57 protein-coding genes (2 of these 57 cut by a window edge) are annotated in these 55,331 nt (G+C 72.2%); 34 read left to right on the forward strand and 23 right to left on the reverse strand.

Annotation, left to right across the window (positions count from 1 at the left end; translation table 11 throughout):
• From IEY96_RS18075 to IEY96_RS18090, 4 genes are all read left to right on the forward strand, one after another.
• Nucleotides 1-1,454 carry the 3' portion of a M1 family metallopeptidase gene (locus IEY96_RS18075; protein WP_189195962.1) on the forward strand. Its footprint begins 25 nt before the window's first position, so the window shows 1,454 of its 1,479 coding nt (coding positions 26-1,479); its start codon lies off the left edge, out of view; the stop codon is at nt 1,452-1,454.
• The gene (locus IEY96_RS18080) at nt 1,451-2,515 is read left to right on the forward strand and encodes a P1 family peptidase (protein ID WP_189195963.1); all 1,065 of its coding nucleotides are present in this window, start codon (nt 1,451-1,453) and stop codon (nt 2,513-2,515) included. The genes IEY96_RS18075 and IEY96_RS18080 overlap by 4 nt, the downstream gene beginning before the upstream one ends.
• Nucleotides 2,516-2,717: 202 nt before the next feature.
• The gene (locus IEY96_RS18085) at nt 2,718-3,500 is read left to right on the forward strand and encodes an alpha/beta fold hydrolase (protein ID WP_229791681.1); all 783 of its coding nucleotides are present in this window, start codon (nt 2,718-2,720) and stop codon (nt 3,498-3,500) included.
• 167 nt (nt 3,501-3,667) lie between these two features.
• Nucleotides 3,668-4,084, forward strand: coding sequence for an ester cyclase (locus IEY96_RS18090; protein ID WP_189195965.1), 417 nt, complete (start codon nt 3,668-3,670; stop codon nt 4,082-4,084).
• Between the two features lie 134 nt (nt 4,085-4,218).
• On the opposite strand, the gene IEY96_RS18095 is transcribed toward IEY96_RS18090, so the two are convergent.
• Nucleotides 4,219-4,803 (reverse strand): CGNR zinc finger domain-containing protein, encoded by a 585-nt coding sequence (locus IEY96_RS18095; RefSeq protein WP_229791682.1) that lies wholly within the window; start codon nt 4,801-4,803, stop codon nt 4,219-4,221.
• A gap of 65 nt (nt 4,804-4,868) precedes the next feature.
• Here IEY96_RS18095 and IEY96_RS18100 point away from each other — a divergent pair, with 65 nt between their 5' ends.
• The 4 genes from IEY96_RS18100 to IEY96_RS18115 all read left to right on the forward strand — a co-directional run bounded on the left by IEY96_RS18100 (nt 4,869) and on the right by IEY96_RS18115 (nt 8,522).
• Nucleotides 4,869-5,831: a ketopantoate reductase family protein gene (locus tag IEY96_RS18100; RefSeq protein WP_189195966.1), complete on the forward strand. Its 963-nt coding sequence runs from the start codon at nt 4,869-4,871 to the stop codon at nt 5,829-5,831.
• 35 nt (nt 5,832-5,866) lie between these two features.
• Nucleotides 5,867-6,649 (forward strand): class I SAM-dependent methyltransferase, encoded by a 783-nt coding sequence (locus tag IEY96_RS18105; protein WP_189195967.1) that lies wholly within the window; start codon nt 5,867-5,869, stop codon nt 6,647-6,649.
• 47 nt (nt 6,650-6,696) lie between these two features.
• The gene (locus IEY96_RS18110; protein WP_189195968.1) at nt 6,697-7,593 is read left to right on the forward strand and encodes a helix-turn-helix domain-containing GNAT family N-acetyltransferase; all 897 of its coding nucleotides are present in this window, start codon (nt 6,697-6,699) and stop codon (nt 7,591-7,593) included.
• A gap of 134 nt (nt 7,594-7,727) precedes the next feature.
• Nucleotides 7,728-8,522: a S1 family peptidase gene (locus IEY96_RS18115; protein ID WP_189195969.1), complete on the forward strand. Its 795-nt coding sequence runs from the start codon at nt 7,728-7,730 to the stop codon at nt 8,520-8,522.
• Nucleotides 8,523-8,595: 73 nt separating this feature from the next.
• Here IEY96_RS18115 and IEY96_RS18120 read toward each other — a convergent pair whose 3' ends face one another.
• The 5 genes from IEY96_RS18120 to IEY96_RS18140 form a co-directional block, all read right to left on the reverse strand.
• Nucleotides 8,596-9,078 (reverse strand): SRPBCC domain-containing protein, encoded by a 483-nt coding sequence (locus IEY96_RS18120; RefSeq protein ID WP_189195970.1) that lies wholly within the window; start codon nt 9,076-9,078, stop codon nt 8,596-8,598.
• Complete coding sequence (locus IEY96_RS18125; RefSeq protein ID WP_229791683.1) at nt 9,075-9,413, reverse strand: ArsR/SmtB family transcription factor; 339 nt, start codon at nt 9,411-9,413, stop codon at nt 9,075-9,077. Before IEY96_RS18125 ends, IEY96_RS18120 begins: the two co-directional genes overlap by 4 nt.
• Before the next feature lie 136 nt (nt 9,414-9,549).
• The gene (locus IEY96_RS18130; RefSeq protein ID WP_189195971.1) at nt 9,550-10,035 is read right to left on the reverse strand and encodes a class I SAM-dependent methyltransferase; all 486 of its coding nucleotides are present in this window, start codon (nt 10,033-10,035) and stop codon (nt 9,550-9,552) included.
• Between the two features lie 6 nt (nt 10,036-10,041).
• Nucleotides 10,042-11,445, reverse strand: coding sequence for a Si-specific NAD(P)(+) transhydrogenase (gene sthA / locus IEY96_RS18135; protein ID WP_189195972.1), 1,404 nt, complete (start codon nt 11,443-11,445; stop codon nt 10,042-10,044).
• 68 nt (nt 11,446-11,513) lie between these two features.
• Nucleotides 11,514-11,936, reverse strand: a complete 423-nt coding sequence (locus IEY96_RS18140) for an MmcQ/YjbR family DNA-binding protein (RefSeq protein ID WP_189195973.1) — start codon at nt 11,934-11,936, stop codon at nt 11,514-11,516.
• 101 nt (nt 11,937-12,037) lie between these two features.
• Here IEY96_RS18140 and IEY96_RS18145 point away from each other — a divergent pair, with 101 nt between their 5' ends.
• Nucleotides 12,038-13,123, forward strand: coding sequence for a CapA family protein (locus IEY96_RS18145; RefSeq protein WP_189195974.1), 1,086 nt, complete (start codon nt 12,038-12,040; stop codon nt 13,121-13,123).
• A gap of 69 nt (nt 13,124-13,192) precedes the next feature.
• On the opposite strand, the gene IEY96_RS18150 is transcribed toward IEY96_RS18145, so the two are convergent.
• Nucleotides 13,193-13,906 carry a hypothetical protein gene (locus IEY96_RS18150; protein WP_189195975.1) on the reverse strand — a complete coding sequence of 238 codons (714 nt, stop codon included), beginning with the start codon at nt 13,904-13,906 and terminating at the stop codon, nt 13,193-13,195.
• 73 nt (nt 13,907-13,979) lie between these two features.
• Here IEY96_RS18150 and IEY96_RS18155 point away from each other — a divergent pair, with 73 nt between their 5' ends.
• The 6 genes from IEY96_RS18155 to IEY96_RS18180 all read left to right on the forward strand — a co-directional run bounded on the left by IEY96_RS18155 (nt 13,980) and on the right by IEY96_RS18180 (nt 17,741).
• The gene (locus IEY96_RS18155) at nt 13,980-14,810 is read left to right on the forward strand and encodes a PIG-L family deacetylase (protein WP_189195976.1); all 831 of its coding nucleotides are present in this window, start codon (nt 13,980-13,982) and stop codon (nt 14,808-14,810) included.
• A gap of 118 nt (nt 14,811-14,928) precedes the next feature.
• Nucleotides 14,929-15,372, forward strand: coding sequence for a phage holin family protein (locus IEY96_RS18160; protein ID WP_189195977.1), 444 nt, complete (start codon nt 14,929-14,931; stop codon nt 15,370-15,372).
• A gap of 24 nt (nt 15,373-15,396) precedes the next feature.
• Nucleotides 15,397-15,831, forward strand: a complete 435-nt coding sequence (locus IEY96_RS18165; RefSeq protein ID WP_229791684.1) for a ChaB family protein — start codon at nt 15,397-15,399, stop codon at nt 15,829-15,831.
• A 52-nt stretch (nt 15,832-15,883) separates the two neighbouring features.
• Nucleotides 15,884-16,186, forward strand: coding sequence for a GNAT family N-acetyltransferase (locus IEY96_RS18170; RefSeq protein WP_189195978.1), 303 nt, complete (start codon nt 15,884-15,886; stop codon nt 16,184-16,186).
• A gap of 192 nt (nt 16,187-16,378) precedes the next feature.
• Nucleotides 16,379-16,891 carry a SigE family RNA polymerase sigma factor gene (locus IEY96_RS18175; RefSeq protein WP_189195979.1) on the forward strand — a complete coding sequence of 171 codons (513 nt, stop codon included), beginning with the start codon at nt 16,379-16,381 and terminating at the stop codon, nt 16,889-16,891.
• Between the two features lie 58 nt (nt 16,892-16,949).
• Nucleotides 16,950-17,741 (forward strand): hypothetical protein, encoded by a 792-nt coding sequence (locus tag IEY96_RS18180; protein WP_189195980.1) that lies wholly within the window; start codon nt 16,950-16,952, stop codon nt 17,739-17,741.
• Between the two features lie 50 nt (nt 17,742-17,791).
• Here IEY96_RS18180 and IEY96_RS18185 read toward each other — a convergent pair whose 3' ends face one another.
• On the reverse strand, nt 17,792-18,310 hold the full coding sequence (locus IEY96_RS18185) for a VOC family protein (RefSeq protein WP_189195981.1): 519 nt from the start codon (nt 18,308-18,310) through the stop codon (nt 17,792-17,794).
• A 91-nt stretch (nt 18,311-18,401) separates the two neighbouring features.
• Here IEY96_RS18185 and IEY96_RS18190 point away from each other — a divergent pair, with 91 nt between their 5' ends.
• Entirely contained in the window at nt 18,402-19,403 is a 1,002-nt protein-coding gene (locus tag IEY96_RS18190) for a helix-turn-helix transcriptional regulator (RefSeq protein WP_189195982.1), read from the forward strand.
• 59 nt (nt 19,404-19,462) lie between these two features.
• Nucleotides 19,463-19,927, forward strand: coding sequence for a hypothetical protein (locus IEY96_RS18195; RefSeq protein ID WP_189195983.1), 465 nt, complete (start codon nt 19,463-19,465; stop codon nt 19,925-19,927).
• Nucleotides 19,928-20,019: 92 nt separating this feature from the next.
• On the opposite strand, the gene IEY96_RS18200 is transcribed toward IEY96_RS18195, so the two are convergent.
• On the reverse strand, nt 20,020-21,039 hold the full coding sequence (locus IEY96_RS18200; RefSeq protein WP_189195984.1) for an aldo/keto reductase: 1,020 nt from the start codon (nt 21,037-21,039) through the stop codon (nt 20,020-20,022).
• 146 nt (nt 21,040-21,185) lie between these two features.
• On the opposite strand from IEY96_RS18200, the gene IEY96_RS18205 reads away from it, so the two are divergent.
• Both IEY96_RS18205 and IEY96_RS18210 read left to right on the forward strand, forming a co-directional pair.
• On the forward strand, nt 21,186-21,773 hold the full coding sequence (locus tag IEY96_RS18205; protein WP_189195985.1) for a TetR/AcrR family transcriptional regulator: 588 nt from the start codon (nt 21,186-21,188) through the stop codon (nt 21,771-21,773).
• A gap of 38 nt (nt 21,774-21,811) precedes the next feature.
• On the forward strand, nt 21,812-22,255 hold the full coding sequence (locus IEY96_RS18210; RefSeq protein ID WP_189195986.1) for an OsmC family protein: 444 nt from the start codon (nt 21,812-21,814) through the stop codon (nt 22,253-22,255).
• Between the two features lie 65 nt (nt 22,256-22,320).
• On the opposite strand, the gene rph is transcribed toward IEY96_RS18210, so the two are convergent.
• On the reverse strand, nt 22,321-24,918 hold the full coding sequence (gene rph / locus IEY96_RS18215) for a rifamycin-inactivating phosphotransferase (protein WP_189196193.1): 2,598 nt from the start codon (nt 24,916-24,918) through the stop codon (nt 22,321-22,323).
• 522 nt (nt 24,919-25,440) lie between these two features.
• On the reverse strand, nt 25,441-25,929 hold the full coding sequence (locus IEY96_RS18220; RefSeq protein ID WP_189195987.1) for a nitroreductase/quinone reductase family protein: 489 nt from the start codon (nt 25,927-25,929) through the stop codon (nt 25,441-25,443).
• A gap of 186 nt (nt 25,930-26,115) precedes the next feature.
• Here IEY96_RS18220 and IEY96_RS18225 point away from each other — a divergent pair, with 186 nt between their 5' ends.
• Complete coding sequence (locus IEY96_RS18225) at nt 26,116-26,475, forward strand: hypothetical protein (RefSeq protein WP_189195988.1); 360 nt, start codon at nt 26,116-26,118, stop codon at nt 26,473-26,475.
• Between the two features lie 163 nt (nt 26,476-26,638).
• A complete protein-coding gene (locus IEY96_RS18230) occupies nt 26,639-27,235 on the forward strand; it encodes a GNAT family N-acetyltransferase (RefSeq protein ID WP_189195989.1) in 597 nt (198 codons plus the stop codon).
• A 71-nt stretch (nt 27,236-27,306) separates the two neighbouring features.
• Here IEY96_RS18230 and IEY96_RS18235 read toward each other — a convergent pair whose 3' ends face one another.
• Entirely contained in the window at nt 27,307-28,257 is a 951-nt protein-coding gene (locus IEY96_RS18235) for an alpha/beta hydrolase (protein WP_189195990.1), read from the reverse strand.
• 419 nt (nt 28,258-28,676) lie between these two features.
• On the reverse strand, nt 28,677-29,348 hold the full coding sequence (locus tag IEY96_RS18240) for a DNA alkylation repair protein (protein WP_189195991.1): 672 nt from the start codon (nt 29,346-29,348) through the stop codon (nt 28,677-28,679).
• 177 nt (nt 29,349-29,525) lie between these two features.
• Here IEY96_RS18240 and IEY96_RS18245 point away from each other — a divergent pair, with 177 nt between their 5' ends.
• Nucleotides 29,526-30,053, forward strand: a complete 528-nt coding sequence (locus tag IEY96_RS18245; protein ID WP_189195992.1) for a hypothetical protein — start codon at nt 29,526-29,528, stop codon at nt 30,051-30,053.
• A gap of 190 nt (nt 30,054-30,243) precedes the next feature.
• Entirely contained in the window at nt 30,244-31,137 is an 894-nt protein-coding gene (locus IEY96_RS18250) for a universal stress protein (protein ID WP_189195993.1), read from the forward strand.
• A 193-nt stretch (nt 31,138-31,330) separates the two neighbouring features.
• On the opposite strand, the gene IEY96_RS18255 is transcribed toward IEY96_RS18250, so the two are convergent.
• The gene (locus tag IEY96_RS18255) at nt 31,331-32,611 is read right to left on the reverse strand and encodes a D-alanyl-D-alanine carboxypeptidase family protein (protein WP_189195994.1); all 1,281 of its coding nucleotides are present in this window, start codon (nt 32,609-32,611) and stop codon (nt 31,331-31,333) included.
• Between the two features lie 135 nt (nt 32,612-32,746).
• A complete protein-coding gene (locus tag IEY96_RS18260) occupies nt 32,747-33,049 on the reverse strand; it encodes a helix-turn-helix transcriptional regulator (protein ID WP_189195995.1) in 303 nt (100 codons plus the stop codon).
• Nucleotides 33,050-33,115: 66 nt separating this feature from the next.
• Between IEY96_RS18260 and map the strand changes: the two genes are divergently transcribed.
• Nucleotides 33,116-33,880, forward strand: coding sequence for a type I methionyl aminopeptidase (map, locus tag IEY96_RS18265; protein WP_189195996.1), 765 nt, complete (start codon nt 33,116-33,118; stop codon nt 33,878-33,880).
• Here the strand turns inward: map and IEY96_RS18270 are convergent.
• The 3 genes from IEY96_RS18270 to IEY96_RS18280 form a co-directional block, all read right to left on the reverse strand.
• A complete protein-coding gene (locus IEY96_RS18270; protein WP_189195997.1) occupies nt 33,877-34,587 on the reverse strand; it encodes a DNA alkylation repair protein in 711 nt (236 codons plus the stop codon). The two genes, map and IEY96_RS18270, sit on opposite strands and share 4 nt — an antisense overlap.
• A 77-nt stretch (nt 34,588-34,664) precedes the next feature.
• Nucleotides 34,665-35,327: a response regulator gene (locus IEY96_RS18275; protein ID WP_189195998.1), complete on the reverse strand. Its 663-nt coding sequence runs from the start codon at nt 35,325-35,327 to the stop codon at nt 34,665-34,667.
• A 1-nt stretch (nt 35,328) separates the two neighbouring features.
• On the reverse strand, nt 35,329-36,504 hold the full coding sequence (locus tag IEY96_RS18280) for a sensor histidine kinase (RefSeq protein WP_229791685.1): 1,176 nt from the start codon (nt 36,502-36,504) through the stop codon (nt 35,329-35,331).
• A gap of 143 nt (nt 36,505-36,647) precedes the next feature.
• On the opposite strand from IEY96_RS18280, the gene IEY96_RS18285 reads away from it, so the two are divergent.
• From IEY96_RS18285 to IEY96_RS18295, 3 genes are read left to right on the forward strand one after another with little or no spacing between them, the layout of a single operon-like run.
• Nucleotides 36,648-37,637, forward strand: coding sequence for a carboxymuconolactone decarboxylase family protein (locus IEY96_RS18285; protein ID WP_189196000.1), 990 nt, complete (start codon nt 36,648-36,650; stop codon nt 37,635-37,637).
• Between the two features lie 9 nt (nt 37,638-37,646).
• Nucleotides 37,647-38,099 (forward strand): DUF6220 domain-containing protein, encoded by a 453-nt coding sequence (locus IEY96_RS18290; protein WP_189196001.1) that lies wholly within the window; start codon nt 37,647-37,649, stop codon nt 38,097-38,099.
• On the forward strand, nt 38,096-39,850 hold the full coding sequence (locus IEY96_RS18295; RefSeq protein ID WP_189196002.1) for a multicopper oxidase family protein: 1,755 nt from the start codon (nt 38,096-38,098) through the stop codon (nt 39,848-39,850). Before IEY96_RS18290 ends, IEY96_RS18295 begins: the two co-directional genes overlap by 4 nt.
• 6 nt (nt 39,851-39,856) lie before the next feature.
• Here IEY96_RS18295 and IEY96_RS18300 read toward each other — a convergent pair whose 3' ends face one another.
• The gene (locus IEY96_RS18300) at nt 39,857-40,324 is read right to left on the reverse strand and encodes a hypothetical protein (RefSeq protein WP_189196003.1); all 468 of its coding nucleotides are present in this window, start codon (nt 40,322-40,324) and stop codon (nt 39,857-39,859) included.
• Between the two features lie 179 nt (nt 40,325-40,503).
• Here IEY96_RS18300 and IEY96_RS18305 point away from each other — a divergent pair, with 179 nt between their 5' ends.
• Together IEY96_RS18305 and katG are read left to right on the forward strand one after the other, a co-directional pair.
• Nucleotides 40,504-40,932 carry a Fur family transcriptional regulator gene (locus IEY96_RS18305; protein ID WP_189196004.1) on the forward strand — a complete coding sequence of 143 codons (429 nt, stop codon included), beginning with the start codon at nt 40,504-40,506 and terminating at the stop codon, nt 40,930-40,932.
• Between the two features lie 23 nt (nt 40,933-40,955).
• Entirely contained in the window at nt 40,956-43,232 is a 2,277-nt protein-coding gene (gene katG, locus IEY96_RS18310; protein WP_189196005.1) for a catalase/peroxidase HPI, read from the forward strand.
• A gap of 66 nt (nt 43,233-43,298) precedes the next feature.
• Here katG and IEY96_RS18315 read toward each other — a convergent pair whose 3' ends face one another.
• Nucleotides 43,299-44,555 (reverse strand): MFS transporter, encoded by a 1,257-nt coding sequence (locus tag IEY96_RS18315; protein ID WP_229791686.1) that lies wholly within the window; start codon nt 44,553-44,555, stop codon nt 43,299-43,301.
• Nucleotides 44,556-44,773: 218 nt separating this feature from the next.
• On the opposite strand from IEY96_RS18315, the gene IEY96_RS18320 reads away from it, so the two are divergent.
• Nucleotides 44,774-46,102 carry a serine/threonine-protein kinase gene (locus IEY96_RS18320; protein ID WP_373293595.1) on the forward strand — a complete coding sequence of 443 codons (1,329 nt, stop codon included), beginning with the start codon at nt 44,774-44,776 and terminating at the stop codon, nt 46,100-46,102.
• Nucleotides 46,103-46,135: 33 nt separating this feature from the next.
• On the opposite strand, the gene IEY96_RS18325 is transcribed toward IEY96_RS18320, so the two are convergent.
• Together IEY96_RS18325 and IEY96_RS18330 are read right to left on the reverse strand one after the other, a co-directional pair.
• Nucleotides 46,136-46,858: a VOC family protein gene (locus IEY96_RS18325; protein ID WP_189196008.1), complete on the reverse strand. Its 723-nt coding sequence runs from the start codon at nt 46,856-46,858 to the stop codon at nt 46,136-46,138.
• Nucleotides 46,859-46,947: 89 nt separating this feature from the next.
• Nucleotides 46,948-47,340 carry a hypothetical protein gene (locus IEY96_RS18330; RefSeq protein ID WP_189196009.1) on the reverse strand — a complete coding sequence of 131 codons (393 nt, stop codon included), beginning with the start codon at nt 47,338-47,340 and terminating at the stop codon, nt 46,948-46,950.
• 160 nt (nt 47,341-47,500) lie between these two features.
• On the opposite strand from IEY96_RS18330, the gene IEY96_RS18335 reads away from it, so the two are divergent.
• From IEY96_RS18335 to IEY96_RS18350, 4 genes are all read left to right on the forward strand, one after another.
• Nucleotides 47,501-48,268 carry a class I SAM-dependent methyltransferase gene (locus IEY96_RS18335; protein WP_189196010.1) on the forward strand — a complete coding sequence of 256 codons (768 nt, stop codon included), beginning with the start codon at nt 47,501-47,503 and terminating at the stop codon, nt 48,266-48,268.
• 64 nt (nt 48,269-48,332) lie between these two features.
• A complete protein-coding gene (locus IEY96_RS18340; protein WP_189196011.1) occupies nt 48,333-51,146 on the forward strand; it encodes an AfsR/SARP family transcriptional regulator in 2,814 nt (937 codons plus the stop codon).
• A 114-nt stretch (nt 51,147-51,260) separates the two neighbouring features.
• Nucleotides 51,261-51,785, forward strand: a complete 525-nt coding sequence (locus tag IEY96_RS18345) for a sigma-70 family RNA polymerase sigma factor (RefSeq protein WP_229791687.1) — start codon at nt 51,261-51,263, stop codon at nt 51,783-51,785.
• A gap of 134 nt (nt 51,786-51,919) precedes the next feature.
• Complete coding sequence (locus IEY96_RS18350) at nt 51,920-53,851, forward strand: AfsR/SARP family transcriptional regulator (RefSeq protein ID WP_189196012.1); 1,932 nt, start codon at nt 51,920-51,922, stop codon at nt 53,849-53,851.
• A gap of 82 nt (nt 53,852-53,933) precedes the next feature.
• Here the strand turns inward: IEY96_RS18350 and IEY96_RS18355 are convergent, their stop codons facing one another.
• A protein-coding gene (locus IEY96_RS18355; RefSeq protein ID WP_189196013.1) for a S8 family peptidase crosses the window boundary here: on the reverse strand, nt 53,934-55,331 show its 3' portion. Its footprint extends 1,938 nt past the window's final position; 1,398 of the gene's 3,336 nt are visible here — the last part of the coding sequence; its start codon lies off the right edge, out of view; the stop codon is at nt 53,934-53,936.

Below are 55,331 nucleotides of genomic sequence, written 5' to 3' on the forward strand. Positions count from 1 at the left end.
TGCTTCTCGCACCGCTGCTCGTCACCGCGTGCACCAGCGATCCCGCCGCCCCGGCCGCCGGCTCGTCCGCCCCCACGACCACGCCGAGCCCTACCGCCCCCGCCGTCGACTACACGGCCTGGCAGGCCGGACGCTCGACCCCGGTGGCCGACAAGGTCTACCCGGCCCGGGGCACCGACGCCCTGGACGTCCTGCACTACGACCTGGCGTTGGACTGGGCGCCGTCGACCAAGGTCCTCACGGGCACCGCCACCCTGCGGATCCGGCCCACCAGGGACGCTCCCGCCCTCGTACTCGACTTCATGCCCTACCAGGTCGACGGGGTGACGCTGGACGACGCGACGGTCACCGGCACCGTCGCCAAGGAGAAGCTGACCGTGACCGCGCCGGTCGTCGCCGACAAGCCGGTGACGCTGGTGGTCAAGTACCACGGCAAGCCCAAGACCACGCCCATGCCGTCGCACCGCAAGGACGTGGAGGACCTGGGCCTCACCGTCACCAAGGAGGGCGGCCTCTGGACGATGCAGGAGCCGTTCGGGGCCTTCACCTGGTACCCGGCGAACGACCAGCCGTCCGACGAAGCCCTCTACGACATCCGGGTGACCGTGCCGGCCGGCTGGTCCGCGATCGCCAGCGGCACCCCGGCCGGGCAGTCCGGGACCACGTTCACCTACCGCAGCACCGACCCCGTCGCGTCGTACCTGACCACCCTTGCAGTCGGGAAGTACCAGAAGCTGACCGCCAAGGGGCCACGGGGCATTCCGCTGACCTTCTGGTACCGCAAGGGCGCCGACGACAAGCTGCTGCCGTACCTCAAGAAGTCCCCGCAGTACCTGGCCTGGCTGGAGAAGAAGTTCGGACCCTACCCGTTCCCGTCCGGTGGCGTCGTGGTGGTGGACTCGGCCTCCGGCATGGAGACCCAGCAGATGATCACGATGGGCCGGAAGATCGAGAACACCAAGGCCCGCCGGGACCGCTGGGGAGGCGACCTGCTGCACGAGTACGCCCACCAGTGGTTCGGCGACTCCGTCACGCCGACCACCTGGACCGACCTGTGGCTGAACGAGGGCTGGGCCCAGTACGCCCAGGACCTGTACACCAAGGAGACCCTGCACCTCAGCGACGCCAGCCTGGACCGGTACCTGCGCGACGCCGACGCCGCCATGCGCAAGAAGCTCGGCCCGCCCGGCAAGCCCAACCCGAAGAACTTCGCCGAGGGCAACGTCTACCTGTGCCCGGAGGCCATGCTCCACGAGATCCACCGGCAGTTGGGTGACAAGGCCTTCTTCGCGATGGCCCGCGCCTGGGTGCAGGAGCAGCGCAACACCCAGCAGGACCGGGCGTCGTTCATCGCCTTCGTCAACAAGCAGACCGGGCGCGACTTCACCAAGCTCATCAACACCTGGCTGGACTCGAAGACCACGCCGAAGTCGATCACCGTCGCCCGAGCATGAAGCAGCTCAGCCGCCGTGCCCGCGACCTCGGGATCGTCGTCGGGTCGCTGCCGACCGGGCGGCACAACGCGATCACCGATGTCGCCGGGGTCCTGGTCGGGCACACCACCATCGACGACGGCGCCGACCTGCACACCGGAGTCACCGCCGTCGTGCCGAGCCAACTCGGCCCTGGGCGGTGGACTCTGCCGGCCGCCGTGTACTCCGGCAACGGCCACGGGAAACTCGTCGGCTCGACCCAGGTGGACGAACTCGGCGTACTGGAGTCGCCGGTCGTCCTGACCGCCACGCTGTCCGTGTTCCGGGTCGCGGACGCGCTGCTGGGTTACCTGATGGACCGGCGGCCGGACGGCCTGTCGTTCAACCCGCTGGTGGGCGAGACCAACGACGGCCACCTGTCAGCCATCCGCCGGCGTCCGATCACCAGGGAACACGTGCTCGCCGCCATCACCCAGGCGTCCGGCGAACCGCCGGCGGAGGGCTGCGTGGGGGCCGGCACCGGCACCACGGCGCTGGGCTTCAAGGCGGGCATCGGCACCTCGTCCAGGACGGTGCGGCTGGCCGACCGTGCGGTGACGGTCGGCGCCCTCGTCCAGTCGAACTTCGGCGGGGTGCTGACCGCGCTCGGCGTCCCGCTGCCGGCCGACGAGCTGATCCCGGGCGCCGACCACGTTGAACCACCCGGCAACTCGTGCATGATCGTGGTGGCCACCGACGCGCCCCTGGATTCGCGGCAGCTCGGGCGGCTCGCCCGGCGGGCGGTCTTCTCGATGGGGCGGGTCGGCGCGTCGTTCAGCAACGCCAGCGGCGACTACGGGATCGCCTTCAGCACGGCACCGCCGGACCAGCTACCCATCCCCGACGGGGAGATCAACCCCGTCTTCGCCGCCGTGATGGACGCGGTGGAGGAAGGGCTGCTCAATTCGCTGTTCACCGCCGCCACCACCACCGGTGTCGGTGGTCGCACCAGTCACGCCGTTCCACATGCGGAGGTGATCCGGCGGTTGTCAGCCGCCGGGCGGCTGGCGGCGCCTCCGCCGGTGGCGGAGCCGGGTATGTGAGGGCAGCGGCCTCGCCGGCAGTCACAAGCAGGCGGCGCCGCGGCGAATGGTTGCCGCCAGACCGGGTAGCCGATCCCTTCACGTCCCGATCGAGGGGAGCGGGTCCATGAGCGGCAGGCGCGTGCCACAAGGGTTTGTTGAGCGACAGTCCCGCGCCGGTGCGGTCACCATGAACTACGTCCGCGGTGGCCAGGGACCTCCGTTGCTGCTGCTGCACGGCTACCCGCAGTCGTGGTACATGTGGCGCCACGTCCTGCCCGAGCTGGCCCGCTCCTTCGAGGTGATCGCCCCGGACCTGCGCGGATTCGGTGCCACCGACGCCCCCGAGGACGGCTACGACAAGAAGACCGTCGCCGCCGATGTGCACGGTCTGCTGACGTCACTCGGCCTCGACCGCGACCTGCGGATCATCGGCCATGACCTCGGCACGATGGTCGCCTACGCCTACTGCGCGGCCCACCCCGACACGGTGACCCGAGCGGTGCTGACCGAGGCGCCCATCCCCGACGAGAGCGTCTACAGCTTCCCCGCCCTCGGTGCGGCAGGTCCGGCCCTCTGGAACTTCGGCTTCTTCAACGTCACCAACGGGCTGCCCGAGAGGCTGACAGCCGGCCGCGAAGATCTGTGGGTGGAGCTGTTCACCGATGCGCTCATGATTCAGAAGGGCAGCCTCACACCCGACGATGTCGAGGAGTACAGCCGCCACCTGCGCGACGAAGCCCATCGGAAAGCGAGCTTCGAATACTTCCGGGCGATCCCTCAGGACATCACCGACAACATCGCGCACCGCAAGACGAAGCTGGGCATGCCCGTGCTCGTCATCGCGGCGCGAGCCAGCCTCGGCGACACGATGGCCGAGCAGGTGAAACAGTACGCGACCTCCGTCACCGCCCACGTCCTCGAAGACAGCGGCCACTGGCTGTTCGAAGAGCAGCCCCGCCAACTCCTCGATCTTGTTCTGCCCTTCCTGCGGGACCAGACCTGACACGGCCCCTCGGCTGACCGGGACTGAACACCCGCAGGAGTAACGCCGTCGACCGTCGCCATCGCGGCGCACGTCGACGCGTCGCTGAGCCCGCGTCGGCTCGTGACGGCACACACAGAGCGCACGGCCCGCCATGCCGGAACGACCCCGTGGACCAGAATCGACGCATGAGCCATGATCCGGTTTCGGTGGTCCGGGACTTTCTGCAGGTCGTCCGCTCGGGAGCCGATCCGAGCCACGCCGGCCGCCTGATGGCGACCACGGTGATCGCCCACCAGGTGCAGGCCGAGGACCCGGCGACGATCACGCGCACGCCGCAGGAGTACGCCGAGCATGTCGAGGAGATGCTCGCGGCCTACGGGCCGTTCCGCCTGGAGATCGACGAGCTGTTCGGTTCCGGCGACAAGGTGTACGCGCGCTGGACCCAGAAGGGTGTCCACATCGGGGACGTCGATGGCATCGCCCCCACCGGCCGGCCGATCACGCAGGTGACCAGCTGTGTGTACCGGGTCGCCGACGGGAGGATCGCGGAGTACTGGATCCAGATCGACCGGTGGGGACTGCGAGCGCAGATCGCTGCCTGACGGGTGGCGGCCGCACACCGCGGCGATGCGATCGTTGCCGCCACGCCCCGGGCAGTGGGCCGTCGAACGCCGATCAAGAAGATCAACGCGCCGAATGGACAGCCGGTCGGCCGGAGTTGTGTGCGCAGGTGGGGTCACTCGGCGTCGCGTCGGCGGTAGCGGACCATCTTGTCGCGGCTGCCGCAGACCTCCATGGAGCACCAACGGCGGCTACCCGCCCGCGACGCGTCCAGATACAGCAGGGTGCACGTGTCACGGGAGCATTCGCGCAGGCGGTTGGCGTGGGGGCCGCCGAGCAGGTCGACGCCGTCGTGAGCCACGAGCGCCAGCAACTCGCCGGCGGTCGGTTTCACGAGACGCTTCTCCGAACCGTCCGCCGTGAGCCGGACCGCGGGTGGCGCCTTGGCCGCCCAGCCGTTCACCACGTCGATGGCCCGCCGGTCCAGCGGTTCCCCGAGAACCCGGCCACGCATCAGCCGGTAGAGGGCTTCGCGCAGCTCAAGGGCGCTGCGGTGGGTCGCGGCGGAAACCGGCACGGGGCTGGCGGTCAGCCCCGCCTCGACGAACCAGCGCGCGAGATCGGCCGGGGCGGGAACGCGTTCGACGCCGCGGTCGCGCCACCGCAGGCCGCGGGTCGCGGTGAGGTCGACCGAGACCCGCCCGCCGACGAACCGGAAGGCCGCCTCATCCTGAAACACCACCCGATGATACTGGTTCAACCGGTAACAGAGATCACTTCGCACATGCTGTTGCGTTACCGGCTGGACCAGTAACGTCTCGGCGTATGAGGATTCTTGTCGTCGGGGCGGGCGCGACCGGAGGCTACTTCGGAGCCCAGCTCCAGCAGGCCGGCCGGGACGTCACCTTCCTCGTCCGGCCCAGGCGCGCCGACGTGCTCCGCGAGCGCGGGCTGCGCATCACCGGCCTGGGGACCGAGACCGTGCTCACGCCACGGCTGCTCACCGCCGCCGACATCGACGGGCACTACGACATCGTCCTCGTCTCGGTGAAGGCGACCGCGCTGCCGGCGGCGATCGACGACGTCGCCGCCGCGGTCGGTCCGCGTACCACGGTGATCCCGTTCCTGAACGGCATGGCGCACATGGACGCGCTGAACGAGCGGTTCGGCGCGGAGGCCGTACTCGGCGGGGTGGTCCGGGTCCTCACCACGCTCGACGCCGAGGGTGACATCGTCCGGCTGGGCGCCCTGGCCGAGATCGTCATCGGCGAACAGCGGGGCGGCACGTCGCAGCGCGTCGCGCGGCTCGCCGAGGTGCTGTCCGGCGCGGGCTTCGACCTGCTCGTCTCGCCGGACATCCGCGGAGCCATGTGGCACAAGTGGGTGTTCATCAGCACGCTCGGCGCCCTCAACACCCTGGTACGCGGCTCGGTGGGCGACGCCATGGCCGTTCCCGGAGGCGAACGCCTCGGCCCGCAGATCGCGGCTGAGGCCGCGGCCGTCGCCGCCGCGGCCGGGTATCCGGTGCCGACGCAGACCCTCGACACCGTCCGGGCCTTCATGACCCGGCCCGGCTCGGCCGACACCGCCTCGCTCTACCGGGACCTGGTCGCCGGGCAGCCGACCGAGGCCGAGCAGATCTTCGGCGACCTCACGGCACGGGCCCGTGCGCTCGGCGTACCCACGCCACTGCTGGACGCCACCACGGTGGCTCTGCGCGTGCACGAACAGCACGTCGGACGCCCGGACATGGTCGAGACCGTGGCCTCCCCGTCGACGGCACGCTGAACCCCGCAGCCGGGGCCGGGTGCCACAATCCTCGTATGCCGTCGGACGCCTGGGCCGCGTTGGCGAACCCGTTCGTGGAAGGTGCCTACGCCTCGGTGAAGGGGCAGGTGCGGACGTACGTCCTCCACGCTCAGCTGCTGCGGCATCTTCCTGAGCCGCCGGCGAGCGTCCTCGACGTCGGCGGGGGAGCGGCCCACCAGTCGTTGCCGCTGGCCCGACTCGGCTACGACGTGACCGTCCTGGACCCGTCGCCGGCCATGCTCGCCAAGGCCGAGCGGCGGCTGGACGACGAGCCGGACGACGTCCGGCGGCGGGTCCGGCTGGTCGAGGCGCCCGGTGAGCAGGCGGAGGCGGCGACCGGTGGGCAGCGGTTCGCGGCGGTGCTCTGCCACGGCGTGCTCATGTACCTCGAACGACCCGAGCCGCTGGTCTCCGCGCTGTGCCGCTGCGCCGAGCCCGGAGGGGTCGTCTCTGTCATGGCGCTCAACGCCCGTACGCTGGCCGTCCGCCCGGCCCTCGACCACCGCTGGGCCGACGCCCTGGCCGCCTTCGACGCGACCGGCGAGGTCGGGGTGCTCGGTGTCGACACCCGTGGCGACACCGTCGAGGGCCTGTCCCTCCTGCTGCGGCAGAACGGGGTGGCTCCCGAGGACTGGTACGGGGTCTGGTTGTTCTCGGACTGGCTGGACCTGCCGCCCGACGGCACGGATGTGGCGGCCGTGGCCGCCGTCGAGCTCGAAGCGAGCGTGCGGGACCCCTACCGGCAGCTCAGCCGGGTGTTTCACCTGGTCGGGCGAGCCCGGGCGGCACGTCCCTGAGCCTGGGCCCTGGCGGTCGACCGGGATGCCTGACTAAAGTCAGGTATATGGACCCGGATCTCATCGCCACCGTGCGGCGGTTCAACCGGACGGTCACCCAACGGGTGGGCGCTCTCGACGACCAGTACATGTCCCGCGACCGGCCCCTGGCCCAGGCGCGGCTGCTGTGGGAGATCGGTCCCGACGGCGCCGAGGTGGCGGCGCTGCGGGCCCGGCTCGGCCTGGACTCCGGGTACCTCAGCCGGCTCCTGCGCACCCTGGAGGGCGACGGGCTGGTGAGCGTCGGCCCGGCCGACCGTGCCGGCGGCGACGGACGGGTACGCGTCGCCACGCTCACCCGAGCCGGCCGGGCGGAGTGGGCCGAGCTGGACGAGCGGTCCGACGAACTGGCTCTGTCGATCCTCGAACCGCTCAGCGACCGGCGTCGCGAGCGCCTGGTCACGGCGATGGCGGAGGTGGAGCGGCTGCTCGTCGGCTCGATGGTGGTCGTCGAGCCCTGCCCGCCCGGAGACCCCCGCGCCCGTGCCTCCGTGCGGGCGTACGCGCGCGAGATCGCGCAGCGCTTCGACGACGGATTCGACCCGGCGCTCAGCAAGCCGGTCCGCGACGAGGAACTCGTCCCACCCGCCGGCGTGTTCCTGCTCGCCACCCTCAACGGGGAGCCGGTCGGCTGCGGCGCGATCAAGCTGCACACCGGCGCGCCCGCGGAGATCAAGCGGGTGTGGGTGGCCGACAGCGTCCGGGGGCTCGGTGTCGGTCGACGCCTGCTGGACCAGCTGGAACGGTACGCCGCCGAGCGCGGTTGGAGCGCCGTCCGGCTGGACACCAACCGCAACCTGACCGAGGCGATCGCCCTGTACCGCGCCGCCGGCTACCAGGAGATCGAGCCGTACAACGACGAGCCCTACGCACACCACTGGTTCGAGAAGCGCCTGGCGCCCTGAGTTGACCGGCCCTCATATCGGGGCGATACGACCCGAAGAGTATGGCCAGCAAATCCATTGATCTCAATATGCTGTCCGCAATCTCGAATCAGGTGCGCTCCCCGAGGCGCACCGGTCCAGATGCGGAGGAACTCATGGTTCGCTGGCGCACCCTCACCGGCCTGTTGGCCGCCGCGTTGGCCGCGGTGACCGCGGGCAGCCTCACTCTCGCCGCACCCGCCGTCGCCGACGCCGGTCCGGCGACGCCGTACGTCGTCGGCGGCGCCCGTGCCGCACAGGGCGAGTTCCCGTTCATGGTGCGGCTCTCGATGGGCTGCGGCGGCGCGCTGTACAGCCCCCGCCTGGTGCTCACCGCCGCGCACTGCGTCGGCGCCACGGGCACCAACACCAGCATCACGGCAACCCTGGGCGTGGTGGATCTCCAGTCGTCCAGCCGGATCACGGTCCGGTCGAACTACGTCTACCGAGCCCCGGGCTACAACGGCAACGGCAAGGACTGGGCGCTGATCCGCCTGGCCACCCCGGTCACCAGCCTGAGCACCCTGAAGATCGCCAACACCACCGCCTACGACAACGGCACCTTCACGATCGCCGGCTGGGGCGCGGCGCGCGAAGGGGGCGCGCAGCAGCGGTACCTGCTCAAGGCGACCGTGCCGTTCGTCAGTGACGCCACCTGCAACGCCAACTACGGCGGCGACATCATCCCGGCCGAGGAGATCTGCGCCGGCTACGCCAGCGGTGGCGTGGACACCTGCCAGGGCGACTCGGGCGGTCCGATGTTCCGCCGCGACGCCAGCAACGCCTGGATCCAGGTCGGCATCGTCAGCTGGGGCAACGGCTGCGCACGGCCCAACTACCCGGGCGTCTACACCCAGGTCAGCTATTTCGCCTCGGCCATCGCCTCGGCCGCGGCGGGCCTCGGCGGCTGACCGCACGGCCTGACGGGCGGCCCGGCGTACGACCAGCCGGGCCGCCCTCTCGTGCGCCTCGTCCCAGGGCTGGTCAGGCGTAGAGCGGGCTGCCGGTCTCCAGCAACGACTTCAGATCGCTGAGGACCTCGGCCCAGCCGCCACCCGCGCCCTCGATCTCGCCGGCGACCTGCGCGAGGGTCTGCGGCGCGCCGGCCAGTTCGTGGGTCACGGTCAACGAGGAGACGCCTTCGCCCCGCTCCGCGATCTCGTACGTCAAGCGGGTGGCCGGCTCGTCCAGCCAGGTCGCCCGCCAGGTCTGGACCAGCCGCACCGGCGGGTCCACCTCGATCACTTCGCCCTCCACCGGCACCTCCGGCATGCCGGCCTCCTGGTGCTCGGGGATGGCCAGCGCCCGGTAGGTGCCGCCCGGCCGCAGGTCGTACTCGGCGATGCCCTGGTAGCCGTACCTCCGCGTCCACTCCGGCTTCGTGATCGCGTCCCAGATCGCCTGCGGGGTGGCCTTGATGTAGACGCGGTAGACCTTGGTGGTCCCGGTCGTCGTCGTGGTGGTCATGGCTTCTCCTTCGGGTCGTCGCGTTCGAGTTCCGCCTTGAGGTCCAGCAGTGTCGCGGTGTGATGCTCGGTGTACTTGTCGATCCACCGGTCGTGGATCGACCGGATCGGCACGGGATTGAGGAAGTGCAGCTTCTCCCGGCCCTGCCGTCTGGTGACCACGAGACCGGCGTCCTCGAGCAGGCGCAGGTGCTTCATGACGCCGAAGCGGGTCATCGCCAGCTCGGACTCCAGCTCCGTCAACGTCTGGCCGTCGCGGACGAAGAGCCGGTCGAGCAGGGCGCGTCGGGTCGGGTCGGCGAGCGCCTTGAACACCAGATCGTCGTCGTCGCTCACGGGACCAGAATAGGTGACCAGATGGTCACATGTCAACGACGGCGAGGGCAGTGAGCTGGCTCGGTTCGGCTCTCCGGCCCGACGCGGGGGAGGAGGCGATCGACAGGTGGCGGCTGTGGCGGACCGTCGCCGGCGCTCAGGGGCGGTCGGCGACCATCACCCGGCTGTGGCGCAGCGACGTGGCGCGGCGGACCGGGAGGGCCAGCGCCCGCGCCGCGTCGAGCAGGGCGCGGTCGCGCTTGTCCTGCTGGGTGGCCGGCTGGTCGACCTCGAACACCGCCACCCCGGCGAGCTCCGGCATCCGCCAGGCGCGGCCGTCCAGCCCGGCGCCGAGGATCACCAGCTGTGGGGACGGGTGGGCGCGGACCGCCTCGTCGATGGCGATCGTCCGGGGCGCCATCAGTTCGGCGGCCGCGCGTACCGTCTCGTAGTCGACCCGCTGCTGCCACGTCCGGGGCGGCACACCGTCGCGTACCCACTGGACGGCCTCCCGCTCGTCGGGGCGCAGCAGCGGCAGGGCGGTGGGATCCGCGAAGCGGCCCGGCGCGATGAGCGCGTCCGCGGCGGCGCGACCCTGGCACACCAGCACCGCGGTGCGGCTCGCCCGCGGAGTTCTCGACATTTGCCGTCAGCCGTCGATCCGGGTGATGTTGCGGATCTTGTTGGCGGCGTCCAGGGCGGCCACCTTGTACGCCTCGGCCAGCGTCGGATAGTTGAAGACCGCGTCCACGAGGTAGTCGACCGTGCCGCCGCAGCCCATCACCGCCTGCCCGACGTGGACGATCTCGGTGGCACCGGTCCCGAACACGTGCACGCCGAGCAGCCGCCCGTCGTCCGGCGAGACGAGCAGCTTCAACATGCCGTACGAGTCACCGACGATCTGGCCCCGGGCCAGCTCGCGGTAGCGGGCGATGCCCACCTCGAACGGGGTCGAGCTGTCGGTCAGCTGCTCCTCGGTCCTCCCGACGAAGCTGATCTCCGGGATCGTGTAGATGCCGATCGGCTGCAACTCGGGCATGGCGCGGACCGGCTCGCCGCAGGCGTGCTGCGCGGCCAGCCGGCCCTGCTCCATCGACGTCGACGCCAACGCCGGGAAGCCGATCACGTCGCCGACGGCGTAGATGTTGTCCACCGCGGTGCGGTAGGTCGCGTCGACCTGGATCCGGCCCCGACGATCCGCCGCCAGACCGGCCGCCTCCAGCGCCAGGTCGTCGGTCTGGCCCTGGCGACCGGCGGAGTACATGACCGTGTCGGCGACGATCTTCTTCCCACTCTTCAGAATGCACAGCGCGGCGGTCTGGTGCTTCTCCACGGCGGCGACCTCCTCGCCGAAGCGGAAGGTCACGGACAGGTCCCGCAGGTGGTACTTGAGCGACTCGACGATCTCCTCGTCGCAGAAGTCGAGCATCCGGTCGCGGCGCTCCACCACGGTCACCTTGGTGCCGAGGGCGGCGAACAGGGAGGCGTACTCCATGCCGATCACACCGGCGCCCACCACGACCATGCTGCGGGGTACGGCCTGGAGGTTGATGACCCCGTCGGAGTCCACGATGGTGCGGTCGTCGAAGTCGACGCTGTCCGGGCGGGCCGGCCGGGTGCCGGCGGCGATGACGATCTTGTCGAAGGTGACCCGGGACTCGCGGCCGGAGCCGCCGTCGACCCAGACCGCGTGCGCGTCGGCGAACCGGCCGGTGCCGGTGATCATCGCGACCCGGTTGCGGGCCAGTTGGTTGCGGATGACGTCGGTCTGCCGGCTGATCACGTGCTGGGTGCGGGCGGCCAGGTCGCTGACCGTGATCTCCTCCTTGACCCGGTAGCTGCTGCCGTAGAGGTCCCGCTGGCTCAGGCCGGTCAGGTAGAGGACGGCCTCGCGCAGCGTCTTGGACGGGACGGTGCCGGTGTTGATGCACACCCCACCGATCATGTCGCGGCGGTCGACGATGCCGACCCGCCGGCCGAGCTTGGCCGCGGCGATCGCGGCCTTCTGACCGCTCGGTCCGGAGCCCAGCACCAGCAGGTCGTAGTCGTACACAACCGTCAGCGTGGCAGCATGTCCCGGCGCGCGCCAGAGGTGCCCGGCGATCTATACCCGGCAGCCGGTCATGCCGGTGGCCCGGCCGGCCGGGCCACCAGTGCGGCCAGTTTCTTCGGGGCCAGGACGCAGTAGCTCTCGGTGAGCAGCTCGCCGACCTCGTCCCAGTCGACCCCGTCGCCGAGCACCATGCCGACGACGTCGGCGCCCCAGTCGGGCTTGTAGAACGGGTGGCCGCCGGCGAGCAGTCCGGCGATCTCGTCGCCGGGGGAGCGGAAGGTCATGACGCAGATCGGTTCGTCGCTGGCGGCGGCCCGGGCATAGGCGGCCTGGTGGTCGGGGCCGACGGTGAGGACGTGGGCGAAGGTCCGCTTGCGGATCCGCCAGCGGGTGCCCACCCACGCCGGCTCCTCGTAGGCTTCCGGCAGCCCGAGGCAGACGGGCCGGAGCCGATCGAGGATGTCGGGTGGGACGTCGCCAGGATCGGTCACGCGCGGGACGTTACGCGGCCCCTCCGACAGTTCCGCGCGATCGCCGCTCCGTGCCAGCACCTGGGTCACGCGCTTCGTCCGGAGCGCGTACCCTCTGCCGGGTGATCCGCAGGACGGGGCGTGCCTCGCTGGCGGCGCTGACGGCGGTCGCGCTCGGCGTCGCCGGATGCGCCGCCGAATCGACCGGCTCGGCGCCGGTCTGGCGCGGGGCGACGTCGGGTCCGACGGCGTCGGCCACCGGCACCGCGACGCCGAGCGCGCCGGTCGAGGTGCGGCTGGCCTTCGCCGGTGACGTCCATTTCACCGGTCGCACCCTGCGCCTGCTCGACGATCCGGAGACGGCGTTCGGGGCGATCGCGTCGACGCTGCGCGACGCCGACGTCACGCTGGTCAACCTGGAGACGGCGGTGACCGACCGGGGCACCCCGGAGCCGAAGACCTACCACTTCCGGGCTCCGAAGACCGCCTTCACGGCGTTGCGCGCGGCCGGGGTCGACGCGGTGTCGATCGCCAACAACCACATCCTCGACTACGGCCGGCAGGGGCTCTCCGACACCGTCGACGCCGCGAGGGAGGCCCGGTTCCCGGTGTTCGGCGCGGGCCGGGACGCCGACGCGGCGTACGCGCCGTGGTTCACCACGGTACGGGGGCTGCGGATCGCGGTGCTCGGCATGTCGCAGGTGCACGACCTGGCCGGGTCGTGGCGGGCGACGGACACCCGGTCGGGGGTGGCGATGGCGTTCGATCCGGCCCGGGCCACCGCCGCGGTGCGTTCGGCGCGGGAGCGGGCCGACCTGGTCATCGTCTTCATGCACTGGGGCATCGAGGGCAACTCGTGCCCGAGCGGGGAGATGAAGACGTTCGCCGGACGGCTGTCCGAGGCCGGCGCCGACATCGTGGTCGGTGCGCACGCGCACACGCTGCTGGCCGACGGATGGCTGGGCCGGACCTACGTGCACTACGGACTGGGTAACTTCCTCTGGTACAGCACGTCGCACAGCACGGACTCCGGCGTGCTGAAGCTGGTCGTACGCGGCCGGACGGTGGTGGACAGCCGGTTCGTCCCGGCGACGGTCTCCGGCGGCGGCCAGCCGGTACCGGCCACCGGGGCCGGCAGGCAGCGCATCCTCGACAACCTCGCCACCGCGCAGCGGTGCACCGGCCTGGCGGCGAAGCGCCCCGGATAGCGTGACCGAAGGCGCCTGACACCGAGGTGGCCGGTCAGGTCGCCCGACCATCTCGGCCCGTCGACGGCGTCAGACCAGGAGGATCTCCCGCATCCTCGCGCCCGGATTGATGCGGCCGACCACCCGGGGACCCGCCGGGTCGTACACGTCGAGGGTGTTGTTGCGGCGCATCAGCTCGCGGACCGCGGGTGGCAGCCGGGGCGGGTCGTCCATGGCCGCGAGGACCTGCCCGGCGGTCGAGATCAGGCGATCGGCCAGCGCGGCGGCGTCGGTGTCCACTCGCACCCGGCCGTACTCCCAGCCTGCCGTGGTGAGATCGAGGAGTTCGAAAACGTGGGTCACGACCGGGTTCGGATCGGTCACCCGGCCGAGCCGGGACGCGCGGCCGCCGACCACCGCGACGGCGGCGGCCACCTGCGCGTACGGGTGGAAGCCGCTCGGCAGCGCGAACAGTGGCCAGCGCAGCGCCAGGCCGGCCTCCTTCCACAGCGGCCGGTAGTTCCGGCGGTGCACCAGGAGCCGCCGGCCCGTCCGCCGGTGCACGTCGTGGGCCTGGGCCCGGAGGTCGGCGTGAGCCTCCTCAGCGGCCTCGCCCACGATCCGGGCCGCCACCACCAGGCCGTCGTCGCCGGTCAGCAGCCCGCTGACCGCCTCGACCTGGTCGGGAAACCGGATCCGGGCGTGGGCACCGTAGCGCTGCTGGACGTCGCGCAGCAGTGCCTGCTGCCGCGCCGGATCGAGCTGGACCCGCCTGCCACCCAGCAACCGCCGGAGCCAACGCATCTCGCCTCGTTTCAGCAGCCGTCCCGGACCGCGGCAATGCTAGTGCGTCGGGTGTCTCTCGTAAGGTGATGGGGTGGCTGAACGATCTCTGACCTTGATGGCGGTGCACGCGCACCCCGACGACGAGGCGACGAGCACCGGTGGCATCCTCGCCCGGTACGCGGCGGAGGGCATCACGACAGTGCTCGTGACCTGCACGGACGGGCGGTGCGGCGACGGGCCCGGCGGAGTCAAGCCGGGCGACCCCGGGCACGACCCGGAGGCCGTGGTGGCGATGCGCACGGCCGAGTTGACGGTCAGTTGCGAGGCGTTGAAGGTCACCCACCTGGAGACGCTCGGCTACGCCGACTCCGGGATGATGGGTTGGGCGACCAACGACCTGCCCGGCGCGTTCTGGAACACGCCGGTGGAAGAGGCCGCCGACCGGCTGGCCGAGTTGATCCGGCACTACCGGCCCGATGTCGTGGTCACCTACGACGAGAACGGCTTCTACGGCCACCCGGACCACATCCAGGCGCACCGCATCACCATGGCTGCCGTCGAGCGGACCGACATCCCCGCGAAGGTGTACTGGACCACCGTGCCGCGCAGCGCGTTCCAGGAGTTCGGCCGCGTCATGAAGGAGATCGGCGTCGAGTTCCCCGAGCCGGACGGGCCGTCGGAGGAGATGCCGCAGCTCGGCCTGCCCGACGACGAGATCACCACCTGGGTGGACACCAGCGCCTACGGCGGGCAGAAGTTCGAATCGTTGGCCGCGCACGCCAGCCAGGCCGAGAATATCTTCTTCCTGCAACTGGGTCAGGACCGGTTCACCGAGCTGATGGGCGTCGAGACCTTCGTCCGGGTCCGCGACACCACCAACGCGCCCACGCCCGAGGACGACCTGTTCGCCGGACTGCGCTGACCTCGCCGGCTCACGCTCGAACGCCTGCCTGACGACCGAGGAAAGGCGCCTCCTCCGGTGTGTGGCCCGGCCACCCGGGTACCCGCAGGGCCCGTGAACCAGCTCAGGGGGAGGCGGCATGAGCGACGCGACCGGGCATCCGGGCCGGTATGGGCACAGCGGCAGCCCGACCGACCGTCTGGCGCAGGACGTCGCGGACGTCGTCCGCGAGGAGGTCCGCGCCGTCCGCGGGCAACTGACCGAGGCGGCTCGCCCGGCCGGGCTCGGGATCGTGCTGCTGGCCGCCGCCGGAGGCTGCCTGGTCCTCGGCGCCGGTGCGGCCTCCACCACGGTCCTGCGCCTGCTGGAGGCGTTCCTGCCTCGCCGGCTGGCCGCCGCGGGCCTCACCGCCGGCTACCTGGCCACCGCCGTGGTTCTCGGCGGGATGGGGCTGGAGCAGCTGCGCGCGGCAGGTGGCAGTTCCGCCCGACTCGCCGACGAGGTGCGGGACATGGTGTCGGCGACCGCCTCCCGGGTGGTCCCGGCCGGCACCGACGCCGCCCGTGACGAGCTGGGCCGCTGACGCGGACCGGACGGGAGGGTTGTCATGCCGGACAAGCACGAGCAGGCCGAGCAGATGCGCGACGACGTGCCGTCGACCGTCGCGCGCTCCGACGACAAGGCGGTCCGCACGTACAAGAAGACGCTGGAGTCGGCGGAGGAGACCTACGGCGACGGGGAACGCGCGCACCGCACCGCGTACGCGTCGTTGAAGCACACCCACGAGAAGGTCGGCGACCACTGGGAGCCCAAGGAGCGCAAAGGGCCGTCCGATCCGCAGGCCGCTCAGGGCACCCCGGCCTCCCGCGACCGGAGCCGCCCCACCGCCCAAGGGGTCGACGCCAACGCCAGTACGGGGCACCTCCAGGACGTGGCCCGCCGGGTGGGCATCGACGATCCGCAGAGCCTGAACAGGGACGAGCTGGTCCGAGCCATCGAGAAGGCCAACGCCCGGGCCACCGCCCGCGCCCGGCGGAGGTGAACGCCGAAGCCCTCCAGCGGTTGACCTCCACGCACCATGATTGGATGGCCGGGTGGGTTTCACGGTGATGGACGTGCCCGAGCGGGAGCGGTTCGAGGCGCGGGACGAGACGGGCGCCACGGCCGGCGTGGTGACATATCAGCTGACCGGCAACATCATCGCCTACACCCACACCGAGGTCGCCCCGGAATTCGAGGGACGCGGCGTCGGTTCGACGCTGGCCCGCGCGGTGATGGACCACGCGCGGGCGAACCGGCGAACCGTGGTGCCGATCTGCCCCTTCCTCAGCGGCTGGTTGGACAAGCATCCCGAGTACGACGGCATCGTGGCCCGATCGACCCGCAAGCTCAAGTAGCGAGCTGCTCCGCCCGACGCCCGCACCGACCCGTCCGGTCGGCAGCGGGTTGCTCTCCCCGGTGCTGCCTCGACTGCGCGCCCGGCAGATGTCGCCGCGTCCGCTGACCGCGACCCGCGAGATTCGCATCTGATGCAACCCCCGGAGCCGGACCCCGCGTGACTATCCCGACTCGGGAATCGGAGGCACCGGATGAGTGATCGTGACGCCGCGTTCGCGGCGTACTTCGCGGCACGATCAGACGCGATGCGCGGGACCGCCTACCTGTTGTGCGGCGACTGGCACCGGGCGGAGGACCTGGTCCAGTCCACGTTCACCAAGCTGTACCTGGCCTGGAACCGGGCATCCCGGCACGAGGTGCTCGACGCGTACGTACGGCAGATCCTGTTGCGAACCTTTCTCGATGAGCGGCGCCGCGGCTGGTGGCGACGGGAACAGGTGAACGGCGAGGCGGCGGAGAAGGCCGTGACGGCGGAGTCGCCGGAAGAGCGGCTCGTGCTGTTGCGGGCACTGACGGACGTACCGCCGCGTCAGCGGGCCGTGCTGGTGCTGCGGTACTGGGAGGACCTGTCCGTCGAGGAGACCGCGTCGCTGCTGCAGTGCTCGCCCGGGACTGTGAAGAGCCAGGCAGCGCGCGGCCTCGAAACGCTGCGCCGGCTGCTGGCACCTACTTTGGCCGCAACAGGGAGGCAGAACGATGAATGAGGACGAAATTCGAGGAGCGCTACGCCGCGCCATGGCGGCCGCCAGTCCTCCCCAACCGATGAGCACGACCGACGCGCTGGCCGCCGGTCGCCGCGCCCGGTTCCGTCGCAGTGTCGTCTCGTTCTGCGCGGCGTCAGCGACAACGGTCGTGCTGGCCGCCGCCGTCGGGTTCACCGGCGTGCTGGGCAGCGGAGGCAGCTACCGTCCGACGGGTACGGAGCCGCCGTCCGGCAGCACGGCGGATCCGACGGCGACCACGCCGCCCGGTGCCGTGCGGTGCACACCGGCATCCTGCCCGCACCTGGGAGCGCCGGACCTGACGCAGGAGGAGTGGGACGCGCGCAGGAACCGGGCACGGGAGATGCTCGACGATCTCCTTGCCGCCCTGCCCGCCGGGTACACCGTGGTGAGAGACGACCCACTGAATCCGCTCGATCCGATGGTGTCGTCGTCGGGGATCTACCAGGCGTACTTCACCGTACGCCAAGGGAAGCAGACCGGGCTGGTGATGGTCGAGGTGCACACCCCGCAGTCCCCAATAGGAAACCGGTGGCAGGGTGACGGCTGCGATCTGGCGCTGGAGATCTGGCCCTACCCCCGCGGCACATGCCAGCTGGTGACCGTCGGCCAGGCGAAGGTAGGCGTGGCCCAAGCCCGCTGGAGCAACGAGGACCCGAAGCGGTTCGCCCAGTGGGCCGGGTACCGGCACCCGGACGGGGTACTGGTCAAGGTCGCCCAGATCTCGAGGCCCGACAGATACTGGAAGGCCCCGCCGGAGCTGAAGAAGCTGCCGTTCACCGCCCAGCAACTCGCGGACCTCGCCGTCAGCGACCGGTTCCACGTCGAGTGAAACTCGGCACGACGGGTGGAGGCGCCGGCTCCCGGCGCCTCCACCCGGGGTCAGCCGATGAGCGGTCGGCTGACGACGCTGTCGGTGCGGCCGCTCAGCTCCCGGTCCAGGGTCTCCTGCGCGTCGCGCATCGCCTCGGCGTACCGCGGTTCGGCGAGCCGCCGCATTCCCACCTCGGGTGCGACGTCCTCGACCACCGCGCTGATCCACCAGATGTTGCCGAACGGGTCGCGCACCCGGCCGCCCCGCTGACCGAAGGCGTGGGTGGCCGGTGCGGTGACCACGCGCGCTCCCGCGGCGACCGCGCGCTCGGTCGCCGCATCGGCGTCCGGGACGAAGACCCGCAGCAGCGCCGGCATGGCCGGCCAGTCCGGTTGCTGATCGAAGGCGAGCAGGATGGTGTCGCCGACGCGGATCTCGGCGTGGCCGATGGTCCCGTCCTCCAGCCGTACCCGTGCGAGCTCGACCCCGTCGAACACCGCGGTGATGAAGTCCAGCAACTGCCCGGTGTCGGGCGTGACGATCCACGGCGCGGCGGTCGTGTAGCCGGCGGGCGCGGTGCTGCTCATGACGAATCTCCCTCGTGTCGTAGCGAACTGCGCCGACGGTAGATCCCGTATAGGTCAGTTCCCGTCCTAACCAAGCGGCACAATGGCGGCCATGTCCGACGCGCGTGCCCGACTGCTGTCCCTGCTGTCGCTTTTGCAGACCCCTCGGCTGTGGCCGGGAAGCGAGTTGGCGCAGCGGCTCGGCGTGTCCGGCCGGACCGTGCGGCGCGACATCGACCGGCTGCGGGAGCTGGGCTATCCGGTGCGCGCGGAGCAGGGCGGCCTGGGCGGGTACCAGTTGACGGCCGGCGCGGCAATGCCGCCACTGCTGCTGGAGGACGACGAGGCGGTCGCCGTGGCCGTCGGGCTGCGTACCGCGGCGACGCAGCCGGTGGCAGGGGTGGACGAGGCGGCGGTGCGGGCGCTGAGCAAGCTGCTCCAGGTTCTGCCGGCCCGGCTGCGGCGCAGGGTCGACACACTGGCCTCCTCCACCGTGGCCCACCCGTTCTCCCTGGCCGCCGAGCCGGTGGACCCCGACGCTCTGGTCGTCGCCGCCGCGACGATCGCCAACCATGAGCGGCTGCGGTTCCGGTACCGCGACGAGGACCGGCACGTCGAGCCGCGTGCCATGGTGACGGCGGGGCGGCGCTGGTACCTGCTCGCCTTCGACCTCGACCGCGACGACTGGCGGACGTTCCGGCTGGACCGGGTGACGAACCTCGCGGCGACGGGGGCCCGGGCGACCACGAGGGACGTGCCCGGCGGGGACGTCGCCGCCTTCGTCGCCAGCCGGACCATGCAGATGGCCCCGACGTACGCGGCCGACGTCGTGATCCACGCGCCGGCCGTCCAGGTGGTGGACCGCCTCGGCGGGCCGCCGCCGGGCACGCTGACCGACCAGCCGGGCGGAACCTGCCGCTGGCTCGCGCCACCGGACACCCTCGAATGGCATGCGCTCCGGCTGGCGTCGATCGCGCTCCCGTTCGAGGTCAGCGCCCCGACGGAGCTGGCCGCCCACCTCAGGTCGACGGCCGCGCTGTTCCAGGCCGCCACGGCAGGGCCGGGCCGCCAGAGCGCCAGTCAGGACGACATGGCGGCTTCGGCTGGGGCGTGACCCCGCACGCTCCCGCGGCACTGGATGTTCTGTCGTACGCCGGTGGTGGAGTGCCTTCCATGGGCGTGCTGTACGACTACTTCCGGGCAGCGGATGACGCTGCCGCGGTCCGGCTGATGGAGGAACTCGACGGCGGGCCGGTCGCGGTCAGCGGCGACGGCGCGGCCGTCCATGCCATCGACCTCAAGGGCATCGAACCTGCCGTGACCCTCGGCAAGCTCGTGGGTTTCGTGCGAGGTGTCGACTGGGACGTGGACCTGGTCGTTGTCGAGCTGCTGTGGAGCGGGGACGAGCAGGACGGGCCGTGGCTGATGTCCCTCGACCGCGCCACGCGGGACACCCTCGCCTCCGTCGACGACGCGCACGCGCGTGAGTTGTCGGCGCGGTGGGGACGGATCGAGGAGCTGGCGTGGGGGAGTCCGCTGGCTGACGACGAGATGCTGCCCGTCATCGAGGAGATCGCCGCCCTCGCGCGGCGCGCCCGAGACGCCGGCGAGAACCTCTACTGCTGGTGCTGTCTGTGACTCGAGCGGCGGTGGCCTGTCGGGGCGGGCCAGGCGGCAGGGGCGGCGGAGCCGACGCCCGTCTGCCGCCTGGCCACTGAGGTGCCGAACGGTCAGCGGCGGCGCAGCGCCGGGTCGAGCAGAGCGGGCGGGGTGTCGTTCTTCTCGTGGGCGGCCAGGTCGACGCCGGGCGCCACGATCGCGTCGATCGCGTCCAGCACGTCGGCGGAGAGCACGGTGTCCGCGGCGGCGAGCTGCGAGCGGAGGTGGTCCGTCGTACGCGGGCCGATGATCGCGCTGGTGACGCCCGGGTGCGCGGTGACGAATCCGAGCGCGAGCTGGATCAGGCTGAGCCCGGCCTCGTCGGCAACCACGGCGAGCTGCTCGACGGCCTCGAGTTTGGCCCGGTTGGCGGGAATGCTGATGTCGTAGCGCTGCCGCATGAAGGCCGAGCGGTTCGTGCTGATCTCCTGTCCGGCACGGATGGCGCCGGACAGCCAGCCCGAGGCCAGCGGGCTCCAGGCGAGCACGCCCATGCCGTACTCCTGCGTCACGGGCAGCACGTGGGTCTCGATGCCCCGCTGCAGGATCGAGTAGCTCGGTTGCTCGGTCACGTACCGGCTCAGGCGCCCCTCCCGGGCGGCCCACTGGGCCTGGACGATGCGGTGGGCCGGAAAGGTCGAGGACCCGAAATAGCGGATCTTCCCCGCGCGCTGCAGGTCCGTCAGCGCCGACAGCGTCTCCTCGTCGCTGGTCGTCGGGTCCCACCGGTGCATCTGGTAGAGGTCGACGTGGTCGACGCCGAGGCGGCGCAGGCTGTTGTCCAGCGCGGTGACCAGCCAGCGTCGCGAGCCGCCCCGATGGTTGCGCTCGTCGCCCATCGGCAGGGTCGCCTTGGTGGCCAGCACGACATCGTCCCGGCGGCCGGTGATGGCCTTGCCGACCAGTTCCTCGGACTGGCCGCCGCTGTAGACGTCGGCGGTGTCGATGAGGTTGATCCCCGCGTCGAGCGCCGCGTCGACGATGGCGGTGGCGTCCTCCTGGGTGGTGTTGCCGATCCTGCCGAAGTTCATCGCGCCGAGTACGAGGGTGCTGACCTGCACACCCGTGCGGCCCAAGGTGCGGTACTGCATGACTGGTCCTCCTGGGGACGTGCGGCGGTGCATCGTTTGGTGGTGGCTCGCCCGGCCGCTACGCTGGGCAAGCGGAACGCCGTTCCGGTAAACAACATACGGAACGTCGTTCCGGATACCAAGTGATGTGATGGGGGTAACCGGCCTTGGCCGAGATCGACAGCGGCGCGGAGCAACCGGTGCCGCGCAAGCGGGCCGACGCCCGGCGCAACGAGAAGACCCTGCTGGACGCCGCCTCCGCGGCGTTCGTCGCCTCCGGCGTCGACGTGCCCGTGCGCGACATCGCCGCGAGGGCGGGCGTCGGCGTGGGCACCATCTACCGCCACTTCCCGACCCGAGCCGACCTCATCGTCGCCGTCTACCGGCACCAGATCGAGGCGTGTGCCGAGGCGGGGCCGGCCCTGCTGGCCGACAGCCGCACCCCGCACGCCGCCCTGGAGCGGTGGATCAACCTGTTCGTCGACTTCCTGATCACCAAACACGGCCTCGCCGCGGCGCTGCAGTCCGACGCCGCGGCCTTCCAGACCCTGCACGCCTACTTCCTCGACCGCCTGGTCCCGGTTTGCGACCAACTGCTCGACGCCGCCGTCGCGGCGGGCGAGATCCGCCCCGACCTGGACGCCTACGGACTGCTGCGCGGCGTCGGCAATCTCTGCGTCGGCGCGGGCAGCGACCCCCGTTACGACGCGCGCCGCCTGGTCCAGGTCCTCATCGCCGGACTGCGCCTCCACTGAGGGCAGGTCCCAGTTCCGAGACAGGTAGCGTCGCTGTCATGAGTGAGGACACCTTCCGCTCGGTGGAGATCGAGCGCACCAGTGTGGGCAACTACGTCGTACGGAACGTTCGCGGCGGATCGATGTCGATGGGCACGGGTGAGGACGGCAGCTTCACGCCGGTGGAGCTGCTCCTGGCTGCCATCGGCGGCTGCACCGCGATTGACGTGGACCACATCACCAGCCGCCGCGCCGAGCCGACCCGGTTCGCCGTCGAGGTCACCGGCGACAAGATCCGCGACGAGGCCGGCGGGAACCGGATGCAGAACCTCAAGGTTCAGTTCACCGTGACGTTCCCGGTGGGCGCCGACGGCGACAAGGCGCGCGAGGCGCTGCCCCGGTCGCTGCAGCAGTCGCACGACAGGCTCTGCACCGTCTCCCGTACCGTCGAGCTCGGCACTCCCGTCTCGATCGTCGAGGCCGCCGGTCCCACCGAGAGCTGAGGCGCCCGGGGGGTCCGCCCGGCGACAACCGGGCACACCCTTCCCGGGCGCGCTGCGCGGGTCGGTCAGGACAGGATCTCGACGTACCCGTCGGCTCCGTGCACGCGAATCCGCTGACCGTCCCGGATCAGCGTGGTCGCATGCTCCACACCGACGACGGCGGGCAGGCCATACTCCCGGGCGATCACCGCCCCGTGGGTCATGAGGCCGCCCACCTCCGTCACCAACCCCTCGACGGCGACGAACAGCGGTGACCAGCTCGGGTCGGTGTAGGGGGTGACCAGGATGTCGCCTGGTTCGAGGTCGGCGTCGGTCATGTCCAGGATGACGCGGGCTCGCCCCTCGACGATCCCGCCGGAGACCGGGAGGCCGACCAGCGCGCCGGCCGGCACATCGTCGCGTCGGTACGCCCCGGCGATGCCCTCACCCTCCGACGTGAGCACCCGGGGCGGTGTGAGCGTTTGATACCACCTGAACGCGTCCTTCCGCCGGTGGATGAGCTGATCATCCACCTGGTTCGTGCGTACGACGTCGTGAAGCTCCTGGAACGTGAGATAGAAGATGTCTTCCTTCTCGCGGAGCACGTCGGCCCGCACGAGGCGCTCGGCCTCTTCCAACAGGGCCTGCTTGTAGACAAAGGAGCGGCTGATGATGGCGTACTTCGGGTACTCCCGGTAGCCGATGAAGGTCCGGACCCGGTCGATCATCCGCTTGGCCTCGTCGGCTTTCTGCTCCCCGTCCGGCAGGGCCCACAAGCGTGACAGCACGTCCTGTTCCTTCTTGGCCGCCTCCTGCCGCCCGTGCTCGAAGCGCCGCTTCGCGGCGCCCGGCTCGAAGAGCTTGATGTTGTCGAGGATCAGGGGCACGAGCGTGGTGGGGCGTTCGCTCCAGCGCGGCCTCGTGATGTCGATCTCGCCGACGCAGCGCATGCCGTACCGGTCGAGGTAGGCCTCGATGGCGTCGCGCGCCTCGGTCCCGCCCGCGAGCTTCGGCAGCTCGTCCAGGAAGCCGTCGTCCTCGACGCCCTGCAGGAACGCCACCACCTCCGGGTGCGGGCGGATCACGTCGGCGACGTCGAGCAGCGCCAGTCCCATCTCGGACGTGACGTTGCCGGGGGCGGACAGCGTGAGGGTGTCAGCCGCGTTCTTCTCGCCCAGCCATTCCTGCAGCTGATCGTTGAGCCACCAGGTGGCCTCCATCCCCGCCATGATCGCCTGCATGCTCAACGGATCGCTGAGGACCCGCTTGTGTTCCTGGAAGGCCTCCAGCAGGAAGTCGAACAGCGCCGGCCCGGTCTTCGTCCGGATGTCGCGCCGCAGGGCGGCGATGGACGCCTGGCTGCGCTCGATCAGCTCGGTGACGATGGCCGGATCGGTGTCGATCGGAGCGGACGCGCCGCCGGCCGGCGGCCTTACGGGACCCTGACCGGGGAGCGACGGGATGAAGTCGCCGCGGTCGATGATGGTCTCCAGCGCGTCCCTGATCAGCGGATCGCCCCTGCCCGCCATCTCCAGGAAGCCGGCGCGGCTCGCGGGCGAGGCCAGGTGCCGGGTGACGTCGACGAACAGCCTCCCGCCGGCCTCGTGCATCGGCGCCATGGCCGTCAGCTTCCACATGGAGAGCCCCAGGGGCTTCATGGCGTCCGTCATCATCTGCTGATGACCGACGGAGACGTAGACGTGGTTCTCTCCGTCGCCGGTCTCGGGAACCGGGAACAGTGTGGTGATCGGCCGGCTCTGGACGATCTGGAAGTCGTCGTCGACCAGGCACCATTCGATGTCCTGGGGGAGGCCGAAGTGCGCTTCGATCCGCCGGCCCAGCTGCACCAGCTGCACGACCTGCGCGTCCGTCAGCGCCGGCTGGTCCTGCCGCTCCGGGTCGATCGCCTGTTCCTTCGTCCCGCCGGCCGGCAGGGCGTGGATGGCGAGCCGTTTGGTGGCGATCGCCCTGTCGATGATCTCGCCGTCCCGCACCCGGTAGGCGTCCGCGTTCACCAGCCCGGAGACCAGAGCCTCGCCGAGGCCGAAGCTGGCCTCAACGGAGGCGACCTTCCGGTTGGACGTGACGGGGTCGGCCGTGAACAGGACGCCGGCCGCCTGCGGGAAGACCATCTTCTGCACGACAACGGCCATCTGCACCGCGCGGTGGTCGATGCCGTTCCGCTGGCGGTAGGTCACGGCCCGCTCGGTGAAGAGCGAGGCCCAGCACCGGCCGACGTGCCGGAGGATCGCCGCCGACCCCATGACGTTCAGGTACGTGTCCTGCTGGCCCGCGAACGAGGCGGTCGGCAGGTCCTCCGCCGTCGCGCTGGATCGGACGGCGTAGGCGGCTTCCGCACCGAGCCCGGCGAGAGCTCCGGTGATCGCCGCCGCCACGTCGTGGGGGAGGGCGGTCCCTTCGATGGTCCGGCGGATGTCCGCAGTGAGCGTGCGGATCGCCTCCCGGTCGTCCGGGTTCAGGCGCGACAGCCGATCGAGCCGATCGTCGATCGACGGGGCTTCGGCCATGATCCGGCGGAAGGCGTCCGTCGTCACGCAGAAGCCGGCTGGCACGCGGATGCCGTCGATGTGCGACAACGCCCCCAGGTGCGCGCCCTTGCCGCCGACGGTCGCGACCTGCGTCTCGTCGACCTCTCGGAGACCCAGCACGTACTGCTCGATCATCGCGACACCTCCGAGGGAGCCGTCCTCCGCTGCACTGCACCGGCCGGGCGGATCACGGGCGTCGCCAGCTCGGTCGAATCTCCTGCGGGCGTCCTCATCACTCCTTGGCTTCCCCTCTGACTGTCGGCCGGCCGCTCCGCCCAGTCTGGCGGCCCGCACACCCGCATCGCCGCGCCGATCGGCCGCAATCGCACCCCCGGTAACAACACACGCACGTCGTGCCTCAATTCTTCGCCCGTTCCTGGGTCCGGCCGACGATTCTGCGGCAAGACCCGGGTCTTGCGGCAAGCCCCCCGGTGCGATATACGTTAAAGTGGGATTGCTGTACGTGTTGTTCTCCGCTGAGATGAAGCCGATCTCCTGAAGCGGTGGCACCTACGGATACAGCCGCGGAAGGAAATCTTCTCCTTCGTCAGCAAGCAAAGGTCTGATGTCGAGCGCGGCCTGGCTGCGAGGTTCCTGTCGGGTCGACGGATCGACCGCGGCCTGCCGGGGGACAGGGTTGTGGAACTCAGGGGACTCCTACCCGGCGACGTGCTCGGCGCCGGTCCGGGGCTCCAGGACGACCACCGCGGTCTCGGACGACCGCAGCGCCGCGTAGGCGTCGAGGTTCGCGTCGATTTCGCGCCAGCGGGCCCACAGCCGCGACCGCTCGTCGCCTGTCGCGGCGCGCCCACGTACCAGGCGTCGCCCGTCGACCAGGTCGACGGCCGCATCCGGATGCGTCCGCAGGTTGAGCCACCAGGCGGGCTCACCCTCACCCCATCCATTCATCGCCAGCGAGATCAGATTCGGCCCATCCTCCAGGTACGCGATGATGACGCTGCGCTGCCGGCCGGTGCGGCGCCCGGTCGTGGACAGCCGCAGCGTGCCCCAGCGGTTGGCGCGGGGCCGCCAGAGTCCGACCCGGCCGCCGAAGACCCGGTACAGGCCCCGGTGCACCGACCAGGCCAGCCGAATGAACCAGCGCGGTGGGAGCCTCGGTTTTCCTGCCTGGTTCTCGTCCGACATGACGACCTCCCACACCTTCAAGGCGATGGTACGAACAGGACGCCAGCCGCAGTATCGAGCACGTCTGATGCCACCTGTGGCAGCATCAGGACCGTACGACGCGCCCTTCCGACAGGCTGACTGGCGGACTCGTGCCCCCGTCTCGCGGTGCTGGGCCAGACCGTTCTGTGGGAGGTAGGGGGAGGCATGGCACTGGGGCCGGTGCTGGTGATCGGTATCGATCCCATGAGGATCCCGGGCTGGGATCCGGAGCCGGTTGTGGCGGCGATAGCGCGTGGTCAGGCCCGTTTCGGCGATCACGGTATCGAGGCGGATCTGTGCTTGGTGGTGCCCGACGAGAACCCCGAGAAAGCGATCGTCGAGGCGCTGACCCGAAAGGACTACGCCTGCGTGGTGGTCGGGGGCGGCATCCGCAAGCACGAGCCGTTGCTCGAGATCTTCGAGAAGGTGGTCAACCTGGTTCGGCAGCATGCTCCCGGCGCGGCCATCGCCTTCAACAGCAGCCCTGCGGACACCGCCGACGCCGCGCTGCGGTGGCTGCGGTAGGCCGGCAGGACACCGCGTCCGCCCGCGCCGTCGAGGCCGGTCGGCAGGGCGCGCGACGCAAGGCGCTCTCATGCCGCGGAGGCCGGAACTCCCGTCACCTCACTGCGCGGGGCCGGCCCGCGTGCCGTGTTCCGAGGTCATCAGTGTCGGGAGAGGATGAGGCGTGAGGGCGATCCTTTCGACACAGCCCGCCATCCCCGCCGGAACCCTCGCCGCCAGCCCGCAACCGATGCTTCGCGCCCCGGGTGGCCTGCTCCTGCGCCCCTGGGAGCCTTCCGACGCAGCGGTCTTTCTCGCTGCCTACCAGGACCCGGACATCCAGCACTGGCACACGCGCCAACCCGCGTCCGAAGACCAGGTCCGTGAGTGGTTCGATCACTATCGCAAGGCCTGGACGCAGGAGACCGGCGCCAGTTGGGCAGTGACCCGCGGCGGGGGCCAGGTGCTGGGACGCATCGCCATGGGCGGGATGAATCTCGACGACGGTGTCGCGGGGTGCGCCTACTGGGTGCTTCCCGCCGCCCGTGGAGCAGGTGTGGCCTCCCGCGCGCTGACGGCCTTGAGCGTCTGGGCGCTGGGCGAGGCTGGTTTCCACCGCCTGCATCTGGATCACTCGACCCGAAACCTTGCCTCCTGTCGAGTCGCGGTCAAGGCCGGCTTCCTCCTGGAAGGCACCAAGCGCAGCGACGCCGTCCACTCCGACGGCCGGCACGACATGCACCTGCACGCCCGCATCCGGGGCGACAAGCAACTCGCCTGATGTCGCCAGCCAGGGGCCGCCCGTGGGGTGCTGGTCGAGCGCCCCGAGGCCCGCGCCGCGTGGATGTGACGTCACCGTAGGCGGTCGACCAGATTGGCGACGTCGGCGAAGACCCGGTCTCCGGCCGCCGCCGCGGCGGGCGAGACGGTGTCGAGGGTGAGGAATCCGTGCACCATCCCGGCCTCGCAGCGGTGCCGGACCGGAACGTCCGCGGCCGCCAGCCGGGCGGCGTACGCGTCGCCCTCATCCCGGAGCGGATCGTGCTCCGCGGTGACCACGACGGCGGGCGGCAGCCCGCTGACGTCGGCGGCGAACACGGGACTGACCTGGGCGTCGGCGCGTCGGGAGGGGTCCGGGACCCACTGCTCGACCCCCCACGCGACGTCGTCGGTGGTCAGGTCCCAACCGGTGGCCTTCGTCCGCGCGCTGGGCGAGGAGAGTGTCAGATCGGTGTTGGGATACACCAGGATCTGACCGTCCGGCAGTGGTCCGCCCTCGTCGCGCAGGCGCAGGCAGGCGAGCGCGGCGAGGTTTCCGCCGGAGCTGTCGCCCATGACGACCGTCGGGCCCTCGATGCCGGCGCTCGCACCCCCGCCGGTCGCCGCCCACCGGATGACGTCGACGCAGTCGTCGACCGCGGCCGGCCACGGGTGCTCCGGAGCCCGTCGGAAGTCGACGCTCAGCACGGCCGTACCGGTCGTGAGCGCCAGGCGGCGACACGCCCGGTCGTGCGACTCGAGATCGCCGATCGTCCACATTCCGCCGTGGATGAACACCACCAGCGGCTGGGCCGCGGGCGACGGCCGGTAGAGGCGCGCACCCACGCCGGCCGGACCGACCGTCAGATCCTCGACCCGGGCGACCTCGGGGCCCGGTGGCCGGGCCTCGACGCGAAGCCGTTGCGCGCGTCGCAGGGCCGCCGCTCCCACCGCACGGGCGGGAGGGCCGGGATCCTGCCGGACGGCCTCGACGAAGGCGGCGAGTTCGGCGTCGGCCAGCGGGGAACTGATCGGTTCGGCCATGCGGGCAAGGATCCCATGATCCCGTTCCGTCCGGTCGGAGATGACCGCCAGGTCACGAGCCCGCCCTCGCCCCTGCTCGATCCGACTCACGCCGATCCACCAGTTACAGACTCCGCGCGGGTGTCGGCGCCTGACTGTCAGTCGTAGAGCTCAGGCCGCCAGAGAGCCTCTTCCCTGCGATCCCTCTCCGGTGGAGCCTGAAGCAGCGGATGGTCCCTTAGCCGGCGAGATCGTTTCCTGGTCAGGCCGTGCCGTAGCCGCCGGAAGCCCTCCGGGAGGCGGACGCAGATCCAGAGCAGGGCCAGCGACGCCGCAAGCATGAGCAGGGCGATGCACATGAGGCTGCCGAGCGGGCTCACCAGCGGCTTCCCGACGGCAGCGAAGCGGGGGATCGGCGTACCGGCACGAGAGCCAGTGTCCTACCTGTCGTGCTGGCGGCGCACCATCTCGGTGATCCAGACGGGCGCGAACGGAGAGGTGCAGCCCGGGGAGGTCGGGTAGTCCTTGAGCACCGCCAGGCGCTCGCCGATGTCGATCGCGCGGGCGCGGTGCTCGGGGTGCTCGATCCCGATCTGCGCCAGGCAGTGGTTCATCGCCCACTGCAGGCGATCCGGGGCGTCCTTCATCTCCGCCTCGATGACGTCGAGCAGCGCTGCGAGGTCGAGGCCCTCGGGCTTCCTCGCCACGCGGTCGGTGGTCAGCGCCCAGCCGGCGCTCGCGACCACCGGGTCCGGATCGGCGAACCAGGCCCGTCGTAGCTCTTCGGAGTGCGGGTTCTTCTTCACCACGTTGTTCACGAGCCAGTCGTGCACCTTGGGCGTGCGCGCCTCGCGCAGCATGGCGTCCAACTCGTCACGCGCGAACGCCTTCGGGCGGCAGATAAGGATCGCCAGCAGCCTCGCCGCGGTGTCACCCGTCTCCCAGAGCTGGCACGCCAGTTCCTGCTGCGTCTTCAGCCGCTTCGCGAGCGCGCGCAGCTTGCCGAGGTTCACGCCGTGGTCGTCACCGTGTCTCTCGTTCACCGCGCGGGTCTTCGGGTCTTCCAACTCGGCCAGTTCGGCCATCACCTCGGCCAGCGTCGTGTCGGCCATCTCCACCTCCCGCCCCGTCAGATGCGAGTCGCAGCCTACGACGGGGAACACCCCGGGTCGCACCACGCCGACCGCGGCGACACGCCCAGTCGTATTGACACCCTCACCCACCGCGAGCAGATTCCCGGTGAGCCCGGTCGGTCGCGGCCGGGGCGTCCGCGCGGAAGGACGATCGCCATGCACAAGATCAGGTTCACCGGCCGGGCCAGGACCGCGTCGGCGGTGGCGCTGCTCGCGCCGTCGCTCGTGCTCGCGGCGGGGCCGACGCCGGCGTACGCCGCGGAGACCACCACCCGGATCCTCCGGGCCCCGCTGGACCTCTCCGTCGTCCTGCCCTGCGCCAACGGCGGTCTCGGCGAGGTCGTGAACTTCGACGGCACGTTCTCCGAGTTGTACCACGTGACCGTCGACGAGACCGGCGGCTTCCACGTGCACATCGTCGAGACCCAGTCGGACGTGCACGGCGTCGGTGCGACGACCGGGGACCGGTACGTCAGCACCCGCGTCAACCTCTTCGTCTACAACCAGGGCTCCGGTGGGCTGCCGATCACCTCCACCCAGCAACTGGTCTTCCGGATCGTGGGGCCGGGGGCGGGCAACGACGCCTCGCTCCGGATCACGAACCACACCACCCTCAACGCCGACGGCACCGTGACGGTCGCCTTCGACACGTACACGGCGGAGTGCGAGCCCACCACGCCCTGACCCGCCGGGCCCGCAGGTCTGTGGCGACAGGGGACAGCCACTGCTGACCCAGGGTGAGAGATATGATCAGGTTGTGACCTTCTGCCGCCCTTGTCCAGCCGGCCGGCCGCCTCAGGCGCCAGGGGACAGGCGGCGCGCGTTCTCATCGGGAACGCGGCGTGGTGGGGTCACGGGTTAGGGAGGTGGCGCGGTGAACGCTGGGAACGTCAGGCGAGTCGTGGTGGGTTACGACGGGTCTCCGGCCGCGAGCGCGGCGATCGAAGCCGGGGCGCTGCTGTTTCCTGGTGCTCAGGCATGGATCGCGCATCTGTGGACGCCTCCCTTCGCCAGCGAGGAGTTGCGGCGGCGGCTGTGGACGGGCACCCGCAACATCAACGTTTTCGTGCAGGCCGTCGAGAGGGAGGGCGGTCGTGAGGCGGACCGGCTGACGTCGATGGGCGTGATGCTGGCGCGAGCCGCGGGCTGGGACGCGGAGCCCCTGGTGTGCCGCAGCTACGGCGGGGAAGGGCTGCAACTGGCCGAGCTGGCCGACGAGAAGCAGGCGGATGTGCTGCTGATCGGCTCCCGGGGGTTGGGCGGTGCGCGGGCGGTGCTCGGCAGTGTGTCGGACATGGCTGTGCACTACAGCCCCCGTCCTGTGCTGGTGGTGCCCCACCCGCTGCTGACCGACGAGTTCGCCGCCCTCGACGCCGGGCCGGTCGTGGTCGGCTGGGACTCCTCGGCCAGCGCCGCGGCTGCACTCACCACCGCCCAACGGCTGTTCCCCGACCGTGAGGTCGTTCCGGTCTCCATCGACAGCGGCAGCGGCGATGACAGCGAGGACGGTCCTGCGGTGGCGGCCACCGGCGAGCAGCCCGTGACCACCGTGCGCGTGCGCGCCGGAATCGGGGCGCCCGGACGGGCGGTGGCCGACGCGCTGGCCGCGGTCGCGGCGGACCGGAAGGCCGGCCTGATCGTGGTCGGCTCGCGCGGACGATCGGCCGTACGCAAGATCCTGCTCGGCAGCGTCGCCATGGCCACCCTGCACCGCGCCCACCGGCCCGTCCTGGTGGTGCCCCAGGTTCCTGCCGACGAAGCCGAATAGGGGAACGCCCGCTCCTACGGTGCGGCCATCACCACCACCGATCACCCGGCCATCCTTTCCGATCAGGTCCGCAGTCGCCCTCGACACGAGACCGGCGTTACGTCGGGTCGGCCGGGCCGGCGCGCATCCCAGTTCAGGCACTCATCTCGCGTACCGGCTCTCGCCGGCCGGAACCGGGGCGGCTCCCGCCGGGTCAGCGGTGCCTGCGGATGCGCTCCCAGGTGCTGGGGGAGTCGAGCCGTACCCCTGATTGGAGCGGGCTCGTGACCGGCTTGCCGCCGCCGGCGACGGCGGTGACCCGGCCGTGTTCGGCGCCGGCGGGCAGCGCGGCCGGCACGGCCGGGATGTCGGTGTCCAGCTTGACGCGGAGGCCGGGCCAGCCGACGACGGACAGGTCGTTCGCGGCGTGCATCGTGGTCTCGGCGCCGAGCGGCCCGCGGACGGTGGCGACCGGGTCGCCGGCCCGGACGACCGGATGCAGCCTGATCGCGGAGGCGGCGCTGCCGATCAGCGCGCGGGTCACCCGGAAGACCCGCTCCAACTGGACCGGGGTGTCCGCGCCGGGCTGCCCGAGGACGGCGCCGACGACCGTGATCTTCCGGCCGCCGACGGTGACGACGAAAGCGAAGGACAGGCACCCGCCGGCCTCGTCGGTGGACCCGGTCTTGATCCCCACGACGCCGTTCCGGCCGACGAGCGAGTTGTAGTTCTTGACCTCGCCGGCGACGGGCAGCGTGGCCTTCTTCTGGGCCACGATCTCCGCGAAGGCGGGCAACGCCATCGCCTTGCGGGCGAGGATCACCTGGTCGGCGGCGGTGCTGACGGTCGCCGGGCTGAGCCCGGACGGGTCGGTGTAGCGGGTGTTCCGCATGCCGAACTCGGCGGCGGTGTCGTTCATCTTGTCGACGAACGCGTCGATGCTGCCGGCGTCCCAGGCGGCGAGGATCCGCGCCATGTTGTTCGCGGACGGCAGCAGCACCGCCTGGAGGGCCTGGCGCTCGGTGAAGACCGCGCCCGCGGTGACGCGGATGAGGGACTCGCCGCGCGCGAGTTCGCTCGGGTAGGCGGCGGCCTGCGCCGCGCTGACCGTCAGCTTCGGCCCGTGCTCGCCCCGGTCGAGGGGATGCTCGGTCAGGATGACGTACGCCGTCATCACCTTGGCCACGCTTCCGATGGGCAGCGGCTCGCTGCCGCCCGAGGTGCCGATGGACCCGACGCCCTCCACGTAGAGGGCGGCCTGCCCCGACCGCGGCCACGGCACCGTCGGCGCCTTGCCGGGGATGACCGTCGACAGGGGCAGCGTGCGCGTGACGGTCGGCGCGGGCAGCGGGTGGCGCAGCGGTGCGACCGCCACCAGCACGGCGGCGACCAGGAGCAGGGTCGTGAGGATGCTGATCAGCACCGGGAGGCGCCGCCGGCGGCGGCGTGGCGGCGGGACCCGCGGGATCACCTGGGTCGTCGCAGAGTCGAGCATGCTGATGTCTCCCCCGTGTGGTGCGCCGCGCGGCTCGGCAGGCGCCGGCGTGGTGATCTCGGTACCACCGGTGCGGTCACCTGGTCAAGAGCGGTCACAATGCCACGTGCCGCGCGGTGGGCGCGGGGTCGCGGCCTACGAGGCCAACCGCTCACCCGCGTGGCGACCGGATCTCGCGAGTCCGACCCTGCCGTCCGACGGGTTGATCTCCGCCCACACGGCGTCGAGGGAGAGGCCGAGAACGTCGGCGATCGCGGCGATGGTCGGGAAGGCGGGGGTGGCCACGCGACCGGACTCGATCTTCCGAAGGGTCTCCGGCGAGACACCGGCGTCGAGCGCGGTGGTGAGCATCGATCTCTCCCCACGGGCGCGTCGCAGGAGGGCGCCGAGGCGCTGCCCGCGCTCGACCTCGGCGGGAGTGAGCGGCAACCTGACCATGACACCGATTCTAGTACCGGGATAGTATGGCCGGGATACTTATTGGTTGCACGAGTAAGGCGCGGCATGATCGAGATCCTGAGCCCCACCGAACTGCCACGAGCCCGGGAGGCCGGTGCGCTGGTCGCCGACATCCTGCGGACGCTGAGGAGTCGCTGCGGGGTGGGCACGAACCTCCGGGACATCGACCGGTGGGCGCAGGCCATGATCGCCGAGGCCGGAGCGCAGTCCTGCTACGTCGACTACGAGCCGTCCTTCGGACGCGGGCCGTTCGGCCACTACATCTGCACGTCGGTCAACGACGCGGTGCTCCACGGACTGCCATACGACTACACGCTTGCCGACGGCGACCTGCTGTCGCTCGATCTCGCCGTCTCCAGAGGCGGAGTCGTCGCCGACTCGGCTGTCAGCTTCATCGTGGGCGAGTCGAAGCCCGCGGAGAGCGTGGCGCTGATCAGCGCGACCGAGCGGGCGCTGAGCGCGGGGATCGCCGCGGCCGGACCGGGGGCTCGCATCGGTGACATCTCGCATGCCATCGGCTCGGTCCTCCGTGGGGCGGGCTATTCGATCAACACCGAGTTCGGCGGTCACGGCGTCGGATCGACGATGCACCAGGACCCGCACGTCCCCAACACGGGGCGGCCCGGTCGCGGCTACCGGCTGCGCCCCGGGCTGCTGCTGGCGCTGGAGCCGTGGGTCATGGCGGACACCGCCGAACTCGTCACCGATGCCGACGGCTGGACGCTCCGGAGCGCGACAGGTTGCCGGACGGCGCACAGCGAGCACACGATCGCCATCACCGACGACGGAGCCGAGGTGCTCACCCGCTAGGCCACGCCGGCCAGGTACTCGCCACGGCGCTGCGGGTCGAACTTCTCGATCGCGTACCGCAGCATGACCCGCGGCATCACCCGGTAGTGCCGGGCCAGGAACTCCTCCTCGGCCACCCGGTCGCGGTTGCCCACCTCGCGCAGCATCCAGCCCACCGCCTTGTGGATCAGGTCGTGCGGGTCGCGCAGGAGGCGTTCCGCGAGGCGGAAGGTCCAGTCGAAGTCGCCGGCCCGGATGAAGGCGAACGTCGCCATGACGGCGATGCGCCGGTCCCACACCAGGCTCGACCCGGCCAACCGGTCGAGGACGCTCCGGTCCTTGTCGATCAGCCAGGGGCCGACGATGTACGGGGCGGACGAGTCCACCAGGTCCCAGTTGTTGATGTGGCCGGTGTTGGCCAGGACGACGTCGACGATCTGGCCGCGTTCGGTCTCGTCCGCCCTGGTGAACTTCCGCACCAGGATGAGCAGCGACGTGAGCCGCTCCTCGTGCACGCCGCTGGTGAGCAGCTTCGCCGCGTCGGCCAGGGAGAGGTCGCGCCAGTACCGGGCGGCCACCCGGCGCTGTTCCGGCACCGAGACGCCGATGGCCGTGTCACCCTCGCCGTAACCGCCGGGGACCATCTGCAGGAACCGGCTCGACGCCTGCGCCCGACGCGGGTCGGCGAGGCGGGCGAGCGCGTGGCGGACGTCGGCGGTCGTGGCCATGACTGTGCAACCTACCGCGACCGCCGCTGCCCACGGTGCCGCTGACGTCGACGTACCGGCATGTCGCCGATTCGCGGTCACCGGCGTCGCGGCGTGATCAACCCCGCCTCGTACGCCCACACGACCAGCTGGGCGCGGTCGCGGCAGTGCAGCTTCGTCATGGCCCGGTTGACGTGTGTCTTGGCGGTCAACGGACTGATCACCATGCGTTCGGCGATCTCGTCGTTGCCCAGGCCCCGGGCCACGAGCTCGACGATCTCCTGCTCCCGGGCGGTCAGCACGTCGCGTCCGGCCGCCGGGTCGGCCGGCGCGGGGCCGGCGACGAACTCGCTGATGAGCGTCCGCGTGACCGCGGGGGCGAGCAGCGCGTCGCCGCGAGCCACGACGGCGATGGCCTGCAGCAGGTCGGCGGGGTCGGCGTCCTTGAGGAGGAACCCGCTGGCGCCCGCCCGGAGTGCGGCGAAGACGTAGGAGTCGAGCCCGTAGTTGGTGAGGATGAGGACGCGGACCGCGGCGAGGTCGGGATCGGCGGCGAGGCGCCGGGTGGCTTCGATGCCGTCGACTCCCGGCATCTGCACGTCCATCAGCACGACGTCCGGCCGCAGGCGTCGCGACAGATGGACGGCCGACGCGCCGTCGACCGCCTCGCCGACGACCTCCACACCGTCCTCGGCGTCGAGCAGGGCCCGGAATCCGGCCCGCATGAGCGCCTGGTCGTCGGCGAGCAGGACCCGGATCATGTCAGCCACGATCCGCGGCGGACCGGGCGGCCGGCACCTCGCGCGAGCGCTCGGTCGTGCCCAGCGGGAAGGTGGCCCGGACCGCGAACCCGCCGCCGTCGCGGGCGGCGGCGTCGAGTGCGCCGCCCAGCCCGGCGACCCGTTCCCGCATGCCGCGCAGGCCCACACCCGGTGTCACCGGCCGGGTCGGCGACGCCTGCCCGTCGTCGGTCACCGAGACGGTCAGCTGCGCCGGGGCGTACTCGACGTGGACCCGGGCGGTGGCGGGGCCGGCGTGGCGGGCCACGTTGGTCAGGGCCTCCTGGACGACGCGATACCCGGCCTGGTCGACCTCGGCGGGCAGGTCCCGGGGCTGACCGGTGACGGTCACCTGCACCGGCACGCCGGCCGCCCGGGTCCGCTGGGCGAGTTCACCCACCCGGGCCAGCCCGACGGGGTCCTCGTCGGAGGGTGCGCGCAGGACGTCCAGCGTGGCCCGCAGTTCCCGCATCGCGGCGCTGCTGGCCTCCTGGATCGCCAGCAGCGTGGCCGACGGTTCCTCGCCGTGCTTGCGGGCCAGGTGCACGGCGATCCCGGTCTGCACCTTGATCACGGAGATGGTGTGGGTCAGCGAGTCGTGCAGGTCGCGGGCGATGCGCAGGCGCTCCTCGCCGGCGCGGCGCAACGCCATCTCCTCGCGGGTGCGTTCCGCCTCGATCGCGCGCTGCTCGACCTGTTCCAGGTACGCCCGGTGCTGCCGCGCGACGAGCCCGGCGACGTTGGCCGCCACGAACCAGCCCAGCAGCAGGGCGGTCCGCTCGGCGATCTGCTGGCCGGGCCGGCCGGCGGGCGCGACCGAGATGTCCCGGGTCAGGAAGCCGCCGAGGAAGACGAGGCTGGCCAGGGCGGCGACCGACCGGTGCCCCCGCCAGGCGGCGAGGTAGACCGCGCCGAGGACCGGGAACGCGGCGGACACCCCGGGGTGCACGCGGACGTGGAAGGCCAGCATGGCGGCGGTCACCACGCCCAGCGCCGCCACCGGGTAGCGCCGGCACACCGCCAGGGCCGCCGCCATGACCAGGACCAGGGCGACGTCCACCACCCGCACCGCGGCGGCGTCCGGCGCGAGCGCGGCGTTGCCGAGCAGGAGGACGCCGAGGGCGAGGCCACTGAGGGAGTACGGCAGATCACGGCGCATGGCCGAACTGTAGAACGGCTGCCGCCGGTGGAGCATCCCGCGCCCGTGGTAGGTGGGCGTACCGCGAACGCGGTACCGGCGGCCGGGGAGGTGCCTGCGGCGGCACGACGCTTTCCCGGCCCGCCGAGGCGAGCATCGAGCCCATGACATACCGCTTCTTCACCCCCGCCAGAGCGGCGGGCGCGACCGGCCTCACCGCGGCGGTCTACCGGCAGCTGCGGGACGAGTTCCTCGGGCCGGTGCCCACCTTCCAGGCGCTCTCGGCCGTGCCGGAGCTGATGGCCGCGACCTGGGCGCTGATGCGCGAGGCCCTGCTGGCCGGGGACGCGTCCCGGGTCGACCGTGAGCTCGTCGCGTCGGCGGTGTCCCGGGCCAACCGCTGCCGGTTCTGCGTCGACGCCCACGTGATGCTGCTGCACGCGCTGGGCGAGCACGCGCTGGCCGAGGTCATCGCCCGGGGCGGGACGCCGCCGGATCCGAGGCACGCCGAGCTGGTCGCCTGGGCCGAGGCCAGCCGCAGCCCCGCGGCCGGCGCCTGGACCGGCCGGTACGGCCCCGAGGTCACCGGCACCCTGCTCGCCTTTCACTTCATCAACCGGATCGTGTCGGCGTTGCTCGACCCGGATCTGCTGCCCGGCGGCCTGCAACGGTCCCCGGTGGTGCGGTCGGTCGGGGGCCGGCTCTACGCCAGGACGGCGCGGGAGCCGAGGGAGCCCGGGCGCAGCCTTCCGCTGCTCGACACCGCCACGACCGTGCCACCGGCCTGGGCGGGGGACCGGCCGGTCGGCGTGGCGTACGCGTCGTTGCGGACCGCCGCCCTGAGCGGCGGGGACCTCCTGGGGGACGTGGCCCGCCGGACCGTCGAGGCGACCGTGCGTTGGGAGGACGGACAGTTTCCGACCCGGCCCGCGGACTGGGCCGTCGACCTGGTCCGGGACGTGCCCGGCGTGGACCGCGTCGGGACACGGATCGCGCTGCTGGCGGCGTTCGCGCCCAGCGCGATCAGCGTGGGCGACGTGGCCCTCTGGCGGCTGTCCCATCCCGGCGACGCCGACCTCGTGCGGCTGGTCGCGTACGGCGCGATCACGGCCACCGATCACGTCGCCCGGGCACTGTCCTCAGCTCACCTCTAGGAGGTCACCATGCGCAAGCTCTTCGTCGTCGTCAGCGCCCTGTCGCTCGCCTCGTTCGCCCTGCAGTTCGTCTTCGCCGCCGTGGGCGCGTTCACGAAACCCGCGGACGACGGCGCGTACGCCCTGCACAGCGTCAACGGGATGGCCGTCATCCCCGTGCTCACCCTGCTCACCGTCCTGTTCGCCGCGCTGGCGAAGGCGCCGGGCCGGCTCGTCGGACTGGCGGCCCTGCCGCTCGGCCTCGTCGTCGTGCAGGCGCTCCTGGCCGCGCTCGCCGACGGGTCCACCGACGCCGCGGGCGCCAGCACCCCGTTCGGCCTGACCATCGCCGGGCTGCACGCCGTCAACGGCATCGTCGCGGTGCACGTCGTGGTCAACGTCCTGAGGGGAGCGCGGCAGCTGTCCCGCCCGGAACAGGCCGCGACCACCCCGGTGCCCGTCCGGGAAGGCGAGCCGGCATGAGCACCGGCTCGCTGCTCGCGGCCGACCTGGTGATCGCGGTCCTCGCGGCCGCCGCATGGCTGGGCGGCGGCGCCGCGTCGGCCGCCCGACGCCGTCCGCTCGCACGGGGGCTGGCCGCCGTCGCGCTGCTCGCCACGCTCGCCCGCGCGGTCACGATCGCCGCGCTGGCCCGCGCCGGCTGGTGGTTCGCGGCGGAGAAGGTCCTCATCGCCGCGCCGCTGTCGCTCGCGGCGGTGGCCGTCGCCGGGCCGCGGCTGCTGCGGGCCCCGGCCGACATCCGGTCCGTCGCGGTCCCGCTCCTCTTCGCCGGGTACGCCGACAGCGGCGCCCTGCTCGTGACGGTCCTGCACGGCTATCCGGCGTCGGCCGGCGCGGGACTGCTCGCGGTCGCCGGGGTCGTCGGGGCGACCGCGGTGTCGTGGCGCCTGCTCGGCGCGCCCCCGTCCCGGACGGTCTCCCGGGCGGCCGTCGCCGTGGCGGTCGCGGCGCTGCTGACCGGAACCGGGCTGGCCGCCGCCCCGGCCGCCGCTCCCGGCGTACCACATGAGCACGGGCCCGGGGACGCGCGGACCGCCGGCGAACCGACCAGGCGGGTGACCCTGACGGCCGGGACGGCGACGGTGCGGGTGAGTGGCCGGGACGTCGCGGCCTGGGCGTTCGACGGGCAGGTTCCCGGGCCCGAGCTGACCGCCACCGTCGGCGACGTCCTGGAGGTGAAGCTCCGCAACCGGGACATCGCGCGTGGCGTCACGCTGCACTGGCACGGGTACGACGTGCCGAACAGCCAGGACGGGGTGCCCGGCGTGACGCAGGCGGCGGTGCTGCCCGGACAGGAGTTCGTCTACCGGTTCCGGGCCGATCAGGCCGGCACGTACTGGTACCACACGCATGCGGTGTCCGACGTCGGCGTGCGGATGGGGCTCTACGGTGTCCTGGTGGTGCGCCCGGGCCCGGTGACCGGCGTCGACGTCACGGTGCCGGTGCACACCCTCGCCGGCCTTCCGTTGCCGGCGGCGAGAACGGAGCCGGTCGCGGCGGGGACGCCCGTGCGGCTGCGCCTGGTCAACACCGACAGCACGACACACCGGTACGCCCTGGCCGGGACCCCGTTCCGGGTCGCCGCGATCGACGGATCCGACCTGCACGGCCCGACACCGCTCGTGGACACGGCCGTGCTGATCCCGGCCGGGGGACGCTACGACCTGGTGTTCACCGCGCCCGCCACGCCGGTGGCGCTGTTCGTCGACGGACGGGCCGCCCACTCGACCGGACCGGTGTCGACGGCGACCGGCGGGTGGCCGGTGCTGGATCCGCTCACCTACGGTGCCGGTTCTCCGGTGCCGTGGTCCCGGTTCGACCGGGAGTTCACCCTCGTGCTCGACCGCGGCCTCGACCTGCACGGACTGCTGCCGCGGTACGCCCACACCGTCAACGGCGCGGCCGACCCGGACATCCCGCCGCAGGTCGTACGCCTCGGCGACATCGTGAAGTTCACGATCGTGAACCGGTCCCAGACCGTGCACCCGTGGCATCTGCACGGGCACCACGTCCTGGTGCTATCCCGCAACGGGCAACCGGCGACCGGGAGCCGACTGTGGCTGGACTCCTTCGACGTACGCCCCGGTGACGTCTGGGAGGTGGCGTTCCAGGCCGACAACCCGGGGATGTGGGCGAACCACTGCCACAACCTGAAGCACGCCGACGCCGGGATGACGCTGCACCTGATGTACCTGGGGCAGCGGAACCGCTGACCGGATTCAGTCGACGCGCAGGCTGACCAGCGCGCCGGCCAGTTCCTGTTCGGCGTACTGCCGGCTGTCCCGGTCGGCGACCATGACCAGGTAGGCGTCCTGTCCGGCCGGAACCCGGGGGACGGAGAACCAGAATCGGCAGGTGCCGTCGGTGGGCGCCCGCGGGTCGGTCAGCCTTCCGGCGGCCATCCCGGCGGTGGTCATGACGAGCACCGGGGCGCCGTCGACGACGTCGGCATAGGCTCCGGTGCCGGCGCAGCCCCCGTGGTCGTCTCTGGTGAAGGACGCGCCGTCGGCGAGCACCGCCGCACCGGAGACCACGAAGTTGCTGGTCGGCGCCGGGCTCGCCGCGGCGCGGGTGCGTGGCCCGCTGTTGTTGAGGAACATGGTGAGGGCCAGTGCGAGCCCCGCGGCGGCGCCGGCCCACATCCAGACCGGGTGCCGTGAGGTCGGCTCCGGATGCGACGGCTGCATGGCGTCCCCTGTGCGGTCGGGCCCGCCGCTGTCCGGCGAGACGGTCCGGGGGAGTGTCGTCGAAGATCGTTGATCTCCGCAACCCCGTTCGGGGCATCCGGTCCGCGGTGTCCAGATCCGGTCACCCGCAACTTCGCCAAAACTTGATTCGTTCCAGAAGAGTGGGCTATGTTCGGGGCATGACGTCCGACTTCGAGGCCCAGCTGCGGTCGGTCTCGTTGCGCGTGACCCGGCCCCGGTTGGCGGTGCTCGCCGCTCTGCGCGACCACCCCCACGTCGACACCGACACCGTGATCGCGCTGGTACGGGCGAATCATCCCACAGTGTCCCACCAAGCGGTGTACGACGTGCTCCGAGCGCTCACCGACGCCGGTCTGGTGCGGCGCATCCAGCCCGCCCGGGCGACCGCCCGCTACGAGGCGCGGGTGGGGGACAACCACCATCACGCCGTGTGCCGCTCCTGCGGCGCGATCGCCGACGTCGACTGCGCCGTCGGCCATGCACCCTGTCTCACCGCCTCGGACGACCACGGGTTCGTGGTCGACGAGGCGGAGGTCGTCTACTGGGGCACCTGCCCCGACTGCGCGACCGAACGCACGTCCCAGTGATCCGCCAGTTCGGAAGGAAGTAGATGAGCGACATGCAGGACAACGCTCCCTCCAGCGCGCAGGGCGTGGACAAGAAGGAGGCGGCCGGCTGCCCGGTCGCGCACGACTCCGTGACCGCGCACGGCAGCGAGAGCGAGAACCCGGCGATCGACTCGCCGACCCCGAAGACCGGGGGTCGTCCGCGCACCAACCGGGACTGGTGGCCCAACCAGCTCGACCTGTCGGTGCTGCACGCGCACTCGCCCAAGGGCAACCCGCTGGGGGCGGACTTCAGCTACGCCAGGGAGTTCGCCAAGCTCGACGTCGAGGCCCTCAAGCAGGACATCGTCAACGTCCTCACCACCTCGCAGGACTGGTGGCCGGCCGACTTCGGCCACTACGGCGGCCTGATGATCCGGATGAGCTGGCACGCCGCGGGCACCTACCGCATCGAGGACGGTCGCGGTGGCGCCGGCGACGGTGGTCAGCGCTTCGCCCCGCTCAACAGCTGGCCGGACAACGCCAACCTCGACAAGGCCCGCCGGCTGCTCTGGCCGGTCAAGCAGAAGTACGGCCAGAAGATCTCGTGGGCCGACCTGCTCGTGCTCGCCGGCAACGTGGCCCTGGAGTCGATGGGCTTCAAGACCTTCGGCTTCGGCTTCGGCCGGGAGGACGTCTGGGAGCCCGAGGAGATCTTCTGGGGCCCGGAGGACACCTGGCTCGGCGACGAGCGCTACGCCTCCGAGAAGGAGATGGCGCCCGGTGTCGGGGCCACCGAGATGGGCCTCATCTACGTCAACCCGGAGGGCCCGCGCGGCAACGCGGACCCGGCCGCCGCGGCGCACTTCATCCGCGAGACCTTCCGGCGGATGGCGATGAACGACGAGGAGACCGTCGCCCTCATCGCCGGTGGCCACACCTTCGGCAAGACCCACGGCGCCGGCGTCGCCGACGACCACGTGGGCCCCGAGCCCGAGGGCGCCCCGCTGGAGGCGCAGGGCCTGGGCTGGCTGAGCACCTACGGCAGCGGCAAGGGCGCCGACACGATCACCAGCGGCCTCGAGGTGACGTGGACCGACCGGCCGACGCAGTGGAGCAACCGCTTCTTCGAGATCCTCTTCGGCAACGAGTGGGAGCTCACCACGAGCCCCGGCGGCGCCAAGCAGTGGGTCGCCAAGGACGCCGAGGCGATCATCCCGGACGCCCACGACCCGTCGAAGAAGCACAAGCCGACGATGCTCACGACCGACCTGGCGCTGCGCGTCGACCCGACGTACGAGAAGATCTCCCGCCGTTTCCTCGAGAACCCCGACGAGTTCGCGCTGGCGTTCGCCAAGGCCTGGTACAAGCTGCTGCACCGCGACATGGGTCCGGTCAGCCGCTTCCTCGGGCCGTGGGTCCCGGAGCCCCAGCTGTGGCAGGACCCGGTGCCGGCCGTCGACCACGAGGTCGTAGGTGACGCCGACGTCGCCGCCCTCAAGGCGAAGGTGCTGGAGTCCGGCCTCACGACCGCCCAGCTGGTCTCCACCGCCTGGGCCTCCGCGGCGAGCTACCGGTCCACCGACAAGCGCGGCGGCGCCAACGGCGCGCGCATCCGCCTGGAGCCGCAGCGCAGCTGGGAGGTCAACCAGCCCGAGCAGCTCGCGACCGTCCTGCAGACGCTGGAGGGCATCCAGCGGGAGTTCAACTCCGCCGGAGGCGCGAAGATCTCGCTCGCGGACCTGATCGTGCTGGCCGGCTCGGCCGCCGTCGAGAAGGCGGCGCGCGACGCCGGCGTCGAGGTGACCGTGCCGTTCCACCCGGGCCGCACCGACGCGAGCCAGGAGCAGACCGACGTCGAGTCCTTCGGGGTCCTGGAGCCGCGCGCCGACGGGTTCCGCAACTACCTGCGTGCCGGCGAGAAGACCCAGCCGGAGGTGCTGCTCGTCGACCGTGCCTACATGCTCAACCTGACCGCCCCGGAGATGACCGTCCTCGTCGGCGGCCTCCGCGCGCTCGGGAACAACGTCGGGGGTACGTCGCACGGTGTCCTCACCGACCGGCCCGGCGTGCTCACCAACGACTTCTTCGCCAACCTGCTCTCGCCGGGCACCCGGTGGAAGGCGTCGGAGTCCGAGGAGCACGTGTACGAGATCCGCGACCTGGCCACCGACCAGGTGAAGTGGACCGCCACCGCGGTCGACCTCATCTTCGGCTCCAACTCGCAGCTGCGCGCCCTCGCCGAGGTCTACGCCAGCGAGGACGCCCGCGAGAAGTTCGTGGCCGACTTCGTCGCGGCCTGGACCAAGGTCATGGAACTCGACCGGTTCGACCTCGCCTGACCGGCGCCCACCGACGAGCCCGGCCGATCTATCCGCGATCGGCCGGGCTCGCCCCTCGGTGGCTCGTCACCTGGCTTCCGGCGCGCCGGCTGCCGCCAGCTCACCGTCGGGCGCGGGTACGGCATCCAGGCGGCGGGGCAGCAGCAGCGGGCTCGCGAGGATCAGCAGTCCCGCGACCACGATGGCCGTCCGGGGGCTGGTGAGGCCGGCGAGCAGCCCTCCGAGCGCGCTGAGGACGGCGATGGCGGCGCTGCTGCTGATCGACCAGGCCGACAGGGTGCGGGCGACGCGGTCCCTGGGGGTGTGCTCCAGCCGGTAGGTGGCCAGCACCGGGTTGTACAGGCTCATGCTGATGATGATCGCGAGTTCGACGGCGATCACCGTCGCGAGGCCGGCGACACCGGGCTGGACGAAGGCCAGGCCGATCAGCCAGACCGCGCGCAGCGTGCCGACCGTACGGAGGATCCGGTGCTGGCCGTACCGCGCCACGACCCGACGGGCGAGGCGTGAGCCGATGAGCCCGCCGAGGCAGGGGGCGGCGAAGGCGAGGCCGTACTGCCAGGGTGGGAATCCGAGCTCGCGGAGCAGGAGCACGGCCAGCAGCGGCTCGGTGGCCATGATCAGTCCGCTGACGAGAAGCTGGTTGAGGTAGAGCGCCCGCAGGCCGGGATGGGCCAGGAGGTGCCGCCAGCCGTCGAGCACCTCACCGGCCCGGACCCGGCTCCGGTCGGTTCGCCGCGGGGGTTCCTCCCGGCCGCGGATCGCCGTGACGCCCAGCGCGGACAACAGGTAGCTCAGCGCGTCGGCCACCACGGTGGTGACGGGCCCGAACAGGCCGATGGCCGCCCCGCCCAGCGGCGGCCCGACGGCGATGGAACTCCACGTCGTCGACTCGAACCGCGCGTTGGCCACGAGCAGGTCGTCCCGGCGGACGAGCGCCTTCAGGTAGGCGCCGCTGGCCGCACCGAAGGCGATCTTGGCGGCGGCGACCACGGCCGACACGACCAGCAACTGGACGAAACCGAGCCGGCCGACGGCGTAGGCGACCGGGATCGTCATCATGGCCGCGAACCGGGCCAGGTCCATCGCGATCATCACCGGCCGTTTGCGGCGGAACTCCACCCACGGCCCGAGCGGCAACGCGATCAGCGCGCCCACCGCCGGCCCCACCGCGGACAGCGCGGACACCTGGGCGGGGCTGGCATCCAACACCAGCACGGCGATCAGCGGCAACGCGCCGAAGCCGAGCGCGGAGCCGTAGGCGCTGACCGCGTAGGACGCCCACAGCCATCGGAACTCCCGGCCCAGGGACCGCCTGGCCACCAAACTCCCCGCCTCCCGCCTCACCCGACCTGCCGTCGACCGCTGTGATCAAAGCAGGACCCGGGAGGGCGGATCAAACACCGGGACCGGCGGCGAGCCACAACCGCTCGCGTGAGCGGGAGTCGGCAAGCCACGTGCGTGGACGCGTCTGACCGTCCGCCGCCGGGCCCGCGCGCTTGAAAGAGGAGCGCCTGGGGTACGGGAACCGGATGCCAGACGTGGGGGATCTCATCGGCGACCGTTATCGCCTGATTGATCGGATCGCCGCCGGCGGCATGGGCGAGGTGTGGCGCGCGGTCGACGAGACGCTGAAGCGGACCGTGGCCGTCAAGCTGCTGCACCGGCGGGTCATGACGGACGCGAGCGCGGGGGAGCGTTTCCGGCGGGAGGCGCGGGCGATGGCGGCGCTGCGGCATCCCGGTGTCGCGGAGGTCTACGACTACGGCGAGGCCACCCTGCCCGGCGCGTCCGGTGTCGCCTACATCGTGATGGCGTACGTGCAGGGCCAGCCGCTGTCCGAGCGGATCGCCGACGCCGGTCGCCTCGGCGCCACCGAGACGCTGTCGATCGTCGCGCAGACCGCCCGCGCCCTGCAGGCCGCCCACGACGTGAACGTGGTACACCGTGACGTCAAACCGGGCAACCTCATCATCGAGCCGGACGGGCACGTCGTCCTCGTGGACTTCGGCATCGCGCTGTCGCCGGACGCGACAGAGCTGACGGCGGCGAACCAGGTCGTGGGCACGGCCCTCTACATGGCGCCGGAGCAACTGTCCCGGCGCGGCGCCATCGGTCCCGCCGTGGACATCTACGCGCTCGGGTGCGTGGCGTACCACTGCCTCGCCGGCCGTCCCCCGTTCGCCGGTGACAACCCCGTGGCCGTGGCGCTGCGCCGCCTCGAGGAGGAGCCGCCCCCGCTGCCCGATGACGTCCCGGCAGCGGTCCGCGACCTGGTCGCCTCCGCCATGGCCACGAACGCCGACCAGCGGATTCCGACCGCTGCGGCCATGGCCGCCACCGCCGACGCGATCGCCGAATCGTCCGGTGGACCGGCGGGTCCTGCGCTCGCGGCTCCAGCCGTACCGCGAGCCGCGGGCCCCTCGACCCGGCCGCTACCGGTGGTCGCCGGACCGCCGCCCCGGCGAGCGGCCGGCCGACGGCGGGCGGTTGCCGGCATCGTCCTGGCGCTGCTCGCCGCCACGGCGGCCGCCGTGGTGTTCGCCGATCCCGCCGGGTGGTCGCCCGGCCCGTCCGGGGTGCCGACGCCGTCCGTGGTCAGCTCAGTTCCGGATTCCGGCGGTGGTGACTCTTCGCGCACGCCGACGAGAGCGCGAAACGCGCCCGCGGACCCGGACCTGACCACGCCCGCGTCCCGAGCGTCCGAACCCGCGCCTGCCGACTCCGCGCCCTCCCGTGACAACGGGCCTGGTGCGACGTCCGCAACGCCGTCGCGGACGCCGTCCAGCGGACCGCCGGAACCGACCGGAGAGCCGACCGGCGGGCAGGCGTCTCCGTCCGCCTCATCGTCGCCCCGCGCAACCTCCTGATCGTGCCGTCGCCCACCGCGCGGCCGACCCGCGCTACCGGGGCGCCAGCACGCAGAACTCGTTGCCGTCGGGGTCGGCCATCACGACCCAGCTGACGTCGCCCTGGCCGATGTCGATCCGGGTCGCCCCGAGGGAGAGGAGACGGTCGACCTCCGCCTGCTGGTCACCGCCGTCGGGTGTAACCAGGTCGAAGTGCAGTCGCTGCTTGCCCGTCCTCGGCATCAGCGGTGGGCCACCCCAGGTGATCTTCGGACCGCCGAGCGGTGAGCGGATCGCGGTCTCCTGGTCCTGGTCCCACACCAGCGGCCACCCCAGCGCCTCGCTCCAGAAGTAGCCGACCTCCTGCGTACCGTCGCAGGCCAGCGCGCCGATGAATCCGCAGCCGGCGAGGAAGTTGTTGCCCGGCTCGATGACGCAGAACTCGTTGCCGTCGGGGTCGGCGAGCACCACATGGCCCTCGTCCGGGCGCTGGCCGACGTCGACGTGCCGCGCGCCCAGTTCCAGCGCTCTGGCCACCGTCTGCCGCTGGTCCTCCAGGGAGGTGCTCGTCAGGTCGAAGTGCGACCGGTTCTGGCCCACCTTCTCCGTCCCGGTCGGTAGAAAGCGGAGCCGGAACCCGGCGTCGTCATCGGGCCGGAGCGCGACTCCGCCAAGCGGATCGTCGGACACCTCCCGGCCCAGGACCCCGGACCAGAACTCCGCGAGACGCCCGGGTTCGTTCGCGTCGAAGGTGATTGCGAACAGTTGACACGTCATCCCGTGCTCATCTCCGATCCCGCTGACCGACCGTTGTCGACAGGACACCTCACCGGCCCGTCGAGCGGGAGCCTAGGGGCGGAACCGCGTCAGCCGCACCCCAGTTTCGACGCCGCTGCCGGTGGTCCTCCGGGCACCGGTTCCAGCCGTTCGCGGCTCCGGTCGAGCACGAGACGCCGCGGCCCGCTGTCATCGTGGGCCGGCCAGCCGGTGGCGACCGCCGCCTGGATCAGTCCCGCCACCAGCCGTGGCGTGACCGGCTCCAGGGCGAAGACCTCGGCCACCCGGTCGGAAGGCGCGGTGATGATCGGCCCGAAGTTGAGCCACGGGTCGTCGAAGGCCACGAGGACCTCCAGCCCGGTGCCCCGCATGATCGCGGCGTGCCAGACCCTGACGACGACGTGACCGGGGTCGACCTGACTCACCGTCCATCGGTAGTCGACCCCGTCGACGCGAATCCTCCGCTTGCGGGTCCGGGCCATGGGGGCGAGGGTAGGCGGCCACGCCGTCACGGCGGTAGCGGGATTCGCGTCGTCCCGACCGCTGTCGGCCCTTGCGGCCCCCCGGGACGGGGTGGTGACCGGGCGGACTGGCGCCGAAAGGCCGCGCGGTGACGGCCCGGATCGTGTCAGCATGCTCGGCATGTCGGATCGCGCACTGAGCTTCGGCACGATGGCGGAGGCGTACGAACGGTTCCGGCCGGGGTATCCCGCGGCGCTGTTCGACATGGTGCTGACGTACGCGGGTCGGCCCGTCCGGACCGCCCTGGAGATCGGCGCCGGGACGGGCAAGGCGACCCGCCTGCTCGCGCAGCGGGGGGTCACCGTCACCGCGACGGAGCCCGACGGGGCCATGCTCGCCGAGCTGCGCAGGCACGTGCCGGCGAACGTCAGGACCGTGCGGGCCGCGTTCGAGGACCTGCGACCGGGCGAGAGCTACGGGCTGGTCTACGCGGCAGCCGCGTTGCACTGGACGAACCCGGAGGGCCGGTGGTCGCGCATGGCCGCGCTGGTGGAGCCGGGCGGGGTGTTCGCCTCGTTCGGTGGCCCGGTCCAGCTGGCCGATCCGGCGGTGGAGGAGGCCGTTCGCGTGGCCCGGGCGCCGTTCCTGGCGAGCGACGACGTTCCGTCGCCGGACGGGACGCCGCCGGGGGATCACCTGCAGTGGCCCGGTACGGAGCTGCAACGGTCGCCGTGGTTCACCGACGTCCGGCAGTCCGTGATCGAGCGGCGCGCGACGATGACCGCCCGCGACTACGTGGGGCTTCTCTCCACCATCTCGGCCTATCTCGTCCTGCCGGCCCCGGAGCGGGAACAGGTGTACCGCCGGATCGCGGAGGTCCTGCCCGACACGGTCGAGATCGCCGCCGACATCACCGTTCATCTCGCCCGTCGGCGTCGCGAGCCGTAGCGCCTCGACGAAGCCGAGCGCCCGACCGCAGGTCGTGGCGGGTCGGCCGGTTACCGTTGCCGGTGTGCGGGCGGCGGCGGGCGAGACGATCGGCTTCTCGGTGCTCGGCTCCATCAGGGTCGTCCGCGCCGGCGCCGAGCTGCACCTGGGCGCCCGCCAGCAACGCCTGGTGCTCGCGTTGCTGCTGGCCCGGGCCGGTTCCCCGGTCTCCCTGACCGAGTTGGTCGACCTGCTCTGGGACGAGGAGGCACCGGCCAGCGCCGCGAACGTCGTACACCGGCACGTCGGGGTGCTCCGGCGGCTGCTCGAGCCCGGCCTGCCCACCCGGTCGGCGGGCCGGCACATCCTCCGGGACCTCGCGGGCTACCGGCTGCGCGCCGACGAGGAGTCCCTCGACCTGCTGCGGTTCCGGTCGCTGAACCGGCTGGCGGGCCGGCGCCTGCGGGACGGCGACCCGGAGGAGGCGCTGCGGCATTCCCTCGACGGGCTGCGGCTGTGGCGCGGCCGGTGCGGCGCGGGCCTGGAACCGGCCTCCCGCCGGCATCCCGCGTTCCTCGCCGTGGAGGCCGAACGCGCCCAGGCCGTGCGCGAGGCCGCCGACGCCGCCGAGCGCTGCGGCCGGCTGGGCGCGGTGCTGGCGCCGTTGCGGCAGGCCGCCGAGCAGCACCCGCTGGACGAGTCGCTGCAGAGCCGGCTGCTGCTGGCGCTCGCCGCCGACGGCCGGCAGGCGGAAGCCGTCGAGACGTACCGGGTGGTGCGCCGCCGGCTCGCCGACGAGCTGGGCATCGACCCGGGCGAGGAGCTGCGGGAGGCGTACGACCGGCTGCTGCACCAGCGCATCCGGCCGGTGCGTACCGGGGCGCCGCCGTCGCTTCCCCGGCCCGCGCAGCTGCCACCGGACCTGCCCTTCTTCAGCGGCCGGGACGACCTCATCGCCGAGGCCCGCGCGGCGGTCGCGCGCCCGGGCGGTCCGGCGGTGCTCGCGATCGACGGCATGCCCGGGATCGGCAAGACGGCCCTCGCGGTCCACCTCGCCCACGGGTTCGCCGCCGGCTACCCGGACGGGCAGCTCTATGTCGACCTGCGCGGATACGACGGTCGGGAGCCGGCCATGACCCCGGCGGAGGCGCTGCGCGGCTTCCTCGGCTCGCTCGGGGTGCCCCAGGACGGCATTCCGGCCGAGCTGCACGCCCAGGCGGGCATGTACCGCAGCAGCCTTGCCGGCCGGCGCATGCTGATCGTGCTCGACAACTGCCGGGACGCCGAGCAGATCCGGCACCTGCTGCCGGGCAGCCCGGGCTGCCTCGTGATCGTCACCAGCCGCAGCCGGCTCAGCACCCTGCTGACCACGGCCGGCGCCCACCCGTTGCCGGTCGGCCTGCCGAGCGTCGAGGAGGCCCGCGCGGCGCTCCTGCGGCCGCTCGGCGCCGGCCGCCTCGCGGCGGACCCGGCCGCCATCGACGCCATCATCGCCAGCTGCGGGCGGCTACCGCTCGCGCTGGCCGTGGTGGCCGCCCGCGCGGCGACCCTGCCGGGGACGCCACCGGCGCAGATCGCCGCGGAGCTGGGCCGGGCGCCCGGCACCCTGGACGGCTTCGACGGCGACGACCCGCAGACCGGCGTGCGTGCCGTCTTCTCCTGGTCCTACCAGGCGCTCTCCGCCCCGGCCGCCCGGCTCTTCCGGCTGCTGCCGGTCCATCCCGGCCCCGACATCTCGACCGCCGCGGCGGCGGGCCTGGCCGACGTCCCGCTGCGGAACGCGCGGGCACTGCTCGGCGAGCTGAGCCGCGCGCACCTGGTCAGCGAGGACGTGCCGGGCCGCTACCGGACCCACGACCTGCTGCTGGCCTATGCCGCGGAACTCGGCGAGGAGAACGACGGCCCGGCCGAGCGCGCCGCCGCGGAGCTGCGCTGCCTGCACTTCTACCGGGCCACCAGCTACCAGGCGCACCGATGGCTGCTGACCTCCGAGCACCATCCGCTGATCGAGCCGGGGCCGGGGGAGACTCCGCTGCGCTTCGCCGGGCACGGCGACGCCATGCGCTGGTTCACCGCCGAGCGGCAGGTCCTGACCGCGCTGGTCCGTTGGGCCGCCCGGCAGGGCCGGCACACCGAGGCCTGGCAGCTCGCCCTGGGCATGCAGCACTTCTTCGACCGCAGCGGCCGCTGGGCCGACTGGACCGCGACCGGCGAGGTGGCCCTCGAGGCGGCCCGGGCGGGCGGCGACCTGATCGGCCAGGCCCGGATGCACCGCAGCCTGGCCGGGGCGGCCTACTTCCGGCACGAGCACGAGACCGCGGTCGGGCATCTCGACCGGGCGCTCGAACTGCTCGCCCGGCTCGGCCTGCACGGCGAGATGACCCGGGCCGGAATCAACCGGGCGATGATCCTCAGCGCGCAGGGGCGACACGAGGAGGTCGTCCGGGCGCTGTCCGCGGTGCTGGAGTCGTGGGCGGCCGGTGACGACAAACTGCTTGCCGACGTCCTGGTGATCATGGCCGCGAGCTGCGTCGAGCTGGGCCGGGAGGACGAGGCCGTGCGCGGCGCCGAGCAGGCGATGACGCTGTCACGCGCGGCGCGGTACCGGTTGGGCATCGCCGAGGCGTGGGAGGTGCTCGGCCGGGTGCATGCCGCCCGCCGGGAACTCGCGAAGGCGGTCGACTGCTGGCGCGAGGCGGCCGTCGCCTACCAGGACGCCTCTGCCGCGGCACCGGCCGCGGAGGTGCTGGCGCTGGTCGGCGACGCCCTCGCCGCCGGCGGGGACCAGGACGCCGCCGTACGCGCGTGGCAGGAGGCGCTGGCCCTCATCCCGTACGCGCAGAGCCGGACCGGCCGACGGCTGGCCGGCCTGCTCGCGGCGGTCACGCCGCGTCGGTGACCGGTCGCGATCGGCGACGGCACTCGATCCGCACTCGCGGATCAGTTCATTCGCATCGGTCGTCCCTAGGCTCGGGCCTCATTCACCGTTGCTCCTGCCTGTGGGGGAGACATCGTGCTACGGGCACCCCTGGAATCACCGGCCGGCCGGGCCGAACGCATGACCGCGCTGCACGCGGACCACGCCCGCGCGGTGCTGCGTCTCCTGCTCGTGCTGACCCGCGGCCAGCGGCAGACCGCCGAGGACCTGCTCCAGGAGACGATGCTGCGGGCCTGGCGGCACCTCGACTCGGTGCCGGTCGAGCCCGATGCCGCCCGCCGGTGGCTCCTCACCGTCGCCCGGCGACTAGTCATCGACGGCGTCCGGCTGCGCCGAGGTCGCCCGGCCGAGGTCCATCTCGTCGACATGACCTGGATCCCCGCCGGTGACGACACCACCGGCACCGCGCTCGCCTCGCACGCCATCCGCCACGCGCTCGGCCGGCTGAGCCCGGCGCAGCGCAGTCTGCTCTCCGAGGTGTATCTGGTGGGGCGGTCACCGGAGGAGGTCGCGGGACGGCTGGGAGTGCCGATCGGCACGGTCAAGTCCCGGACCCACTACGCGCTGCGCGCCCTGCGCACCGGCCTCGACGCGGCCTGAGCGGTGATGACTCCGCCGGCCGGTGACCCGGCCATGAGTCGGAGGTCACATCGCGGCGGCGCGCCCGTCCCGCGGCGCCGGCCCTGCGCTGCTATGACGACCGTGGCAACCAGCCCTACCCCGCGCGCACCAGAATGACCGGCCCGCTCTCCTTCGCCGTTCTCGGCCCGGTGCGGGCCTGGCGCGGCCAGTCCGACCTCGACCTGGGCACCCGGCAGCAGCGGCTCATCCTGGCGTTGCTGCTCGTCCGCGCCGGCGGCGCGGTCAGCGTCGCCGAACTCGTCGACCTGCTCTGGGAGTCCGACCCCCCGCCCAGCGCGGTCAACGTGGTGCACCGGCATGTCGGGATGCTCCGGCGGCGCTTCGAGCCGGGCCTGCCGACGCGGGCGGCGGGCTCGGTGCTGATCCGCGACGGCGCCGAGTACCGGCTGCGGATCGACGGGGAGTCCCTCGACCTGCTGCGTTTCCGGCGCCTGGTCGCCGAGGCCGGCGGCCGCTCCGGCGAGCCGGCCGTGAAGCTCTACCGGGAGGCACTGGCGCTGTGGCGCGACCGGTGCGCCTCCGACCTGCGGGCAGGTGGCCGGGCTCATCCGGAGTTCGTCGCCGTCGACGGCGAGCGGCTCGCGGCCGTCCGGGCCGCGACCGACGCCGCCCTGCGGGCCGGGCGCGTCCACGCGGTGCTGCCCGCGATCCGGCTGGCCGCCGAACACGAGCCGCTGGACGAGGCACTGCAGGCGCGGCTGCTGCTCGCGCTCGCCGCGGACGGCCGGCGCGCCGAGGCCCTCGCGGCGTACGCCGGCATCGAGCGCCGGCTCGCCGACGAGCTGGGCATCCGGCCGGGCGCCGACCTGCGTGCGGCTCGGGACAGCCTGCTGGACCACGATGCCGACGGCTCCCGATCGCGGGGCGGCGTCAGACCGGCCTTCCGTCGGCCCGGAGCGCCGCCTGGCGGCGCGGAGGCCGAGTCATGGCCGCCGGCCGAGCTGGACCTGTCGCCGTCGACCCGGGCCGCGCCGCCGGCACAGTTGCCCGCCGATCACCCCTACTTCGCCGGCCGGCGCGGGGTCGTCGCGGCCGCTGCGGAGCTGCTGGCCGCAGACCGGAGAACCACCGCGCTGGTGATCCACGGCATGCCCGGCGTCGGGAAGACCACCCTCGCGGTGCACCTGGCCCACCTGTTGGCCGGCGGTTACCCGGACGGGCAGTTGCACGCGGACCTGCGCGGCTTCGACGCCAGCGGCGCGGCGATGACACCGACGGAGGCGCTGCGCGGCTTCCTGTGGTCGCTCGGGGTCGCGCCGGCTGCCATCCCGGCCGAGCCGCACGCCCAGGCCGGTCTCTACCGCAGCCTGCTGGCCGAGCGCCGGATGCTGATCCTGCTCGACAACTGCCGCGACGGGGACCAGGTGCGGCACCTGCTGCCCGGCACCGGCGGCAGTCTCGTCATCGCCACCAGCCGCCGCCGGTTCACCGGCGTGGGCGGCCCACCCGGTGCCCACCCGCTGCATCTCGACCCGCTGACCGACGCCGAGGCCCGCGAGCTGCTCACCCGCTGGCTCGGCGACGCGGCGGCCACCGAGCCCGCCGCCGTCGACGAGATCATCGCCCGGTGCGGCGGGCTGCCGTTGGCCCTGGCGCTGGTCGCCACCCGCACCGTCGGCCGGCCCGGGCTCAGCCTGCCCGCGGTCGCCGGCGAGCTGGCCGGCGCCGACGGCCGGCTGGCCGGCTTCGGCGACGCACACGCCGATCTGGAGACCAGCTTCTCCTGGTCCTACCGGGCCCTGACGCCCGAGGCGGCGCGACTCTTCCGGCTGCTGCCCCTGCTCCCCACCGGCGCGCTGAGCACGGAGGCGGTGGCCGCTGTGGGCGGCCTGCCCCTGCGCGTCGCCCGCGGCCTGCTCGCCGAGCTGGGGGCGCAGCTGCTGGTCCAGCCCGGCGACGGTCGGTGGCGGCTGCATGATCTGCTGCGCGCCTATGCCGCGGACCTCGGGGAGGAGCACGACGACCCGGCCGAGCGGGCTGCGGCCCTCCAGCGGGTCCACGACCATCACGCGCTCGGCGCGTAGGCGGCATCTGCCCTGCTGCCGGCTGCGCCGGCACCGGTGACCCCGGACGCGGCGCCGGTGGGCGCCGCGTCCGGGGCCGTCCTCAGTACCGGTAGGCGCGGATGATGGTCTGCTTGACCGTGTTACCCCCGGTGTCCGCCGCGGCGGCCCGCAGCGAGACGAAGCCGGTACCCGCCGGGTTGCGCACCCAGGCGACCGCCTTCTCGCCGGACCGCAGGACGGTCAGCCGCTGCCAGGTCCGGCCGTCGTCGAACGACGCCTCGACGGTCAGGGTCCTGGTCCGGCCCGGCGCCGCCCCGATCTGGCGGTCGAGCGAGACCGGGATCGCGAACATCCGGTCGGCCGGCGCCCGGTTGTCGATGTCGAGTTCCGGGGAGAACCGGATCGCCGTCATCGGCAGCTTCACCAGATCGCCGTCGCCCACATGCGCGGACGTGAAGGTCCACTCCGCGTCGACCTCGGTCGACAGGGTGAACGCCGGGTCGCTGCGGAAGGTCGCGGCCAGCCGGTAGTCACCCTTCTCCGCGGGTACGTTCCACACCCACGGCGCCTGGTTCGCGTCGCCGATCTTGACCCCGTTGCGGTAGAGGCTGACGTCCACGCTGCCGCCGCGGGGATGCCGGAAGCCCATGTGCCCGCTGCCGTCGCCGTGCAGCGGCCCCGGCCCGCCCATGACGTCGCCCCAGTAGCGGGTGGCGAACTGCTGGCCGAAGTTCGGCTCCGGGAAGACCGGCCCGGCCACGCCGTTGGCCCACTTCACGTCGTACGTGCGCCCGGGCCGGAAGCTGGTCCACGCCGACTCGTAGTACGTGTACCGCAGCTGGGACGAGGTCGACTGCCAGACCGCCTTCTTGTCCTGGTTGTAGTACTCGGTCACGGTCCCCGGCGCGTCGTAGCTGAAGCTCGGCGGGATGTTGCGCTCGTCCCGGTAGATCGGCGAGTTCCCGGGCGCGTGCGCGACCGCGGTCCGCGAGACCGGCACGCCGGCCACGTCCGCGCTGATCCGGGAGCGGACCGTGGCGAAGTCGCCCGCCCGCAGCCTGCGGGTCAGCCCGGTCATCATCTTCTCCGGCTCGTAGAAGTAGACCCGGTAGACGTACGGGCTGTTGTGCAGGGTGCCGTCCTCGGCCACCTGACCCCAGATCCCGTTGACGTAGGAGACGAAACCGGGCGTCCTGCCGGCCCCGATCTGCGCGGTCCGCACGTGGTCGAGCGGGAGGCCCATCACGACGCCGAACGGGTCGTTGCTGCCCCAGATCTGCGGCTGCTCCGTACGGATCGTCCAGCCGAACTCCTGGTGGACCGCGGTGGCCTTCGGGTTCGGCACCGACACGGTGACCGGCTTCGCCAGGCGGGCGTCCATGGTGAGCGACTGGTCCGTCGTGAGGTCCAGGCTCGGGCGCATCAGCGAGGTGATGTTCGGGAGGAACGGGTCACCGGTCAGCAGGTAGGTCTGGACCAGGTAGCGGCCCGCGCGGAC

The sequence above is a fragment of the Micromonospora fulviviridis genome, assembly GCF_014648395.1.
GTDB lineage: Bacteria > Actinomycetota > Actinomycetes > Mycobacteriales > Micromonosporaceae > Micromonospora > Micromonospora fulviviridis.

Excerpts from the sequence above, each read along its gene's own strand:
- IEY96_RS18080 (WP_189195963.1), top strand. The coding sequence starts at position 1,451 with ATGAAGCAGCTCAGCCGCCGTGCCCGCGACCTCGGGATCGTCGTCGGG.
- IEY96_RS18090 (WP_189195965.1), top strand. The coding sequence starts at position 3,668 with ATGAGCCATGATCCGGTTTCGGTGGTCCGGGACTTTCTGCAGGTCGTC.
- IEY96_RS18100 (WP_189195966.1), top strand. The coding sequence starts at position 4,869 with ATGAGGATTCTTGTCGTCGGGGCGGGCGCGACCGGAGGCTACTTCGGA.
- IEY96_RS18105 (WP_189195967.1), top strand. The coding sequence starts at position 5,867 with ATGCCGTCGGACGCCTGGGCCGCGTTGGCGAACCCGTTCGTGGAAGGT.
- IEY96_RS18110 (WP_189195968.1), top strand. The coding sequence starts at position 6,697 with ATGGACCCGGATCTCATCGCCACCGTGCGGCGGTTCAACCGGACGGTC.
- IEY96_RS18115 (WP_189195969.1), top strand. The coding sequence starts at position 7,728 with ATGGTTCGCTGGCGCACCCTCACCGGCCTGTTGGCCGCCGCGTTGGCC.
- IEY96_RS18120 (WP_189195970.1), bottom strand. The coding sequence starts at position 9,078 with ATGACCACCACGACGACGACCGGGACCACCAAGGTCTACCGCGTCTAC.
- IEY96_RS18130 (WP_189195971.1), bottom strand. The coding sequence starts at position 10,035 with ATGTCGAGAACTCCGCGGGCGAGCCGCACCGCGGTGCTGGTGTGCCAG.
- IEY96_RS18150 (WP_189195975.1), bottom strand. The coding sequence starts at position 13,906 with ATGCGTTGGCTCCGGCGGTTGCTGGGTGGCAGGCGGGTCCAGCTCGAT.
- IEY96_RS18160 (WP_189195977.1), top strand. The coding sequence starts at position 14,929 with ATGAGCGACGCGACCGGGCATCCGGGCCGGTATGGGCACAGCGGCAGC.
- IEY96_RS18165 (WP_229791684.1), top strand. The coding sequence starts at position 15,397 with ATGCCGGACAAGCACGAGCAGGCCGAGCAGATGCGCGACGACGTGCCG.
- IEY96_RS18175 (WP_189195979.1), top strand. The coding sequence starts at position 16,379 with ATGAGTGATCGTGACGCCGCGTTCGCGGCGTACTTCGCGGCACGATCA.
- IEY96_RS18180 (WP_189195980.1), top strand. The coding sequence starts at position 16,950 with ATGAGCACGACCGACGCGCTGGCCGCCGGTCGCCGCGCCCGGTTCCGT.
- IEY96_RS18185 (WP_189195981.1), bottom strand. The coding sequence starts at position 18,310 with ATGAGCAGCACCGCGCCCGCCGGCTACACGACCGCCGCGCCGTGGATC.
- IEY96_RS18190 (WP_189195982.1), top strand. The coding sequence starts at position 18,402 with ATGTCCGACGCGCGTGCCCGACTGCTGTCCCTGCTGTCGCTTTTGCAG.
- IEY96_RS18195 (WP_189195983.1), top strand. The coding sequence starts at position 19,463 with ATGGGCGTGCTGTACGACTACTTCCGGGCAGCGGATGACGCTGCCGCG.
- IEY96_RS18200 (WP_189195984.1), bottom strand. The coding sequence starts at position 21,039 with ATGCAGTACCGCACCTTGGGCCGCACGGGTGTGCAGGTCAGCACCCTC.
- IEY96_RS18210 (WP_189195986.1), top strand. The coding sequence starts at position 21,812 with ATGAGTGAGGACACCTTCCGCTCGGTGGAGATCGAGCGCACCAGTGTG.
- rph (WP_189196193.1), bottom strand. The coding sequence starts at position 24,918 with ATGATCGAGCAGTACGTGCTGGGTCTCCGAGAGGTCGACGAGACGCAG.
- IEY96_RS18220 (WP_189195987.1), bottom strand. The coding sequence starts at position 25,929 with ATGTCGGACGAGAACCAGGCAGGAAAACCGAGGCTCCCACCGCGCTGG.
- IEY96_RS18225 (WP_189195988.1), top strand. The coding sequence starts at position 26,116 with ATGGCACTGGGGCCGGTGCTGGTGATCGGTATCGATCCCATGAGGATC.
- IEY96_RS18235 (WP_189195990.1), bottom strand. The coding sequence starts at position 28,257 with ATGGCCGAACCGATCAGTTCCCCGCTGGCCGACGCCGAACTCGCCGCC.
- IEY96_RS18240 (WP_189195991.1), bottom strand. The coding sequence starts at position 29,348 with ATGGCCGACACGACGCTGGCCGAGGTGATGGCCGAACTGGCCGAGTTG.
- IEY96_RS18245 (WP_189195992.1), top strand. The coding sequence starts at position 29,526 with ATGCACAAGATCAGGTTCACCGGCCGGGCCAGGACCGCGTCGGCGGTG.
- IEY96_RS18255 (WP_189195994.1), bottom strand. The coding sequence starts at position 32,611 with ATGCTCGACTCTGCGACGACCCAGGTGATCCCGCGGGTCCCGCCGCCA.
- IEY96_RS18260 (WP_189195995.1), bottom strand. The coding sequence starts at position 33,049 with ATGGTCAGGTTGCCGCTCACTCCCGCCGAGGTCGAGCGCGGGCAGCGC.
- map (WP_189195996.1), top strand. The coding sequence starts at position 33,116 with ATGATCGAGATCCTGAGCCCCACCGAACTGCCACGAGCCCGGGAGGCC.
- IEY96_RS18270 (WP_189195997.1), bottom strand. The coding sequence starts at position 34,587 with ATGGCCACGACCGCCGACGTCCGCCACGCGCTCGCCCGCCTCGCCGAC.
- IEY96_RS18275 (WP_189195998.1), bottom strand. The coding sequence starts at position 35,327 with ATGATCCGGGTCCTGCTCGCCGACGACCAGGCGCTCATGCGGGCCGGA.
- IEY96_RS18280 (WP_229791685.1), bottom strand. The coding sequence starts at position 36,504 with ATGCGCCGTGATCTGCCGTACTCCCTCAGTGGCCTCGCCCTCGGCGTC.
- IEY96_RS18285 (WP_189196000.1), top strand. The coding sequence starts at position 36,648 with ATGACATACCGCTTCTTCACCCCCGCCAGAGCGGCGGGCGCGACCGGC.
- IEY96_RS18290 (WP_189196001.1), top strand. The coding sequence starts at position 37,647 with ATGCGCAAGCTCTTCGTCGTCGTCAGCGCCCTGTCGCTCGCCTCGTTC.
- IEY96_RS18295 (WP_189196002.1), top strand. The coding sequence starts at position 38,096 with ATGAGCACCGGCTCGCTGCTCGCGGCCGACCTGGTGATCGCGGTCCTC.
- IEY96_RS18300 (WP_189196003.1), bottom strand. The coding sequence starts at position 40,324 with ATGCAGCCGTCGCATCCGGAGCCGACCTCACGGCACCCGGTCTGGATG.
- IEY96_RS18305 (WP_189196004.1), top strand. The coding sequence starts at position 40,504 with ATGACGTCCGACTTCGAGGCCCAGCTGCGGTCGGTCTCGTTGCGCGTG.
- katG (WP_189196005.1), top strand. The coding sequence starts at position 40,956 with ATGAGCGACATGCAGGACAACGCTCCCTCCAGCGCGCAGGGCGTGGAC.
- IEY96_RS18325 (WP_189196008.1), bottom strand. The coding sequence starts at position 46,858 with ATGACGTGTCAACTGTTCGCAATCACCTTCGACGCGAACGAACCCGGG.
- IEY96_RS18330 (WP_189196009.1), bottom strand. The coding sequence starts at position 47,340 with ATGGCCCGGACCCGCAAGCGGAGGATTCGCGTCGACGGGGTCGACTAC.
- IEY96_RS18335 (WP_189196010.1), top strand. The coding sequence starts at position 47,501 with ATGTCGGATCGCGCACTGAGCTTCGGCACGATGGCGGAGGCGTACGAA.
- IEY96_RS18350 (WP_189196012.1), top strand. The coding sequence starts at position 51,920 with ATGACCGGCCCGCTCTCCTTCGCCGTTCTCGGCCCGGTGCGGGCCTGG.